Below are 55,798 nucleotides of genomic sequence, written 5' to 3'. Positions count from 1 at the left end.
GGTACGCCGCCGTAGCGCTGTACATCACTCCGGTTGCGCCTGCCCTGGGCCCGGCCGTGGCCGTACAGTCGATAACCGGGTGTCCGACAGAACGACACGGAACGACAGGAGACGACGTGGGGACCGTAACGATCGGCGTGTCGATCGCGGTCCCGGAGCCTCACGGCAGCGAGCTCCAGCAGCTGCGCGCGGGCTTCGGCGACGCCGCTGCTCACGGTATCCCCACGCACGTCACCCTGCTGCCGCCGACCGAGGTCGACGGCGCCGCGCTGCCCGCGGTCGAGGCGCACCTGGCGGAGGTCGCCGCACGCGGCCGGCCCTTCCCGATGCGGCTGTCCGGCACCGGGACCTTCCGCCCGCTGTCGCCGGTGGTCTTCCTCCAGGTGGTCGAGGGCGCCGCGGCCTGCTCCTGGCTCCAGAAGCGGGTCCGGGACGCCTCCGGGCCGGTGCCGCGCGAACTGCAGTTCCCGTATCACCCGCACGTCACCGTGGCGCACGGCATCGGGGAAGCGGCGATGGACCGCGCCTACGAGGAGCTGTCCGACTACGAGGCCCGATGGCCCTGCACCGGCTTCGCGCTCTACGAGCAGGGCGCCGACGGGGTGTGGCGCAAGCTGCGCGAGTTCCCCTTCGGCAGCACCACGGTGCCCCCGCAGGCGGGACGCGTGGAGAGCGGCTCCGTCCCCGCCGGGTAGGCCCTCTCAGACCGGCAGCCGCCGGAACACCGCCCGCGGCAGGTGCCGCAGCGCCGACATCACCACCCGCAGCGCGCCGGGCACCCACACCGTCTCCGCACGCCGCCGCAGCCCCAGCTCGATCGCCGTGGCGACCGCCTCGGGCGTCGTGGCCAGCGGCGCCTCCTCCCTCCCGGCGGTCATCCGCGACCGCACGAAACCGGGACGCACGACCATGACGTGCACCCCCGTGCCGTGCAGCGCGTCGCCGAGGCCCTGCGCGAAGGCGTCCAGACCGGCCTTGCTGGAGCCGTAGATGAAGTTGGCGCGGCGGGCCCGCTCACCGGCCACGGAGGAGAGCACCACCAGGGAGCCGTGGCCCTGCGCCTGCAGCGCGCGGGCGCTGACCAGGCCCGCCGAGACCGCGCCGGTGTAGTTGGTCTGCGCCACCCGCACGGCGTTCAGCGGCTCGCGCTCGTCGTGCGCCTGGTCGCCCAGGATGCCGAAGGCGAGCAGCACCACGTCGACGTCGCCCTCGGCGAAGACCTTGCCGAGCGCCGCCTCGTGCGACTCCGGGTCGAGGGCGTCGAAGGCGACGGTGCGCACCTCGGCCCCGAGGCCGCGCAGCTGCCCGGCCGCCCCCTCCAGGGCGGGGGAGGGACGGCCGGCCAGCCACACCGTACGGGTGCGGCGGGCGACCAGGCGGCGCGCGGTCGCGAGCGCGATCTCGGACGTACCGCCGAGGACGAGAAGGGACTGGGGGATGCCGAAGGCGTCCTTCACTACAGCTCCTGAGGTGCCTAGAGGTGGAGGCGGCGGGCCAGGTCGGAGACGAAGACCCCGCGCGGGTCCAGCTCCGCGCGCAGCGCGCGGAAGTCGTCCAGGCGCGGGTACATCGCGTCGAGCAGTTCGGGCCGCAGCCGGGAGTCCTTGGCGAGGTAGACCCGGCCGCCGGCCCCGGCGACCTCCTCGTCGAGGTCGTCGAGGAAGGCGCCGAGGCCCGGCAGACCCGCCGGGACGTCCAGGGCGAGGGTCCAGCCGGGCACGGGGAAGGAGAGCCACCCCGGGTCGGCCTCCCCGAACCGCTTGAGGACGGCCAGGAAGGACGGGCAGCGGTGCTCCGCGATGCGCCGCACGATCCGGCGCAGGGCGTCCTCGCGGCCGTGGCCGACGACGAACTGGTACTGCACGAAGCCGCCGCGGCCGTAGACCCGGTTCCAGTGCGGGACGCCGTCCAGGGGGTGGAAGAAGGTGGAGATCCGCTGGAGCTGGCCGGTGCGCCGGCGGGGGGCCCTGCGGTACCACAGCTCGTTGAAGAGGCCCACCGTCGTCCGGCTGAGCAGGCCCTCCGGGACGAGGTCGGGTGCGGCCGGGAGCCGGGAGGTACGGAAGGCCAGCGGCGCCCGCCGCGCCCGCCCGCCCGCGGGGAGCGCGTCCAGCGGGGCGTGGTCGCCCCGGGTGAGCACCGCGCGGCCGGTCGCCGCGCCGCGGGCGAGGAGGTCGATCCAGGCGACCGAGTAGCGGTAGCGGTGGTCCGTGGCCGTGAGACGGGCCATCAGGTCGTCGAGGTCGGTGGCGCGCTCGGTGTCGACCGACATCAGCGAGGTCTCGACCGGCTGGAGCCGCACGGTCGCGGTCAGGATCACCCCGGTCAGGCCCATGCCGCCGGCGGTGGCGTCGAACAGGGGCGTGCCCCGCTCCACGGTGCGGACCCGGCCGTCGGCGGTGAGCAGCTCGAACGCCGGGACGTGCCGGGCGAAGGACCCCGACACGTGGTGGTTCTTGCCGTGGATGTCCGCGCCGATCGCCCCGCCGACCGTGACGTAGCGGGTGCCGGGCGTGACCGGCACGAACCAGCCGAGCGGCAGCAGCACCTCCATCAGCCGGTGCAGGGAGACGCCCGCGTCGCAGAGCACGGTGCCGCCGTCGGCGTCGATGGCGTGGACGCGGTCCAGGCCCGTCATGTCGAGCACGGCGCCGCCCGCGTTCTGCGCGGCGTCCCCGTAGGCCCGCCCCAGACCCCGCGCGATGCCTCCGCGGGTCCCGCAGTCCCGTACGGCGTCGGCGGCCTCCTGGTACGTCCTCGGGCGGATCAGCCGGGCGGCGGTGGGTGCGGTGCGGCCCCAGCCGGTGACGGGGCCCCAGGTGCCGGCGGGGCCCTCTTCGGCGGCGGGAACGGTGTCGGCAGACATGCCGGTGACCGTATCGCCCCTATGCGAACGATTAGTTCCGGAACATCCCGCTCATACCCGAAACGGGTGATTAATGGTATGTCGCTCGATCATGCCGGACATCCCACGTCGTCGGCGTGAACAGTGAGGACCCATGGACGACCTCGACGACATGGACCACCGGATCGTGACGGCGCTCAGAGCCTGCGGCACGGACCCGCGCGTGGCCGCTGCCGCGCGTGCCCTGTCCTGGGCCGGGGAGCACGGAGCGCTGTGGCTCACGGCGGGCCTCGCCGGAGCCGCGCTGGACGGCCCGCGACGCGGCGCCTGGCTGCGCGGCACGGCGCTCACCGCGGGCGCGCACCTCGTCAGCATGGGGGCGAAGCGGGTCGTACGCCGTCCGCGCCCCGCACACGTCGTACCCCTGGTGCGCACCGCCGGCCGGCACTCCTTCCCCAGCTCCCACGCCACCTCGGCCGCCGCGGCCGCCGTCGCCTTCGGCGCGCTCGGCATCCATGCCGTCTGGCCGGCCGCCGCCGCGGTCTGCGTCTCCCGGCTGGTCGTCGGCGTCCACTACCCCTCGGACGTGGCGGCGGGCGCGGCCCTGGGCGCGCTCACCGCCCGGCTCGGCGCCGGCTGGATGCACGGAGGCACCCGTGACTGACACGGCGGTCCTGCGGCAACGCCCCCCCGGACAGCGGCCGGACCCGGCCCCGTCCCGCCGGAAGGGGCTGCTGCCCGGCCTGCTCCGGACCGCACGCCCCCGCCAGTGGGTCAAGAACGTCCTGGTCGTCGCCGCCCCGGCCGCCGCCGGCGAGCTGTTCGCCCCGAACGTCCTGACCCGGCTGGCCCTGGTCTTCGTCCTGTTCACCGCCTGCGCCTCCGCCGTCTACCTCGTCAACGACGCCCGCGACGCCGAGGCCGACCGCGCCCACCCGGTCAAACGGCACCGCCCGGTCGCCGCCGGGCAGGTCCCGGTACCGGTCGCGTACGCCGTCGGGGGCGCCCTGGGCGTCCTCGCGCCCCTCGCGGCGGCCTGGCTGTGCCCGCCGGCCGTCGCGGCCCTGCTGACCGCCTACCTCGCGATGCAGCTGGCGTACTGCATCACCCTCAAGCACGTCCTGGTCGTCGACCTCGCCGTCGTCACCACCGGCTTCCTGATGCGCGCGATGATCGGCGGGCTCGCACTCGGCATCCCCCTGTCGCGCTGGTTCCTCATTACCACCGGCTTCGGCGCGCTGTTCATGGTCTCCGCCAAGCGCTACTCCGAAGCCGTCCAGATGGCCGGGAAGGCGGGCGCCACGCGCGCGCTGCTCACCGAGTACACCACCGGCTACCTGCGCTTCGTCTGGCAGCTCGCGGCCGGCGTCGCCGTCCTCGGCTACTGCCTGTGGGCCATGGAGGAGGGCGGCGTCCCGCACACCAGCGTGCTGCCCTGGCGCCAGCTGTCCATGGTCGCCTTCATCCTCGCCGTCCTGCGCTACGCCGTCTTCGCCGACCGCGGCACCGCGGGCGAACCCGAGGACGTCGTCCTGCGCGACCGGGCGCTCGCGCTGATCGGCGTGGTCTGGTTGGCGATGTACGGCCTGGCGGTGGCCAATTGGTAGCGGCCCGCACCCCGGGCACCCGACGCGAACTGGCCGGCTTCGCCGCCGCCGGCCTCCTCGCCTACGCCGTCGACCTCGGCCTCTTCACGCTCCTGCGCGGCCCGGCCGGACTCGGCCCGCTCACCGCCAAGACCCTGTCCTTCGTCGCCGGCTGCTCCGTGGCGTACGCGGGCAACGCCCTCGGCACCTACCGGCACAGCCGCCCGCGGGGCGTGCGCCCCTACGCCGTGTTCTTCGCGGTGAACGCCGCCGGCGCCGCCGTGCAACTGCTGTGCCTGGCGGTCAGCCACTACGGCCTCGGCCTCACCTCCCAGCGCGCCGACACCGTCTCCGGTGCGGTCGTCGGCATGTTCCTGGCCACGGTCCTGCGATTCTGGGGCACAAGAACCCTGGTGTTCCGCACCGCGTCCGCGACCGGCCGCGGACCGGGATCGTGGACCGAGGGAACCAGGGGCGGCGTCGGATCATGGACTGGCTGAAGAAGCTCCCCGTCGTGGGACCGTGGCTGGCGCGGCTGACGACCACGCACGCCTGGCGCTCGTACGAGCGGCTGGACCGGGTCAAGTGGACGCGGCTGGCCGCCGCCATGACCTTCACCAGCTTCGTCGCGCTCTTCCCGCTGCTCAGCCTGGCCGCCGCCGTCGCCGCCACCACCCTGGACGAGAAGCAGCAGGACCGGCTCCAGGACAAGATCGCCGAGCAGATCCCCGGCATCTCCGACCAGATGAACATCCAGAGCCTGATCGACAACGCCGGCACCGTCGGCCTCGTCGCCGGCGCCCTGCTGCTGGTCATCGGCATCGGCTGGGTCGACGCCACCCGGGGCTGTCTGCGCGCCGTCTGGGAGCTGCCCGAGGAGGAGGAGAACCCGGTCGTGCACCGGGTCAAGGACGCGCGTGTGCTCGTCGGCCTCGGCGGCGCCCTCCTGACCACCGTGGCCATCTCCACCATCGCCTCGGCCCTCGTCGGCTGGATCATCCGCCAGCTCGGCATCGACGAGGGCGGCTTCGGCGGAGTACTGCTCTACGTCGCCGCGTTCGCCGTCGCCGTGCTCGCCGACTTCCTCCTGCTGCTCTACGTCCTGACCCTGCTCCCCGGCGTCCAGCCCACCCGGCGCCGCCTGCTGGTGGCCGCGCTGATCGGCGCGCTCGGCTTCGAACTGCTGAAGCTGCTGCTGAGCGGCTACATGCAGGGCATCGCCGCGAAGAACATGTACGGCGCCTTCGGCGTCCCCGTCGCCCTGCTGCTGTGGATCAACTTCACCTCGAAACTGGTGCTGTTCTGCGCCTCCTGGACGGCGACGGGCAGCAAGGAGCAGGAAGTCGGGGAACGGCGGGAGGAGGAGCGGGACGGCGGGGAGCCGGGCGTCACGGGCGCGTCCGGCGACGGACCAGGTCCGGCAGCGGCCACTTCCGGTTGATCAGGAACACACCGCCCGCGAGCAGCACGAGCAGCCCGCCGGCGATGCCGGCCGCGGTGCCGACCCCGCTGGAGCCGTTCGCGGCCGGGGCCCCCGCCACCGGATTGGTGCCGGCCGCGCCCTTCCCGGTGTTCCCCGTGCCGCCGGCCTCCCCGGCGGGGGCGCCGGTGTCCGGCGCGGGACTCGCCTGCACGGCGCTCCGCGGCGCCACCAGCTCACCGACCGGCTCCACCTTGCCGGCCGCCTGGAAGCCCCAGTCGAACAGGCGGGCGGTCTCCTTGTAGACCTCGTTGGACTCGTCCTTCGCCGGGTTCATGACCGTGACGAGCAGCACCCTGCCGCCCTGTTCGGCGACGCCGGTGAAGGTGGAGCCCGCGTTGGTGGTGTTGCCGTTCTTCACACCCGCGATGCCCGGGTAGACGTCCACGTCCGAGGCGCCGGACAGCAGCCTGTTGGTGTTCTGGATCTCGAAGGGCTTGCGGGACGTCACGCCCTTCTCGTCCTTCTCCGTCTCACCCGGGAACTCGGCGCTGACCGTCGAGGCGTACTCGCGGAAGTCCTTCTTCTGCAGCCCCGAGCGGGCGAACAACGTCAGGTCGTACGCGGAGGAGACCTGCTTCGGCGCGTCGTAGCCGTCGGGGCTGACGACGTACGTGTCGAGGGCCTGGAGCTCCCCGGCGTGTTCGTTCATCTCCCTGACGGTGTTCTCGACGCCGCCGTTCATCGCGGACAGCACGTGCACGGCGTCGTTCCCGGAGCGCAGGAAGACACCGAGCCACAGGTCGTGGACGGAGTAGGTCTCGCCCTCCTTGACGCCGACCATGCTGGACCCGGCACCGATGCCCGCCAGGTCGGAGGGGGCCACCTTGTGCCGGGTCGTCTTCGGCCACTTCGGCAGCAGCGTGTCCGCGAACAGCATCTTCAGCGTGCTCGCCGGGGCCAGCCGCCAGTGCGCGTTGTGCGCGGCGAGCACCTCGCCGGACTCGGCGTCGGCCACGATCCACGAACGGGCGGTGAGGTCCTTCGGCAGCACGGGCGCCCCGCCGGCCAGGTCGACCTGTGTCCCGGGCTTCCCGAGCCGCGTGCCGCCCACGATCGACATCGACGCGGGCGGAGTGGCCGACGGGCTCGCCGAGGCACCGGCCGACGGGCTCGGGGCGGCGAGCGCCGCGGGCGCGAGGGCGAGGAGGGCGGTCAGGGCGGCGGAGGTGACCGACAGGGCGCGCCTGCCGGTCTTCTTGGGTGCGGGCACAAGCGAGAACGTACCTCCCGCGCACGGCGCTGTCCCAGCCCCCTCCCCACCCCGCGCACGGATCCGGACAGCGTCCGGCGATACTGAAACCATGAAGCTCAGCCGCCCCGTCTCCTGGTTCCTGCTCGCTTTCGGGGTGTGGAGCTGGATCATCTGGATCACTTTCGTCAAGAACCTGGCCAAGGACGGCAGTGGGCTCGCCTTCGAGGACGGTGAGCCCACGGCGTACTTCTGGGTGCACCTGCTGCTCGCCGTCGTGTCCTTCGTACTGGGGACGGTCGTCGGGGTCATCGGGTTGCGCGGGCTGCGCGCACTGCGCCGAACGTCATAGGCGTCGAGGACGTCACAACTGAGGGGATTCGACGGCATGGTGGTCGTCTTCGCGCTCGTCGCGCTGACTGTGGTGAGCGTCCTCGTGGCGGCGAACTGGTACGTGTGGCGGCGCCTGTTCCGCGACACGACCCGGGGGCCCGGCCCCGTGCGCCGCATCGGCGCGGTGGTGATCGCCGGGGGATGGGCGCTGGCCGTGGCCGCGCTGGTCGCCGAGCGCGCGGGCGCCCCCTTCTGGCTCCAGCGCGTCCTGGCCTGGCCCGGCTTCCTGTGGCTGGCCCTGTCGGTCTACCTGCTGCTGGCGGTGCTGGTGGGCGAGGTCGTCCGTCCGCTGCTGCGGTGGTTCCTGGAGCGGCGCGCGGCCCGGCGGGCGGTCGCGGGCGAGGCGGGAACGGGAGCGCGGGCTCCGGCCGCCGACCCCGAGCGCATACCGGCGGGAACGGTCCCGTCCGGGAAGCCCGCGCCCACCCCCGAGACGGGCCCCGCATCCGAGCCGGCCCCCGCATCCGAGCCGGGCCCCGCCCCGGATGCGGGCCCGTCGCACGCCCCGCCCGGTGCCGCCGCCGACGGCCGGCCCGGGAGCCCGCCGGCCCTGCCCTCCCGCCGCCTCTTCGTCTCCCGCGTCGTCGCCGGCGCCGCCGCCGCGGCGGCCGTCGGGACGGTCGGCCACGGCACGTACGGCGTGCTGAGCGGCCCGAAGGTGAAGCGGGTCACCGTGCCGCTGGCCAAGCTCCCGCGCGCGGCGCACGGTTTCCGTATCGCCGTGGTCAGCGACATCCACCTCGGCCCGGTGCTCGGCCGGGGCTTCGCGCAGAAGGTCGTCGACACGGTCAACTCCACGCAGCCCGACTTGATCGCCGTCGTCGGCGACCTGGTCGACGGCAGCGTGAAGGACCTCGGTCCGGCGGCGGCCCCGCTGGCCCGGCTCCGGGCCCGGCACGGCGCGTACTTCGTCACCGGCAACCACGAGTACTTCTCCGGCGCCGAGCAGTGGGTCGCCGAGGTGCGGCGGCTCGGCCTGCTCCCGCTGGAGAACGCCCGCACCGAGCTGCCCCACTTCGACCTCGCCGGCGTCAACGACGTGGCGGGCGAGGACGAGGGCCAGGGACCCGACTACGCCAGGGCCCTCGGTGACCGGGACCGGACGCGCGCCTGCGTGCTCCTCGCCCACCAGCCGGTGCAGATCCACGACGCCGTCGACCACGGCGTGGACCTCCAGCTCTCCGGCCACACCCACGGCGGCCAGCTCTGGCCCGGCAACCTCATCGCGGGCGCCGCCAACCCGACCGTGGCGGGCCTGGACCGCTACGGCGACACCCAGCTGTACGTCAGCCGCGGTGCGGGCGCCTGGGGACCGCCCACGCGTGTGGGGGCGCCCTCCGACGTCACGGTGATCGAGCTGGCCTCACTGCGGGCCTGAGCGGTCCGGTCCGGCGGCGCCCTCGGCGGGCGCCGCCTTCTTCGCCGGGTCGGGGAGCGCCCTGGTCATCCCGGGCAGGAAGTCCGTGAACAGCTCGTGCACCTCGCGCACCAGCGGGCGCAGCACCCGGAAGCGGGCCAGCGCCACGCCCCGCGCGGTGAGCCGGGCGCCGCGCTCGGCGAGGCGGTAGCTGCGCTCGCGCCCCTCCGTGCGGTCGAAGATCCAGTACAGGACGAGGCCCATCTGGGAGAGCCACATCAGCTCCGGCAGGATGTCCCGCAGTTCCTCCGGCACCTTGGTCCTCGTACCGGCCAGCACCGAGCGGTGGACGCTGATGGCCTCCACGCGCGCGTGCTCCGACTCCGGGGAGAAGGGGCTGAGCGGGCTGTCCGGGTCGGCCGCGTTCTTGAAGAACTGCACCGCGAACTCGTGGTACGGCGTCGCGATGTCCAGCCAGACCTTCATGACGCCCGCCAGCCGTGCCTCCAGGTCGGTCTCCCGGGCCAGTACCTCACGGACCGCCGCCTGGTGCTCGGCGGCGATGCGGTCGTAGAAGCCCTGGATCAGGTGCTCCTTGCCGGCGAAGTAGTAGTACGCGTTGCCGACGGAGACCCCCGCCTCCTGGGCGATGGCCCGCATGGTGGTCCGGTCGTAGCCGCGTTCCTGGAACAGCCGCATGGCCGTCTCCAGGATCAGCGCGCGGGTCTGCTCGGACTTGCTGAGGGGGGCACCGTCGTCGGGGCCGTCGTTCTTCGCGGGCACAGGAAGAGAGCCTAACGAGTGGCGCAGGCGCCGTCGTCACAGCCGGGTCCGGTGTACCTCCACCCGTGGCTCGGCTCGTAGACCCAGCCGTCGGCGCGGCGGTGCCCGTCGCCGCCCCACCGGCCCGCCCGGCGCCACTTGGCGGCGGCCAGCACGGCGCCCCTCGCCAGCCCGGCCCCGGCGGGCGTGCTCAGCCGGTGGGCGAGCGGACGGTGCTCGCGCAGCGCCCACAGGACGACGATCCAGGCGGCGGCGCCCCGGTACACCTGGCCGGCGTCGCCGATGACGGTGATCTCCTCCAGGGAGGTGCCGTGGTCGAGTCCCGGGAAGCGCCGGCGCGCCTCGTCCGACCCGGCCGGGACCGGTTCCAGGGGCACCAGCCGCGGCTGCCGCAGCAGCCAGTCCCGTACGTGGGTGCACAGGGAGCACTCGGCGTCGTAGAGGACGGTGAGCCGGCGCACGGGGGCGCCGGCCGTCCCGGGAGCGGGAGCCATCCGCTCAGGCCCCGGCCGTCGGGGCCACCCAGCCCTGCGGCGGGACCGGCGGCACCTGCTCCCGCTCCATCATCCCGCGCCGCCGGATCCTGTTGAGCACGTAGACGTTGCCCAGGTGCATGGCGCCGAGCACCAGCAGCACCACGCCGAGCTTGGCCGACAGGGCCTCGAAGACGCCGCGGGTGTCGGAGATGGTCTCGTCGTCGCTCAGGTAGAGGGCGACGAAGCCGAGGTTGACGAGGTAGAAGCCCACCACCAGGAGGTGGTTGACGGCGTCGGCGAGCTTCTCGTTGCCGTGCAGCACGTCGGCGAGGAAGACCCGGCCGTTGCGGCTGAGCGTGCGGGCCACCCAGACGGTCAGGCCGATGCTGACCAGCAGGTAGATGACGTAGGCGATGACGGTGCGGTCCATGCCCCACCCCTTCTTGAACGCGTTCAAAACGCTGACGGGTGTGACTGTAGCGCTGCTTTTGAACGTGTTCAAGTCAAGGGAGGGGAGCGGTCCGCGTCACGGGGCCGGCGGTCAGGACCGGCGGTCAGGACCGGCGGCCCAGCTCCGGACGTCTGGTGTAGTCCGTGAGGCCGACGACGTTGCCCCAGGGGTCGGCGAACTCGACGGTCCACCCGGTGGCGACGGAGAAGGGCTCGTCGAGCGGCCCGACGCCCGCCGCGCGCAGTGCCGCGGCGGCCTCGCGGGCGTCCGCCACCTCCAGCCACACCCGCGCGGAGGGCCACAGCGGCGGGCGCCGCCCGAACTCCTCCTCCGCGCGCAGCAGGAGGCCGGGCGTCTCCTTGCCCACCTTCAGCAGCGCGATCCCGGCCTCGTCGAGCCGGAAGGCCACCGGGAAGCCCGCCCGCTCGTAGAACCCGACGGCCTCGCCGAGGTCCCCGACGGGCAGCAGTACGTTGTCGAACCCGAGCAGTTCGTACGACTCGTCATCTGACATGGTGTCAGGCTAGGACGGTCATCGCCCGAAGCGGCTGAGGTCCGCCCTTGTCGGGCGTGGGCTTCCGCCGTCCGGCGGCACGCCCCGCCGTCGTCCGGCGCACGCCGTCGTCCAGCGCCCCGCCGGCGCCGGGCGGACCCGGGGAGGACCGGGGAGGCCCCGCAGGGCCCGGGAGGGCCCTGCGGGGCCGCTACGGCGGCCTCGGGCGCGGCGGCACGCCGGAAGGACGAAGGGCCCCGTCTCCGGTGGAGACGGGGCCCTCGGGGGCGTGACGCGGTGGACGTCAGAAGCGGCGCGTGATGAGCGCCCGCTTCACCTCCGCGATCGCCTTGGTGACCTCGATGCCGCGCGGGCAGGCGTCCGTGCAGTTGAAGGTCGTGCGGCAGCGCCAGACGCCGTCGCGGTCGTTCAGGATCTCCAGCCGCTGCTCGCCGGCCTCGTCGCGCGAGTCGAAGATGAAGCGGTGGGCGTTGACGATGGCCGCCGGACCGAAGTACTGCCCGTCGTTCCAGAACACCGGGCACGAGGACGTGCAGGCGGCGCACAGGATGCACTTCGTCGTGTCGTCGAAGCGCTCCCGGTCCTCGGCGGTCTGGAAGCGCTCACGCGTCGGCTCGTTGGTGTCCTTCGTGATCAGGAAGGGCATCACGTCCCGGTACGCCTGGAAGAACGGCTCCATGTCGACGACCAGGTCCTTGAGGACCGTCAGGCCCTTGATGGCCTCGACCGTGATCGGCTTCTCGGGGTTGATGTCCTTGATCAGTGTCTTGCAGGCGAGCCGGTTCTTGCCGTTGATCCGCATGGCGTCCGACCCGCAGATGCCGTGCGCGCAGGAGCGGCGGAAGGTGAGGCTTCCGTCGAGGTCCCACTTGATCTTGTGCAGCGCGTCGAGGACGCGCTCCTTCGGGTCGATCTCCAGCTGGAAGTCTTCCCAGGTCGCCTCGGCCGAGACCTCCGGGTTGAACCGCCGGACGCGGAAGGTGACCGTGATGTACGGGGAGTCGGCGAAGCCGGGCTCGGGGGCCTTGTCGCTCTTCTCCATGACAGGGGTAGCCATCAGTACTTACGCTCCATCGGCTGGTAGCGGGTCTGGACGACCGGCTTGTAGTCGAGCCGGATGGACTCGGCGCCGTCGTCACCCACCTCGCGGTACGCCATGGTGTGGCGCATGAAGTTGACGTCGTCGCGGTTGGGGAAGTCCTCGCGGTAGTGACCGCCGCGCGACTCCTTGCGGGCGAGCGCGGACACCGCCATGACCTCGGCCAGGTCGAGCAGGTTGCCCAGCTCGACGGCCTCCAGCAGGTCGGTGTTGAAGCGCCGGCCCTTGTCCTGGATGGCCACGTTCCGGTAGCGGGCGCGCAGTTCGCCGATCTTTTCGACCGCCGTCTTGATCGTCTGCTCGGTGCGGAACACCATGACGTTGGCGTCCATGGTCTCCTGCAGCTCGCGGCGGAGCGTCGACACCCGCTCGGTGCCGGTGGAGGCGCGCAGCCGCTCGATCTGCTCGACGACCAGGGACTCCGGGTTCTCCGGCAGCTCGACGAAGTCCGCCTTCCGCGCGTACTCCGCGGCGGCGATGCCGGCCCGCTTGCCGAACACGTTGATGTCCAGCAGCGAGTTGGTGCCCAGGCGGTTGGCGCCGTGCACGGACACGCAGGCCACCTCGCCGGCCGCGTACAGGCCCGGGACGACGGTGGTGTTGTCCGCGAGGACCTCGCCCTCGACGTTGGTCGGGATGCCGCCCATCGCGTAGTGCGCGGTCGGCTGGATCGGGATCGGGTCCGTGTAGGGCTCGATGCCGAGGTAGGTCCGCGCGAACTCCGTGATGTCGGGCAGCTTGGCGTCCAGCTGCTCCGGCGGGAGGTGGGTGAGGTCCAGGTAGACGTGGTCGCCCTCGGGACCGCAGCCGCGGCCCTCGCGGATCTCCGTGTAGATGGAGCGCGAGACCACGTCACGCGAGGCGAGGTCCTTCATGACCGGCGCGTACTTCTCCATGAAGCGCTCGCCGTCCTTGTTGCGGAGGATGCCGCCCTCACCGCGGGCGCCCTCCGTCAGCAGGATGCCCATGCGCCAGATGCCGGTCGGGTGGAACTGGAAGAACTCCATGTCCTCCAGCGGCAGCCCGCGCCGGTACACGGCGGCCTGGCCGTCTCCGGTCAGCGTGTGCGCGTTCGAGGTCACCTTGAAGAACTTGCCGGTGCCGCCGGAGGCGTAGATCACGGACTTCGCCTGGAAGACGTGGATCTCGCCGGTCGCCAGCTCGTACGCCACGACGCCGGCGGACTTCTTGACGCCGTCGACCTCGGTGATCAGCTGGTCCAGGACGTAGAACTCGTTGAAGAACTCCACGCCCTCCTTGACGCAGTTCTGGTACAGCGTCTGGAGGATCATGTGACCGGTGCGGTCGGCCGCGTAGCAGGACCGGCGGACCGGAGCCTCGCCGTGGTTGCGGGAGTGCCCGCCGAAGCGGCGCTGGTCGATGGTGCCGTTCGGCGTCCGGTTGAACGGCAGGCCCATCTTCTCCAGGTCGAGGACCGAGTCGATGGCCTCCTTCGCCAGGATCTCGGCGGCGTCCTGGTCGACCAGGTAGTCACCGCCCTTGACCGTGTCGAAGGTGTGCCACTCCCAGTTGTCCTCCTCCACGTTGGCCAGCGCGGCGGCCATGCCGCCCTGCGCGGCGCCCGTGTGGGAGCGGGTGGGGTAGAGCTTCGTCAGCACGGCGGTGCGGCTGCGCTTCGTCGACTCGATGGCCGCGCGCATGCCGGCGCCACCGGCGCCGACGATGACGGTGTCGTACTTGTGTACCTTCATGATTTTCGCAGCCCCGTGCCTAGCGGATGTTCGGGTCGAAGGTGAAGATCACCAGCGTGCCCAGCAGGATGGTGAACACCGTGGCGGTGTAGAGCAGGCCCTTGAGCCACAGGCGCGTGTTCGGGCGCTCCGCGTAGTCGTTGATGATCGTGCGCAGGCCGTTGGCGCCGTGCAGCATCGCGAGCCAGAGCATCAGCAGGTCCCAGACCTGCCAGAACGGCGAGGCCCAGCGGCCGGCCACGAAGGCGAAGCCGATCTTCGAGACGCCGCCGTCCAGCACCAGCTGGATGAGCAGGTGGCCGAGGACCAGGACGACCAGCACCACGCCGGACAGGCGCATGAAGAGCCAGGCGGCCATCTCGAAGTTGCCGCGCGTGGACTTCGGGGACTTCCTGGTCCGCTTGCGGGGCGGCTCGATCAGCGGTGCCGGGTTGTCCACGGTGTGGACCGAGGCGCCCGCGCCCTCGACGGGGCCGATCCCGGAGGGGGTGGTTTCAGTGGTCGACATCTGCGTCAGCTCCCGAACAGTTCACGAGCGGCGTGGCCGAGGACGGGGTAGATCGCCCCGGCCATCAGCACGACCCACAGGGCGACGACGGTCCAGAGCATCTGCTTCTGGTAGCGGGCGCCCTTGATCCAGAAGTCGACGGCGATGACACGCAGGCCGTTGAGCGCGTGGAAGAGGATGGCGGCCACGAGGCCGTACTCCAGCAGCGCGACGATCGGCGTCTTGTACGTGGCCACGACGGTGTCGTAGGCCTCGGGGGACACCCGCACGAGAGCGGTGTCCAGCACGTGAACGAACAGGAAGAAGAAAATGAGGACGCCGGTGACTCGGTGAGCCACCCAGGACCACATTCCTTCCCGGCCGCGGTACAGCGTTCCAGCCGGCACGGAAGTTTCCTCCGGGAGCGGTGATTGGGGCCGCGCCGGCTTTCCTTGTCGGTCGGGCCCGGCCGGGTACGGTCCACCGGCCCCCAGCATCGTAGCGACGGTTGCCTGTGGTGCTTACGGGGGGCCTGCTTGTGTGATCAAAGTTGCACTCAAAGGAGCAGTCGGACGGCTGCCGGACGGCCACGGGACGGCCACGGGACAGCTCAGGGGGAGGAGCTACGGGTGGTGCGCCGGGTGTGGGGCGTGGAGGGCCGTTCGCGCAGTTCCCCGCGCCCCTGGAGGACGTCGGTCAGTCTGCTCCTTGCGAGGCGCCGGAGTTCGTCTGCCGCCACCTGGCGTTCCTCGTCGCGATCGTTCGTCAATCGTGACCGGATGCCCGCCAGCGCATGGTCCAGGGCCTCGCCGGGACTCAGGCCGTCCAGGCAGACGACGAAGGTGTGCCCGAAGCGGCGCTCGTAGGCCGTGGTCGCCGCGCTCAGGGCGGTGTGCGCCGCCGCGTACATGTCCTCCGGCAGGGGCGGCAGCGCCTCCGCCGCCAGGGCCGCCGTCAGGTCGTCCGGGGAGAGGTCGTACGCCGCCTCGTCCGCGGCGGCCAGCAGGGACGGCGGGTCCGGATAGGGGCGGTGGGAGGCGACGCGCTCTGCCCAGTGACGGTTGTCCAGGCAGGTCAGGAGCGTGGCGACGGCTTCCTCGGCGGGCGCGGCGTTGAAGCGCTCCAGCGATGACGGCGATACCGGAGTGGCGCGGGTTTGCACCGGTACCGGTATGGCCACTCGGCCGGGGAGGTCTGAAAGGCGGTGCACAGGCAGCGTGGGTCCTCGTGGGCGTCACGTGTGTGTCGGCAGGGGATTGTGCGAAAGATGTGGCGCCACGTTACCGAGTGGCGGCATGACGTGTCCGTCCAAGGCTCGAATTTCACCCGAACGGGAGAGTTTCAGAACATGTGGTGGACGCATGCGGGAACTCATGGCCCTAGGTTGACGCCGTGAGCCAGCACCGACGCCGATCACCGGCGCACAGGATCAGACAGCGGGCCGTGATCGCCGCCACGGTGGTCGCCGCCCTCGGCGTGGGAGTGGGCCTGTGGGCCACCGACGGGGACGGGGGCCCCGCGGGCTCGGCGTCCCGGTCCACCGGCGAGGCGGCCGCGCCCGCCACCTCGCCCAGCCCCAGCCGCTCCTACCCCCTGTCGAAGGAGCCGGCCACCATACCCGCGGTACGCGAGCACACCCCGGCCCGCGGCCCCGGCTGGCGGCCGGCCGAGGACCACCGCGTCGTCGTCGCCGACTCCGGCCTCGCCGACGAGGGGCGCCAGGTGGCCGGTGAGCTGGGGCTCACGTACGCGGGGGAGAAGGACGACCGGCGCGCCGGGGACCTGCTGCTCGACGTACGGCAGGACGAGGGCGCGAACCCGGAGTCGTACACCATGACCGTGCGCGACGGCCGTGTCACCGTCACCGGGCCGGCCGAGGCGGGCGTCTACTACGGCACCCGCACCCTGAAGCAGGCCGTGCACGGCGGCGGCACCGCTCCGGAGGGCGTGGTGAAGGACGAGCCGGCCAAGCCGAGGCGCGGTCTCTCGCTCGACATCGCCCGCAAGCACTACGACGCCGACTGGATCAAGGACCGGATACGCGAGCTGGGCGACCTGAAGTTCAACGAGCTGGGCCTGCACTTCTCCGACGACCAGGCCTTCCGCATCGAGTCCGACTCGCACCCCGAGATCGTCGCGGACGACCACCTGACCAAGGCCGAGATGAAGGAGATCATCGATCTCGCCGCCTCGCGCCACCTCACCGTCGTCCCCGAGATCGACTCGCCCGGCCACCTGGGCGCCGTGCTGGCCGCCCATCCGGACCTCCAGCTGCGCAACACGCAGGGCACCCCCACCCGCGGCGCGATCGACATCTCCAAGCCCGAGGCCGCCGAGATCGTCGACGACCTGCTGAACGAGTACGCCGACCTCTTCCCCGGCTCCCGGTTCCACCTGGGCGCCGACGAGTACCAGGCCCTCGTGGTGCCCGACCCCGAAGCCTCCTACCCGGCGCTGGCCGCCGCCGCCCGCGAGGCCTACGGCTCCGGCGGCACCGTCGCCGACCTCACCACCGGCTGGCTCAACGACCGCGCCAGGACGGTGCAGGCGCACGACCGCACGCCGCGCGCCTGGAACGACGGCTTCTTCGAGGGCGCCTCCGTCGAGCCGCTGAAGGACATCGAGGTCGCCTACTGGACCGGCAAGGAGATCGGCGCCCGCCAGCCGGCGGAGTACTTGGGCGAGGGCCGCGAGGTCCTCAACTACAACGACGAGTTCCTCTACTACGTGCTCGGTGAGCCGCAGACCTTCGTCTATCCGACCGGGCAGCGCATCTACGAGCAGTGGACCCCGCGCGTCCTGCGCGGCACGCAGGCGGTCGACGCCGAGTACGACGACCAGATACTCGGCGGCAGCTTCGCGGTCTGGGGCGACATCCCGAGCGCCCAGACCCAGGCGCAGGTCGCCGAGGGCATCCGGCTGCCGCTGGCGGCGACGGTCCAGAAGCTGTGGGACCCGGACGAGCCCGAGCGGTCCTGGGCGGACTTCACGTCGCTGGCGAACCGGCTCGACTGACCGCGGGGCCGAGGGCCGGGCCGACGGGGGGCCCGGGGGTTACGGGGGTCCCTGGGGGCCCGGGAATCACGGGCAGCACCCCGGGCGCCGTGCCGACCGTCCGGCACGGGATTGCCGGATACGGCTGCGGACTCCCGTACGCCTGTGGTGGTCTTTTGGGCGAGCCGAACCGACACGCCGGGGGGACCGGGACATGGGCTACTGGGGGTACTTCGTCGTGGGCCGCGCCGAGCGGCCGCTCACGGAGATGGACGCGCTGTCGGGCGCCGCGGACGCGACCCTGCGCCTGACGGCGCCGGACGGCTGGCAGGTGTGGCAGTTCCCGGGCGGCGACGGGGACGTCGGGAACATGAACGACCTGGCCGGGCAGACCGGCGCGCCCGCGCTGTTCGGATACGTCATGGACAGCGACTGCGTGGTCGTCGAGGCGGCGGCACCGCGGAGCGGGGCGTGGACGACCTGTCTGGCGCGGTCCGCGATGGCCGCGTACCTGGGCGCCGAGAAGGAGGGGCTCACCCTGGAGGACTACTTCCTGGAGCCCTTCGACGCCGCCGAGCGTGCCGTCGCCTGGGCCGCCGAGGCCGGGCGCACCGCGAGCGCCGGGGAACTGGCGGCGGTGCTGTCGGCCGATCCGGACGCCGGTGCCGGTGCCGGTGCCGGTGCCGGTGCCGGAGACGGAGACGGAGACGGTGCCGGAGACGGTGCCGGAGCCGGAGACGGAGCCGGAGACGGAGCCGGAGACGGAGCCGGGCCCGCGTCCGGTCCGGTGGCTGAAAACCTCTTCTTCCGGTTCCTCGACCGGTTGGGCGTGGTGCCCCTGTGACACTCCCGGGCCGTCGCACGCAGTAAGGGGAAATGCGGGCTCCGTGGTGGTGAGCAGGCCGGAGCGGGAGCGACAGGGAGGCACCGGATGAGCCTGGTGGAACTGATCACGCGGGCTGACGCGCGCGGACTCGCCGGGAGCGGACTGGCTTGTTTGGATCGCTGCGTCCCCCTGCTGGACGGCGACGACGAGGTCCTGAGGCCGCTCTGGGCGACCCTCGCCGCAGATGCCGAAGACGTCGCCGACGGGGACGGCCGCGACTGGGCGCGGGCGCTGGCGCGGGTGCGCGACCGGCTCGCCGGTCCCGACGCCGGCGGTGAGGACGAGGCGGTGCTGCTGGCCCGCCGGATGCTGGCCACCGCACCGGACGAGTGCTCCGGCGCGCCGATACGGACCTGGGCCGACGCCTGCTCCGTCGCCTCGCTCCGGATCCACCGGCTTCTCGACCCCACGGCGGGTGCCGGGGCCGGCCTCGGCCGGGAGAACTCCGCACAGGGGCGCGCGGAGGGCCGTACCGAGGGGCTGTCACCGCTCGTCGCCGCCGAACTGCGCCGTCAGGTCGTCGTCCTGGAAGTGCTCGCCGGTCACGGCCCGGCCGGACTGCGCCGGGCCCTGGAGGTCTCCACGGAGGGGCGCCGGGTGCTGCGCGCGGTGGTGTCCCGCCGGGCGCGCGGCCGGGGCTGAGCACCGGACCCCGCCCGTGACCGCCGTGCGGGGGAGGCGCGGCGGACGTGGGGCGGTCCTGCGCCGGTTGCGGGGCGGGCGGCGCACACGTGTGACGAATCGCCGCCCGTCGGCGCTCTAGCCGGTGTGACGACTGTGACCTCCGGATTGACGACCCAGCAGGAGAGCCGGCCGTCGGCCGCCGCGAAACCGGTGCGGTGGGCGGCGGACGCCGTGGCCGCGATGCGCGAGGGCGCCCGGCTGCGCCTGGACTATTCGGCGCAGAGTCTGTGGCGCGTCGACCGCGTGATCGACGGGATGCGGCGCGAGGGGGCGCCGTACGCCGCGATGGAGACGGCCCTGCGCGGACTCGGCGCCTACGCGGGCGAGGTGATCGTGCGCCGGAGCGGTGGCGAGTGGTGGAACGTGGGCGGGGGCCACTGGGTTCGCACCCCCGACGGCCGCCTGTGGGACCCGGTCGACGAGGCCCGCCGCTGCTTCGCGGGCGACGGGTCGCTGCGGCTGCTGTGCCGGGACGCGACGACGGGCGACTGACCCCGGCCCGGTTCCGTGGCGCCCGTCCCGGCTCCGTGACGCCCGGGGCGTCCCGTCCGCCGGGCCGGCGCGGCACGCTGCTCGGACCGGGTGCCCACGTCGGCGTGGTGTTCGTACGCCGGGGGGCGCGGTGTGCGTGGACCTCGCCGCCGGCCGGCGGCCCCGAGGAGGCGCCGCGCCCCTACCGCCCGGCCCCGTGCGGGCGGGTCCGGCGCGTGCGGCCCGCCGTGGCGTGAGGGTTCCGTCCGGAGCGCCGCCTGTGACACTTCCGTGCGCGCCGACGCTGATGAGCGTGGGGCGGGCTCACCCGAGCGCGCGGAGGACTCGGTACGGACGAGGACGGTTCTTGGGCCAGCGAGGGGAACCCCGCCGCGTACAGGCGTACGACGGGGAACTGGGCACGGCCGTCGCGCGGGCCCAGGAAGGTGACGAGGCCGCCTTCGCGGTCGCCTACCGGATCGTGCAGCCCGGCCTGCTGGGCTACCTGCGCGGGATCGTCGGGGACGACGCCGAGGACGTCGCGTCGGACGCGTGGCTGGAGATAGCCCGCGACCTGCGGCGCTTCCGGGGCGACGGGGCCGGGTTCCGGGGCTGGACGGCGACGATCGCCCGGCACCGGGCGCTGGACCACCTGCGGCGCCAGCGGGTGCGGCCCCGGCCGGCCGCGCTGGAACAGGACGTACTGGACCTGGCCGGCCCGCACTCCACGCACGACCAGGCGCTGGAGACGCTGTCCACCGAGGCCGCCCTGGCCCTCGTGTCGGGGCTGCCGCGCGACCAGGCCGAGGCCGTGCTCCTGCGGGTCGTCGTCGGCCTCGACGGGCCGGCCGCCGCCCGGGTCCTCGGCAAGCGGCCGGGCGCGGTGCGCACGGCGACGTACCGGGGGCTGAAGCGGCTGGCCCGGCAGCTCGGAGCCGACGGTGTGACGGATGATGCGCCCAGGACGCTGGGGGAGTCGACGTGACGGGCACCCGCGGCGGCGGCCCGGTGGGCCGAGCGGGAACGGAGGCGGACATGGAGGCACGGCACGGCGACACCGGCCGCGCCGCTCCCCGGCGCGCCACCCCCGGGACGGAGGAGCTGCTCGCCGCCGCCCTGCGGGACCAGCGCGTGGACGCCGAGGGCGAACGGCGCGCCGTGGCCGCCTTCCGGGCCGTCCTCGCCGCGCAGCCCGACCAGACCGCGCGCACCCGCCGGCGGGACGACTGGCGTCCCCGCGAGCGACGCCGTGCGTGGCGCTCGTCCGGGACCGCCCTGTCCGTACTGCTGGCGAGCCTCACCCTGGGAAGCGTCGCCTACGCGGCGATCGGCGGCGGTGCCGCCCCGGACGCCACCGGACCGGACCGCACCCGTCCGTCCACGGGCCCGGGCGGCGCCGCGGCCCGACGGACCACCGCCCCGCTCCCCACCGCGCCGTCGCCCGCCTCCGCCGCCCGGGCCGAGCACGAGGCCGACGTCATCGCCCTGGCCGCCGGCGAACGCCCGCGGGCCCCCCGTGCGAGGATCGCGCTGCTGGGCGAGGCCAGGGCGACCGCCGCCCGTCGGGGGGGACCGGCGACCTGGAACGCCTGGAGCGCGTCCGTGCCCTGCTCGCGGATCAGGGGTACGACACCACTGCCACCACTCCGGCCCTGTACTCCCTGCACGGCTTCCGTCCCGGCCTGGCCGATCCGGCCGATGGTCGTGACGACGTCCTCCTGGCCGGTCTGCCCACCCTCTACGGCAGCTGACACGAGAGCCGCCGGTTTTCCACCGGGCGAGCGTCGAGCGGAAGGGCCCGAGAGCCGACGTCCGGGACGGCTCCGCACCGCGCCGGACACGATCGCGTGAAGCGTCTGCTCCGCTGGTCGCGCGCTGGCCATGCTGCCCACGAAGCTCATGCAACGCCCCAGGTCAGAGCCCTGGGACACGGCGGCGACCGGGGCCGCCACCCCCCACAGGAGAGGCCCCGGCCGTCGCGCGGTACGGGCCGCGCGGCGGCCCGTACTCCCTACAGCGCCGGGGCTGCGTTTTCTGTCACACCCGCCCGCGTCACGGCTTAGTTGCATCTTGTACGGCAAGGGGAGGGAGACATGGACGAGCGGCGGTTTCAAGACGTAACGTGCCATTCGCGCCGACCAGCGGGGGCCTTCCCGCCCGCATCACGTGAGCGGTGGACCACCGCGAACCATCCATTGAGGGACCACGACGGCGAGTACCCGGTCCGCGAGAGCGGCGCCGGCTGAGGCGCAAAGAGAGGCTCGGTGCTGGGGGACGACGCGGAGCTGACCGCCGCGGTACGTGCGGCACAGGACGGGGACGAGACCGCCTTCCGGACCGTGTACCGCTCGGTGCAGCCGCGGCTGCTCGGATACGTGCGGACACTGGTCGGCGATCCGGACGCCGAGGACGTGGCCTCCGAGGCGTGGCTGCAGATCGCCCGGGACCTGGAACGGTTCGACGGCGACGCCGACCGTTTCCGCGGCTGGGCCGCCCGCATCGCCCGCAACCGCGCACTGGACCACATCCGGATGCGCGGACGCCGGCCCGCGGTCGGCGGTGACGAGACGGAACTGACCGGCAGGCCCGCCGAGTCCGACACCGCGGGCGAGGCCATGGAGGCCCTGGCCACCGACAGCACCCTCTCCCTGATCGCCCGGCTGCCCCAGGACCAGGCCGAGGCCGTGGTCCTGCGCGTGGTGGTGGGCCTCGACGCCAAGAGCGCCGCCGAGACGCTGGGCAAACGGCCCGGTGCCGTCCGCACGGCGGCGCACCGCGGACTGAGGCGCCTGGCCGAACTGCTCGGCGGAGATCCGGAATCGGGCGGCGGGCTCGACGCCCTGCCGCCCCAGCGAGAACCGCGGGGCCGTGCGGTGACGTCCGCGAGTGTGACGCATACGCGTGCGCGGACGCAGAAGGACATGTGATGGCCGACGAGCAGGACAGGTGGCTGGACCGCGAAACGGCGGAGATCCTGCTGCGCGGAGAGTCACCGGAGGCCGTCGGCCCCGCGGCCCGCGACCGGGCCGAACGACTCGCCGAGGCCCTCGGCGCACTCTCCGCCCCACCCGTGCCGACCAGCGGTGAACTCCCCGGCGAGGCCGCCGCGCTGGCCGCCTTCCGCACGGCGCGCGCCGAGCGGGCCGCCGCGCCCCGGCGGACGCCGGTGCACCCCGGGCACGACGCCCCGACGCCGCCCTCCGACGCCGGACTGGTCCGCATCGGCCCACGCGGCGACGATGCCGGACGCCCCCGGTGGAGCCGCCCGCTGCGCCTCGGACTGGCCGCCGCGCTGACCGTCGGCATGGTCGGCGGGGTGGCGGTGGCGGCCGGAACCGGAGTCCTGCCGACGCCGTTCGACGGCACCGGACCCGACCCCGCGGCGACCGTGTCGGCCACCACGTCCTCCGGCGGCCCGCCCGCCCCGTCCTCGCCGTCGGACGGTGTGCGGGGCGGCGCCGGTTCCGGCACGTCCGGCCGGGACACCGCGGGTGGCGGTGCGGACGGCGGTACGGCCGAGGGCCCCGGCGCCGGGCGGCCGGACCTCGCCGCGTCCTGCCGTGCGATGCGCGCCGGCGAGGCGCTGGAGGGCGTCCGCGGGCGCGCGCTGAAGGAGGCGGCCGGAGGCTCGTCGCGCGTCGGCGCGTACTGCCGCAGCCTCCTGGACGAAACCGGCGCCGCCGCCCAGGACCGTGACGCCGCGGGGGGCGCCGAGGAGGACGGCGGGACCCGGGAGCCGGAGCCGCGGAACGGCAAGGGCACCGAGGACGGCAAGAGCACCAAGGACGAGAAGGGCGCCAAGAACGAGAAGGGCGCCAAGGCCGGCGAAGGCGGAAAAGCCGGAAAGGCCGGAAAAGCCGGAAAGGAAGGAAAGGAGGGGAAGGCGGACAAGGCGGAGAAGGGGGCCGCAGGAGGCAAGGGCAGTGAAGGGGCCGGCGGCGCCCAGGGCGAGGACGGCGACGGCCACCCCGTGGCCCCGCTCGTCGGCCCGCCGCGCGCCCCGCACACCCCCTCGGCCTTCGTGCCCGCGCCTCCCCAGCGGCCGGTCTTCTCGCCGCATGTCGCGCTAGCCCTCGGGTAGACCCGTCTGACCTGCGCTTTCCCGGCGCAGGCGAGATTTCTCGCCGAGGGTGTGACACTTTCGGCCGCCGCGGCGCAGTAGTGAGTGAGCCGACTGGTCATCGGCTTCGCACCGAGCCGGGGTTCCCCCCGTACCCACGGCTCGTGCACCTCGGCGCGGGTGGGGCACGTTCCCCCGGTCCCGCCCGCGCCCATCCCCTTCCGCGTCGTCCCGCCTCACCGGTGGACGACGACCTTGTCGCCCTCCCGCACCTGGGCGTAGAGGCCGGCGACCGCCGCCTCGTCCCCCACGTTGACGCAACCGTGCGAGGCGCCCGCGTAGCCGTGGGCGGCGAAGTCGGACGAGTAGTGCACGGCCTGGCCGCCGCTGAAGAACATGGCGTACGGCATGGCCGAGTCGTAGAGCGTCGAGACGTGGTGGCGGGACTTCCAGTAGACGTGGAACACGCCCTCCCGGGTCGGGGTGTACTGCGAGCCGAACCGCACCGGCATCGTCGACAGGGTCCGGCCATCGACCATCCAGCGCAGCGTCCGGCTCGACTTGCTGACGCACAGGACCCGGCCGGTCAGACAGCGCGGGTCGGGCGCGGCGGCCGGCTGCCCGCCCATCAGGTACAGCTCCCACTTGCCCGGCTCGCGCGTCATCCCCAGCAGCCGCCGCCAGGTCTCGCTGTCGGTCCGGCCCGTGGGGGGCAGCCCGCGTTTGCCCTGGAAGCCGCTGACCGCCCGCTCGGTCAGGGCGTCGTACGTGCCGGTCGGGCCGTCGACGAGCCACTCCACCTGGCGCAGCCGCGCCTGGAGTTCGCGCACGTCCCGGCCGGTGTCGCCGCGCGTCCACAGCACCCGGGGCGCGGTACGGACGGGTGGCGCACCGGAGGCGCGGCCGGCCGCCGGCGGGTCCGCCGGTGTGCCCTTCGGCGGCGTACCGGAGACGTCGACGCGCACCGGCGCGCGCCCGTAGCCGTCGGGGCCGGTGCCCTGCACGGTGCAGCCGCCCGCCGCCAGCGCGGCCCCCAGGACCACGGCGACCGCCCTCCCGGTCCGTCCCGCGCTCCCGATGCCCGTCATCCCCATCACGGCCCCCCGTCGTCTCACGGCCCCGTCCGGACGTCCCCTGGAATCCTCCCCCCGGATGACGCGCCGTGAACGGCACGGCACCGTTGTGACCGGGACCGCACCGCGGTTGTGAGCAAGGTCCCAGCGTGTGGCACTCCACCGGGTGCGCGCGCGCCGATACAGTCCGTCGGAGGGCCGGACCATACTGGCGGGCAGGTGGCGAGTGGTCCGAACGGCCCGGAAGTCCGAGTGGCTCGACCGGGTTCGGGCACGTGCTCAGCGGGAGGCATCCACACCATGGCGCGCGAGTCGGGCGGCGCTCGTTCCACCGAGAGCGGACTGCCCATCGAACCTGTCTACGGACCCGACGCCCAGGCGGGCTGGGACCCGGCCGAGAAGCTGGGCGAGCCGGGGAAGTACCCCTTCACCCGAGGTGTGTACCCGTCGATGTACACCGGCCGGCCGTGGACGATGCGCCAGTACGCCGGTTTCGGCACGGCGACGGAGTCCAACGCCCGCTACAAGCAGCTGATCGCCAACGGCACGATGGGCCTGTCGGTCGCCTTCGACCTGCCCACCCAGATGGGCCACGACTCCGACGCCCCGATCGCCTCGGGCGAGGTCGGCAAGGTGGGCGTGGCGATCGACTCGATCGACGACATGCGGGTGCTGTTCGGCGGGATCCCGCTGGACAAGGTCTCCACGTCGATGACCATCAACGCCCCGGCATCCCTGCTGCTCCTGCTCTACCAACTCGTCGCCGAGGAGCAGGGCGTCGACGCCGACCGGCTCACCGGCACGATCCAGAACGACGTGCTCAAGGAGTACATCGCGCGCGGGACGTACATCTTCCCGCCCAAGCCCTCGCTGCGGCTGATCGCGGACATCTTCAAGTACTGCAGGGCCGAGATCCCGAAGTGGAACACCATCTCGATCTCCGGCTACCACATGGCCGAGGCGGGCGCCTCTCCCGCGCAGGAGATCGCCTTCACCCTCGCGGACGGCATCGAGTACGTGCGCACGGCGGTCGCGGCCGGCATGGACGTCGACGACTTCGCGCCGCGCCTGTCCTTCTTCTTCGTGGCCCGTACGACGATCCTGGAGGAGGTCGCGAAGTTCCGTGCGGCCCGCCGGATCTGGGCCCGGGTGATGAAGGAGGAGTTCGGCGCGGAGAACCCCAAGTCGCTGATGCTGCGCTTCCACACCCAGACGGCCGGCGTGCAGCTGACCGCCCAGCAGCCCGAGGTCAACCTCGTCCGCGTCGCGGTGCAGGGCCTCGGCGCGGTGCTCGGCGGCACGCAGTCCCTGCACACCAACTCCTTCGACGAGGCCATCGCGCTGCCGACCGACAAGTCCGCCCGCCTCGCCCTGCGCACCCAGCAGGTCCTCGCCTACGAGACGGACGTGACGGCGACCGTCGACCCGTTCGCCGGGTCCTACGTCGTCGAGAGGATGACCGACGACGTCGAGGCGGCGGCGCTGGAGCTGATGCGGAAGGTCGAGGACCTCGGCGGCGCGGTCAACGCCATCGAGCACGGCTTCCAGAAGAGCGAGATCGAGCGCAGCGCCTACCGCATCGCGCAGGAGACCGACGCCGGCGAGCGGGTCGTGGTCGGTGTCAACCGCTTCCAGCTCGACGAGGAGGAGCCCTACGAGCCGCTCCGCGTCGACCCGGCCATCGAGGCGCAGCAGGCCGAACGCCTCGCCCGGCTCCGCGCGGAGCGCGACCAGCAGGCGGTGGACACCGCGCTCGCGGCCCTGAAGAAGGCCGCCGAGGGCGAGGACAACGTCCTGTACCCGATGAAGGACGCCCTGCGGGCGCGGGCGACGGTGGGCGAAGTGTGCAACGCGCTGCGGGAGATCTGGGGGACGTACGTGCCTTCCGACGCCTTCTGAGCAGGGCTCCGCGGTCCCTTTCCCGACGGCCGGAACACCGGTGCGCGGTGTCGTACCCCCGTGCGACACTCCCTCCATGTTCGGCGTGATCGATCTTCCCACCTACCTCGCGGGCCTCGCCCTGATCATCCTGCTCCCCGGCCCCAACTCCCTGTACGTCCTCTCCGTCGCCGCCCGCCGCGGTGTGCGCGCCGGGTACACGGCCGCCGCCGGCGTCTGGTGCGGGGACATGGTGCTGATGACGCTGTCGGCCGCCGGGGTCGCCTCGCTGCTGCAGGCCAACGCCCTGCTGTTCGGGGCCGTGAAGTACGCCGGCGCCGGATATCTGGCCTGGCTCGCGGTCGGGATGCTGCGGGCCGCCCGGGACATGTGGCGGACGCGGCGGGAACCGGCCCCGGCCGGCGCCTCCGCGTCCCCGGCCGGTGAGGAGCGGCCGTTCCGCCGGGCCCTGGTCGTCAGTCTCGTCAACCCGAAGGCGATCCTGTTCTTCGTCGCCTTCTTCGTGCAGTTCGTCGATCCGGGCTACGCCCACCCCGCCCTGTCCTTCGTCGTCCTCGGCGTCTTCGCCCAGCTGGCCAGCTTCCTGTACCTCAGCGCGCTGATCTTCGGCGGCACCCGGCTGGCCGCCGCCTTCCGCCGCCGCAGGAGGCTGTCGGCGGGGGCCAACTCGGCGGCGGGGGCGCTGTTCCTGGGCTTCGCGGTGAAGCTGTCGGTGGCGGGAGCCTGACCCCCCGTCAGCGCGGCCCGAACCGGGTCAGGTACCGCGCGAGGCCGTCCACCCTCTGACGGCCGCGGCGGGCGCGGAGATCTTCACGGACTACGACCGGCACTTCGAGGAAGGGCTGGCCGTGGTGATCGCGGGGATCGGGGCGTCCTACGGCCTCGACTGAGCCGCCCCGCCCGCCTTCGCCCGCTGCGCCGCCCGGTACCGGCGGACCGCGCGGGTGACGGCCGGCGGCAGCAGGTCCAGGGCCAGCCGGCGGGCGCGGTCGCGCGAGGCCGGCCGGTGCGGCACCTGCTGCGCGCGGACCGCCGGGCGGGCCGGCCGGGGCCGCCCCGGCACGGACCCGGCCTTCGGGTGCGCCGCCGCGGGCGCCGGGTGCCGTGAGGGCGGCAGCGAGGGCGGCTGCAGCCGCTTGCCCTGGGCGCGGGTCCGGACCAGCCGGTGCCCGGCGGCCTGCTCCACGGTCACGGCGACGTCGTCGCGTCCGCGCAGCGCGGCGAGCAGCTCCTCCTGGACGGGCTCCGGGTCGCCCCAGGTGCCGTACAGCTTCTGGCTGCTCAGGCAGACGGGGCGCAGCCCCCGGTTGAGCACGGCCTCCCAGGCGGCGACGGCGACGCCCGGGGTGTGCTCGCTGCGGAAGTCGTCGAGGACGACGATGCCGTCCGGCAGCAGCAGTTCCCGGGCCGCGCCGATGTCGCCGCGGACGTGCTCGTACAGGTGCGAGGCGTCGATGTGGGCGAAGCGGCAGCTGCCGGGCCCGACCTCGTCGGTGATCGTGGAGCTGACGTCCTGGACGATCCTGGGCAGGGTGTCGTGGAAGGAGAGGTAGTTCCGCTCGAAGGCCTGCCGGGTGAGCGTGGAGTACGACTTCGCCGCCTCCGCCCGGTTGGCCGCGTCCGGCGGCTCGGTCTCGAACAGGTCGCAGACCGTCAGGCTCTCGCCGGCCCGCAGGTGGTGCCCCAGCAGGATCGCGCTCTTGCCCAGGTAGGCGCCCAGTTCGAGCAGGTCGCCGCGGGTGCCCCGCCGCTCCTGGCGCTCCAGGAACCAGGAGAACAGCACCTGGTCGAGCGGCCAGAACCAGCCGGGGACGTCGTTCAGGTCGCCGGGGTACGTGTGCGTCTCTTGCGCAGTGGCCATGCACGGAGGATGCCCCCTCCCCGGCCGAAAAGGAGTCGGCGCGCGCGATCAGGTGGGCGGAAAATCGCACGAATCGCTCAATGCGCCCCCGCCGGCCCCTCCCGCGACCGCGGCTTCCGGACCGCAGAGGCGCGCGACCGGCCCCGGGCGCCCCCGGCGCGCGGCGCCCGCTCCGGAACGGGGGCGGAGGCGGCACGCGGTGCGCCCCCGGGACGGGCGGGCGGGCCTCGGCCGAGAGCCGGGCGGGGGCGGTACGCGGGGCGCGCCCGCGGGACGGGCGGCGCGGGACGGGGAGGGTCCGGGCCGGGCGGTTCGTCCGAACGGGCCGCCGGGGGACCTCCCGCGGGGCGCCGGGCGACCGGACGGCGGCGGCACCCGGAGTTCACCGGAAGGACGCGCACGCGTCGCCGATGTTCACCCGGGACGGGTTCCGCCGCCCGCGGCGCTCTCGTAGCCTGCATCGGTCCCCGAGCCCGGCCGGACCGCCGGCGGGCCCGCGCGTCCTATCCGGGAGTGACCACCCATCGCCGCCGAGCCCATGACCGCCACCGAGCCCGAACGCACCCCTGCCCCCGCCGCCGCGGGGGCACCGGTCACGCGTCCGCGGGGTGCGCACCGCTACGACATCGACCTGGTCCGGGTCCTGGCCTCGGTCGGGGTCATCGTCTGCCACGCCGCGGGCGAACTCATGAAGTCCGTGGACCGCGACCCCTCGGGGGGCGGGCCCGTGTACTGGACCGCGCTCACCGGGGACGCGCTGAGCCGGTGCGCCGTGCCGCTGTTCTTCGCGATCGCCGGCTGGGTGGTGCTGAGCGGGGCGCCGCCCCGGTCGGGCGGACAGGTCCGCAGGAGGCTGACCCGCATCGTCGTCCCGATGGCCGTGTGGACCGCCGTCTACCTGCTCTGGGACCGGGTGCGGGGCGCCAACACCGAGCCCACGCGCGGCCTCGCGTGGGACGCGCTGTTCGGCTCCGTGCGGCCCGCCTTCCACCTCTGGTACCTGTACGCCTACGTCCCCGTGATCCTGCTGCTGTCGGTGGCCCTCCTGGTCCGGGCCGGAAAACGGCCCTGGGGCGTGGGAGCCGTCCTGCTCGGTCTGGCGCTCGCCCCGACCCTCCTCGGGGACCTCGCGCGCCTGTCCGACGTCCGTCTGCCGTCCTTCGCCTGGCAGTTCGGCGTCTACCAGATCGTGTACGCCGTCGCCGGCGCGGTCCTGCTGTCGCTGCCGGGCTCCGCGGTCGCCGGCCGGCGGCGGCGCCTGCTGTGGCTGGCCGGCGGGCTGTGCGCGTGGGGGGCCGTGGCCGTGTACGAGCACCGGGTCCACTTCCCGAGTCCGTACGCCTCCGTCGTGGTGGCCCTGCTGGCGGGGACGCTGCTCATGTCCCTCAACCGGATCAGGGTGCCCGAGCGGGTCCGCCCGCTGCTGGGCAGGCTCGCCGGCGCCTCCTTCGGCGCCTACCTGGTGCACCTCCTGTTCCTGGAGGCCATCGCGCCCCGCGTGGTGTCGGCGGACGCCGGCTGGCCGGGCGCGGTGGGCGGGCTCGTGGGGCTGACGGTGGCCACGGTCGCCCTGTCCTTCGCCGCCGCCCTCCTGTGGACGCGGCTGCGGCTCGGCCGCTGGCTGGGCTGAGCCGGACGGGCGACGCCCGGGCCCCCTTCGGCCGCTCGGCGGAAGGGGGCCCGGGCGCCGGCCGCGGTCCCCGGCCCGGTCACTTCCTCCCGGCGCCGCGCCGTACCGCCCTGCGCACGACGCGCCGGGCCCGCCGCACCTGGAGCTTCGCGCGCAACTGCGGGCTGCTGCCGGGCAGGCCCAGCTCGGTCAGCCGCAGCTCGGGGAAGTAGTGGCCGGGGACGCCCGCCAGGTGCTCCCGCAGCCAGGCCTCCGTCGGCTCGCGCAGCTCGGGGTACGTCTTGGGCTGCATGCAGAACCCGATCGCCCGGACCAGCGGTGCCAGCGTCCCGGGGGCCGCGCCGACGAGCGCCGGGGCCTGCCCGCGCTCCAGGTCCGGCACCAGGTGGTCGACGACGGCCAGGGGCACACGGTTGCTGTTCGGGTACGGTTTGAGCCGCTCCGTCACCAGCGCCGTCCCCACCCGTGCGACGGGCACGTCGTAGTAGGCGGAGGCGGTCACCATCGCCGTGGAGAAGCAGCCGACGACGAGTTCGGGCGCGCAGTGGTGGTACAGCGTCTCGGCCAGCAGGGGCGCGTCCAGCACGGTGAGCCGGACACCCGCGTCCGCCGCCGCCTTGCTCAGCGCCGCCGTGTAACCCGCGGGAGCCGTCGGGTGCGGCTTGAAGACCACGGACCGGTGCCCGGCGCGCGCGGCTCCGGTGAGCATGCGGACGTGGAGGTCCTCCTCCTCCTTCGCGCTCAGGATGTTGATCGCCGCCAGGTACTGGCCGAGCAGCACCGCCGTCGGCTTCTCCGCCGCCACGGGCGCCAGCCGGGGGTCGTCCGCCGCGTCCCGGGAGATCTCGTCGAGCACCGCGCGGAACGCCGCGTCCGGGACGACTTCGGGGTCCACGCCGTACTCGGAGAGCAGCAGCGGCTTGAGACCCGGTATCAGGTCGAGGTGGAGCAGCCGCCGGATACGGCACGCGAGGGTCAGCGGCAGCTTCTCGCGCGTCGGGCCATAGCTCATCAGGCCGTCGGCGTACACGTGCAGGGCGGCCTCGGAGAAGATCGCCGCCAGCGCGCGGGCCGGGTTGACCTGGATCGACTCGACGGCGAGCTCGACCTGTTCCCGTTCGCCGATGCCCCAGGCCAGCCGGAACGCCTTCTGCCACAGCGGCACGTCGTGCCCGCGCGGGCCCCAGGAGCTGGGGTGGTGCGGGCGGATCTCCTCGTTCCAGCTGACCACCGTGTCGAACCGGCCGGCTATGCGCGCGTACCCGTGCATCTCGTCGAGGCGCAACGCGGTCTCGGGTATGGCGGCGTTGTTGGAGACCAGCAGGAGGCGCCGGACGCCGTCGTGCGGACCGAACTGGCCCGCGTCGAGCGCCGCCGCGAGGGTGGCCGCTCCGTACAGGGTGGAGACCTGGAAGATCTGGGTCTTGTGGGACATGGATCAGGCAGCCTTCCGCCCGTCGCGCAGGCGGCCGAGCAACCTGCTCCGAGTGCTGTCGATGGTCCGGAGGGTCTCCTCCAGCACGTGCTGGGGCATCCGGTGCAGCGCGTCCCTCGCCTCGCGCCGCAGCCGCTGTGCCGCCGAGGTCTCGTACTCGTTCACCTTGCCGAGGTGGAAGGCGATCATGGCGCAGTAGGTCCGCACCGCCTTGGGCAGGAAGCGCTCGGCCTCCGGGTCCCGCAGGAGGTCCTGCAGGAGCATGTCGTAGGCCGGGATGAAGTCCAGCTGGCGGGAGTCCTTGATCTGGGTGAGCGAGGTCGCGACGCCCCGCCGGTAGAACACCCCGTGCAGCCCGAGGGACGCGTACGACCTGGCCTTCAGGTGCAGCCGCCAGATCCACAGCCGGTCCTCGGCGGTGCGGAGTTCGGTCGCGAAGCGCATCCCGCCGTCGTCGAAGAGGTGCCGGCGGTAGATCCCCGCCCAGACGAAGGGGTAGTCGACCATCGTCTCCATGTGGGGCGGCGCTATGCCGTCGCGCGGGTCCATCACGGTGTTGCGCACGGGGGCCGGGGGACGCCGGATCACCCGCTCGGTACCGGTGGCCTGGACGTGGTCGGTGCGGGCGAAGTCGCAGCCCAGCTCCTCCGTGCGGGACACCAGTTCGGCCAGGTAGCCCGGCCCGTACCAGTCGTCGCCGTCGAGGAACGTGAGGAACTCGCCCCGGGCCGCGTCGATGCCGCTGTTGCGCGCCTGGGCGATGCCCATGTTCTTCTCGTGCCGGATCACCCTGGTGGTGGGACGTTTCTCCGCCCAGCGGTCGATCACCCATGGCGTGGCGTCCGTGGAGCAGTCGTCGACGAGCAGGAACTCGAAGTCCGGGTCCGCGTTGTTGGCGAGACTTCTCAGTGTGCTCTCGGCGAAGGCTTCCACATTGTGCATGGGGACGACGACGGACAGTTTCGGCACGCGGGCCTCTCACGCTCGAAGGTTGGAGATTGGAACAGGCTAGCTACGCTCCCGGATTCGGCGGTGTCGAAGAAGGCGCGGAGAAGCGAACTCCATTCGCAGCGCAAGTGAATTCTTGGTGTCTCAGTCGGAACCGAAGATGCTCCGCAGTTCCTCGATGTTCGACTGGGTGGTCTTCCACAGGAGTTCCTGCGCCGCGTGCACGTCCGCCACCGCCGCCGCGTGATCGTCGAGGATCGCCGACGCCCGCTCCGCGAGCCTGACCCCCAGGTCCCGGTCGTGCACGGACAGCCCCCACTCCCGGCGCCCGATGTCGGACAGGAAGTACGCGAGCTTGGGGTGCGAGACGAGGCTGAGGATCGGGGTGCCGCAGCCGAAGGGGATCATCCCGGCGTGCCCACGCATCCCGATCACCAGCCGCGCGCGGCCGTACAGATCGCGGACGGCGTCGTTGGACATGTCCTGGAGCTGCTCCACGGGCAGCGCGATGCCGTGCTCCCGGCGCAGGTCGTGCACGAACCGCTCGTCGGCCGGCATGTGGGCCGCGTACCGCACGTCCGCCCGGTCGCGCAGGGTCCGCAGCGCCTCGGCCATCCGGGCGAGGAAGTACCCGTAGTCGTGGCCGAACCGCAGGCCCGCGCGGTCGTACGCGCAGTTGACCAGGACGGTGTCGGACCGCTCGACCGAGGCGAACCGCTCCGGCTCCAGGAGCCGGGCCACCGTCGTCGGGCAGGGCTGGTAGCGCACCCGGTCGCGCAGCCCGGCGGGGAGCAGCTCGCGCACCCGGTCGATGGAGCCGTGGTTGCGCAGCCCGAAGAACGCCGACCGCTCGACGAGGACCCGCAGGCTCTCGGCGAACCGGTTCCGGCGGTAGAGCTGCCCGTCGAACACGTTGTAGCCGACCGCGAACACCGCCAGCGGTGCGGTGACGCGGGCCAGCAGGCCGTCCGGGACGTTCCACTGCCAGTGGCTGTTGGCGTTCGGGGAGGTGTCCGGGAGGAAGAGCCCGCCACCCCCGACGACCACCCCGCGCCGCGCGTTCAGCTGCTCCAGCGCCTCCTCGTCGACCAGCCGGTGCACCGGCTGCGCGTACCAGCGGTCCGGCCCGGTGTCGGGGCCGAAGCACCTGCGCACGGCCTCGGGCAGGACCTTGTCCCCGGCGTTCTCCCGGCCCTCGGCGAACAGCGCCACGTGTGCCAGCTGCCGCGCGGCCGTCCCGTCCGGCCGCCGTGGCTCCGGGACCTCCGGGCGGGTACGTACGTACCAGCTGTGGCAGCCGCCGTCCGTGGGGTCGGCGTCCAGGCCCGCACGGGCGTAGGCGTGCGCCTCCGCGTCCCGTCCGCACAGCCAGGCCAGACGGGCGAGCTGCGCGAAGGCGCGGGGAGCGACGTCGGGGGAGGCCGCCGCCAGCAGCAGGTGCGCCTCGGCCTCGTCGTAGCGCGACAGCGCCATCAGGCAGAGGCCGAGCGTCTCGTGGCAGCGCGGCGCGTCCAGCCGGTCGGCCACGACCGGGGCGAGGACCTCGACGGCCTCGTCGTAGCGGCCCTGCCGGCGGTGCACGTCGGCGACCGTGCGGGCGAGGTCGAGGGAGGGGCGGGCGGCGAGCAGGGGCGGCGCGCAGTGCGCCAGCAGGTCGGGATGCCGGTCCCCGGGCAGGGCGCAGTAGGCGGCCCGGAACTCCTCGTCGCCCATCTCGAAGCGGCGCCGCGCCGCGGCGGCCGGGCCGTACCCGGGCGCGTCGTACGGCCCGGTGAAGCGCAGGACGGCGACGTGCGCGGGCACCGGGGCGTCGTCGTACAGGCGCCGGGTGAGGAAGTCGTACCGCGCGTCGAGCGGGGCCAGCACACGGTCGAGCACCGGACCGAGGTCGTCGCCGGTGACGTCGGCGAGGCGGTCCGCCAGGGCGTCGTCCACGTCGGCCCGCTGGATGACGAGGAGGCCGTCCGGCAGCACGGCGCGCCGCTCCCCGGCCTCCCCGGTGCACACCGGCTGCCGTACGGCGCCCACCCCGTGGCGCATCCGCAGCAGCTCGCCGATGTCCCCCAGGACGACCATGGCGGGAGTGAGGGCGACGACGGTGTCGTACCCGTCCAGGCGGAACACGTCCGTACGGTCCTGCGCCCGGCGCGTGACGAGGCGCGGGTGCAGTCGCCGCGACGCGTCGAACGAGGACTCGGGCAGACCGGGGTGGAGGACCACGAAGTCCTCGCACACGCCCGGGTTGGTCAGCGCCAGGCTGCGGAGCAGGACGGGCAGGTGGGGCAGGGTCTCCCGGTCGGCGTGGACGGCGAAGGCGATCCGGCGCCTGCCGGTGACGGCGCTGCGGTCGTCCGCGGCGGTGACGGCGGACGGGGCGGACGGGGCGGCCGCGGCGGTGACGGCGGACGGGGCGGACGGGGCGGCCGCGGGGGAAGCGGCGGACGGGGCGGTCGCGGACGAAGCCGCGGTCGCGGGGGCGGCCGGGGAAGCGGACGCGGAGGAGGGGGGCGGGGAGGAGTGGGTCATCGCAGGGCGATCCTCATCTTGCTGTCGTCGACGTGGGTGGCGTGGTCCCTCACCCACTCGGCCTCCCTCGGTCGCAGCCGGCCGGGCGGGGTGAAGCCGATCAGGTCCAGGCGGGGACTCGCGTCCAGGAAGTCCAGGAGCCGCAGGACGGTGAAGGCGGTGGTCGGGGCCTGCCCCCAGCCGTCCTCGCCCAGCAGCGCCGGGTCGCTCAGCGGCCGGCGCAGGGAGGCGTCACCGATGTGCTCCTGCGCTCCGGGCACGAGCCGCTGCCGGGTGGCGCGACGCCAGCCGCCCGCCGGGTCGCCGAACACGAGCCGGACACCGGCGCGCTGCGACCAGGCGGGCCCCTCCCACGGAGTGTCGCCCCGCAGCGAGACGGCGTGCAGGCCGGTGCGCTCGCCGGTGCCCGCGGCACGGAGGCGGAACGCGTCGCAGCGCACCACCAGGTCGTAGCCGTCGATCCCGGCGCCCAGCGTGCTCCCGGCGACGTCGTCGGCGTTCGCCACCACGCACACCGTCCGCCCCGCGACGAGCCCCCGCAGCCCGCTGACGTCGACCGGCGTGCCGCCGCCCGGCAGCGGGTCGGGCGCCCCGGGCCGCTCGACGAGCCGCCGGTAGCCGCCGTAGAGCCCCAGGAGGCGGCGTACGGCCGGATCGCCCGCGCTGTGCCCGGCCACGCACGCCCGTACGTACGCGGCGAACCGCGGTGCGACGACCGCGGTGGTCGTGTCCGGCTCTCCGAGCAGGTCGCGCAGCGGGGAACCGGCCTCGGGGAAGAGGGCGAGGGCCGCGTCGAGGCACTCCCGCCGGCGCCGCAGGGTGTCCATCGCGCGAGCCACCTCCGGCGCCGGGGCGCCGCCGTCCAGCAGGGTGACGTAGCGCTCGTAGCACTCCATCGCCTCGTTGCCGCGGCCCAGCCCGTCCAGGGCCAGGCCGCGCAGTCGCCACGCCCCCCTGGACCGCTGCCGGATCGCGGCCGCCGTCTCGGCGACGCCCAGGGCGAGGCGCAGTTCGCGTTCCCCACCGGCCTCCAGCGCGCGCTCGCCGACGTGGAGGAGGGCGTCGAAGGGATCGGCCGACGGGTTGTCGAGGGAGGCCGCGAAGGCTCCGACGGCCTGGGTGAGCCGGGCCTGCGGGGCAGCGGACCCGGCGTCCTGCGCCGCGAGGTGCTCCCCGCACAGGCGCATGCCCCGGGCGAACAGCGCCGGCCTGGCGGCCTCCTTCTGCCGTGCCTTGAACCATCCCGCCAGGGGCTTCGTCATGCGCTCCACCGTTCTCCGACCGGAGGCCGAATGTGCCCCAGAGCGACGAGCCGCGGGTGGCTTCCCGGCGCATGGCGGGTGAACACTGCCCTTCGTCCGGGTGACCGGCCCCCGCTGCCCGCTGCCCGCTGCCCGGGGCCACGGTGTCCGGGCCTGCGGTGTCCGGGCCCCGCTCCTCGGGCCTCGGGCCCTCGGTACTCGGGCTCGGTGTCGCGGACCCCGGTCTCCGGTGGCCCGGCCGCCCCGTCCGGCCGGAGCGTCCGGTCACTCCGTCCGGCTGGAGCGTCCGGTCACTGCGTCCGGCTGGAGCGTCCGGTCACTGCGTCCGGTCGCCCCGCCCGGCTGGAGCGTCCGGTCGCCCCACCCCGCCTCACCGCCCGATCGAGCGCCGGAGTGCCCGTGCGCGGCGCACCACCGTGCGGGCCGTCGAGCTGTGCGGCAGGAAGCCCAGCCGGGCCGGGAGGCCGCCGGGGAGTCCCAGCGAGGTGAGCCGCCGCTTCTTGAAGTAGCGCAGGGTCCGCGCGTCCAGGTGCTCCCGCAGGTACGCCTCGGCCGCCGGCCGCAGCTCCGGCAGCACCCTCGGCTGCATCGCGAACCCGACGGCCCGCACCAGCGCGGCGAGGGCGTCGGTGTCCATGCCCCGGCGCCCCTCGGTGACGGCGGCGGCGTCGGCCAGGTCCGGGAGGAGCGCGTCGACGACGGTGGCGGGGACGCGGTTGCTGTTCTCGTACGGCGTCAGCCGTTCCAGCAGCGCCTCGGTGCCGACCCGGGCCACCGGGAGGCCGTACAGCGCGGACGCGGTGAGCAGGGCCGTGGAGAAGCAGCCGACGACCAGCGCCGGTCGCATCCGCTGGAAGAGCACCTCGGCGAGGACCGGCGTGTCCACCACCGTGAGCTGCACGCCGAGCTTCCCGGCCTCCTCCTCCAGGGTCCGGGTGAAGCGGGCCGGCGCGGTGGGGTGCGGCTTGAAGACCACACGCGTGTGCCCCAGCGCGGCGGCGCCCGTCAGCATCCGGACGTGCAGGTCCTCCTCCTCCTCGGCCGACAGGATGTCCAGCGCCGACAGGTACTGGCCGAGCAGCACCGCGGGTTCCCCGGCGTCCGGCAGCTCCGTGCCGCAGCCCGCGAGTTCCGCCAGCACCTTGGTGAACGCGGGGGTCGGCACGATCTCGGGCGCCACGCCGAACTCGGTCAGCAGCAGCGGTGTGAGCCCCGGCACCAGGTCGAGGTGGAGCAGCCGCTCCACGCGCGTGCCGACCAGCGGGGCGAGTTTGCTGCGGGTGGGCCCGTAGCTCATCAGGCCGTCCGCGTAGACGGTCAGGGGCGCGTCGGTGAAGATCTGCGCCACACCGAGCGCCGGGTGCACCTGGATCGACTCCACGGCCAGCGCCACGTCGTCGTCGCCGAGCCCCCAGGCCAGCCGCAGGTGCCGCTCCCACAGCGGTACGTCCTCCAGCCGCGGCGACCAGCCGCCCGGGTGGAAGGGGGCGATCGCCTCGTTCCACGACACCACGTCGTCGAACCGGCCCCGCAGCCGCTCGAACCCGGGCATCGCGTCCACGGCCGGCGTCGTCTCGGGCGTCGCCGCGTTGTTGGAGACCAGCAGGACCCGCCGGTCGGCGGGTGCGAAGCAGCCGGAGTCCAGGGCCGCGGCGAGCGTGGCCGTGCCGTAGAGCGTCGACACCAGGAAGATCTGCGTGGTCATGCCGCCACCCCTTCGTCCGGCCGGCCCGCGGTCGCACGGCGGCGCAGCCGGCGCAGCCGCGTGGCGCGCTCGGCGTCCATCGAACCGAGCACCTCGTCGAGCGCGTCCTGCGGCATCCGCCGCAGCGCCGCCGCGCTCCTCGTCCTCAACTCCCGGGCCACGGCCGGCTCGAAGCGTTCGGCGGCACCGAGGTGGTGGGAGATGATCGCGCAGTACGTGCGCACCGCCTTCGGCACCAGCCGCTCGGCGTCCGCGTCCCCGGCCGCGCCCGCGAGGACCTCGTCGAAGGCGCGGATGAAGTCGAGCTGGCGGACGTCACCGATCTGGGTGAGCGAGGACGCCACCCCGCGCCGGTAGAAGACACCGAGCAGCCCGGTCACCGCGAAGGACTCCGCCTCGCGGTGCAGCTTCCAGATCCACGGCCGGTCCTCGGCCGTGCGCAGCCCGTCGGTGAAGTGCAGCAGGCCGCGCTCGGCCAGCCGGCGGTGGTAGACGCCCGCCCAGGCGTAGGCGTAGTCGACGGAGGTGGTCCGGTGGGCGGGCAGGATGGCGTCCCGCGGACGCAGCGCCACGTTGCGGCGGCCGTGCGGCACGCGGTGGAGCGTGCGGGCACGCCCCGTGCACTGCACGTGGTCGGTACGCACGAAGTCGACGCCCAGCCGCTCGATCGCGGCCACCAGCCGGTCGTAGTGACCGGGCGCCAGCCAGTCGTCGCCGTCCAGGAACGTGACGTACTCGCCGCGCGCCCGGTCGATGCCGGTGTTGCGGGCGGTCGCCAGGCCACCGTTGCGTTCGTGTATGACCAGCACCGCCCCCGGCAGCTCCCGCTCGGCCCGCGCGAGGAGGTCCGCGGTCCCGTCGGTGGAGCAGTCGTCGACGAGAATGAATTCGAAGTCGTCCCGCGCGTTGGCGCGCAGACTCCGCAGGGTGTCCGGTACGTAGGGCCGGACGTTGTAGAACGGCACGATGACGGAGAGCTTGGGCACGTCGGTGACGTTATGCGGCGATCCGGCATTCGGCTTTACCTGCGCCTTGATACCGGGTGAACGCGGCGTGGCGAAGCGGTGAAGCGAACGCTTTTCCGGACGCCGGGCGGCCCGACACCCCATTCGGCGATGTGCTGTTCACCCTTTGTTGGATTGCGGTTGGGCGGATCCTAGAAATGGCTTCCTAGCGTCTACGGCGTGCCAGCAAGTGCAACGAAGGCCCTGCGAGTCGCCGTCCTGGCGGACTCCGACACCCGGTGGAAATGGGGCGCGCTCACCGCGACCCGCATCTCCCCCGAGGACGCGGACATCCGTCTGGACGGCTACCTCCTGCGTGGCCGAGCCACCCCCACCCCCCGCCAGCTGCGGGAAGTCGGCGTCACCGCGGACTCGCTCCGCGAGGTGACCGCCGTCGAGTTCCTGCGCGCCATGGGCGACGCGACGGGCGAGGAGTCCTACGACGTCCTCGTCCTCGCCCTGGTCGGCGGCGGCGTCCAGGCGATGCTGCACGGCCTCGGGCGGGTCTGGCAGGACCGCGCCGACCGTCCCGTGGTCGTCACCGGCTACGTCGGCGTCGTCTACGAGAAGCTCGCCGACGGCCTGCTGCTGCGGCACGGTGCCGACCTCGTCCTCGCCAACTCCCGTCAGGACGCGGACCGTTTCCGGGCCGTGTACGAGGGGGTCGGCGCCGACGCCTCGGCCGTCGCCGAGGTCGCGCTGCCCTTCCTCGGCGGTGCCCCCTACACCGGGGAGCACGACCCGTACACCGTCGTCTTCGCCGCCCAGCCCTCCGTGCCGGACAACCGCAGGGACCGCACGTACCTCCTCGAACGGCTGATCGGGCACGCCCGCCGGCACCCCGAGCGCGAGGTGCTGCTCAAGCTGCGCTCCAAGCCCGGCGAACACACCACGCACATCGAGGAGCTGCCGTACCAGAAGCTGGTGCAGCGGGCCGACCCGCCGCCCAACTTCCGCCTGGTCTACGGCCACATGGGCGAGGTCCTGGACCGCACCGACCTGCTGGTCACCATCAGCTCCACGGCGGCCCTGGAGTCCCTGCACCGCCGCATCCCCACGGTCGTCCTGTCCGACCTGGGCGTGCGCGAGGCGCTGGGCAACCACCACTTCGTGGGCTCCGGCTGCCTCGCCTCCTGGGACCAGCTCGACGAGGGCCACCGCCCGGTGCCCGACCCCGAGTGGGTCGCCCGGCAGGGGGTGGTGGCGGACGGCGGCTACGAGACCGCCTTCGACGAGGCCCGCGGGCGCATCGACGGGCTGCTCGGCCGGCCCGGCGGCCTCCCCCCGCTCGCCCCCTACTACACACCGGTCACCGCCCCCGGCTACCTCCCCGGCATCCTCGCCCGCCACCACCTCGGCCCGGACGGCACCCCCCTGCCCGGCGCGCCGGCCGCCGACAAGGAGCCCGGCCCGGTCCGCCAGGTCGTCCGCCGGGCCGCCCGCGGCGCCTACCGGCACGGCGTCCAGCGGGTCGCCCCGGTGATCCGGCGGATGGGGGAGCTGTGAGCGGACCGATACCCGGGACCCCCGCGGTCCCCCCGGCGTCCGCGGTCCCCCCGGCGTCCGCGGCACCTGCGGCGTCCGCGGCACCTGCGGCGTCCGCGTCGTCCGTGACACCGGCGGCACCCGCGTCGTCCCCGACACCCCCGTCGTCCGCGCTGTCCGCGACGCCGGAGACATCCGCGCAAGGAGCAGAACCCATGTCCAACCCGGAAGCGGGCCGGGGCGCTTCGGCGCGCCGCGTGCTCGCGGTCATTCCCGCGCGCGGCGGCTCCAAGGGCGTGCCCGCGAAGAACCTCGCCCCCGTCGGCGGCGTACCCCTGGTGGCCCGCGCGGTGCGCGAGTGCCGGGCCGCCCGGCTGGTGACGGACGTCGTGGTCTCCACCGACGACCAGGCCATCGCCGCCGCGGCCCGCGAGGCCGGCGCCGAGGTCGTGCTGCGGCCCGCCGCCATCGCCGGGGACACCGCCACCTCCGAGGCCGCCGTACTGCACGCCATGGGCGCCCACGAGGCCCTGCACGGCGTACCCGTGGACGTGGTGCTGCTCGTGCAGTGCACCAGCCCCTTCCTCGTCCGCGAGGACGTCGACGGGGTGGCCGGCGCGGTCGCCGAGGGCGGCGCCGACACCGCCGTGACCGTGGCACCGTTCCACGGCTTCGTGTGGCGGGACGGCACCGACGAGGGCACCGGGGAGGAGGGCGGCTACGGCGTCAACCACGACAAGTCCCACCGCCCCCGCCGCCAGGACCGCCCCCAGGACCTGCTGGAGACCGGCGCCGCCTACGCCATGGCCGCGCCCGGCTTCCGCGAGCACCGGCACCGCTTCTTCGGCCGCACCGAACTGGTCCGCACCGACCCGGCCCGCGTCCTGGAGATCGACGACCCGCACGACCTGGCCCGCGCCCGCGCCCTGGCGCCCCACTTCGACGCCGCCCGGCCCGGCGCCCTTCCGACCGCCGACGACATCGACGCGGTGGTCCTCGACTTCGACGGCACCCAGACCGACGACCGGGTGCTGATCGACTCCGACGGACGGGAGTTCGTCTCCGTCCACCGTGGTGACGGACTCGGCATCGCCGCCCTGCGCCGCAGCGGCCTGACGATGCTCGTCCTGTCCACGGAACAGAACCCGGTCGTCGCCGCCCGTGCCCGAAAGCTCAAGCTGCCGGTGCTGCACGGCATCGACCGCAAGGACCTCGCGCTCAAGCAGTGGTGCGAGGAGCAGGGCATCGCGCCCGAGCGCGTGCTCTACGTCGGCAACGACGTCAACGACCTCCCGTGCTTCGCCCTCGTCGGCTGGCCCGTGGCGGTCGCGAACGCCCACGACGCCGTACGCGGCGCGGCCCGCGCGGTCACCACCGTCCCCGGCGGTGACGGCGCGATCCGGGAGATCGCCGGCTGGATCCTCGGTCCCTCGCTCGACTCCCTCGAATCCCCCACGATCACCCAGTCCCAGTAAGGAACCTCCTGCCATGAGCACCAACTCCCGCATCCGCACCTTCGGCACCCGCGAGGCCGGCCCCGGCCGCCCCGTCTACATCACCGGCGAGATCGGCATCAACCACAACGGTGAGCTGGAGAACGCCTTCAAGCTGATCGACGCCGCCGCCGAGGCCGGCTGCGACGCGGTCAAGTTCCAGAAGCGCACCCCCGAGATCTGCACCCCGCGCGACCAGTGGGACATCGAGCGCGACACCCCCTGGGGCCGGATGACGTACATCGACTACCGCCACCGCGTGGAGTTCGGCGAGGACGAGTACCGCCAGATCGACGAGTACTGCAAGACCAAGAACATCGACTGGTTCGCCTCCCCGTGGGACACCGAGGCCGTCGCCTTCCTGGAGAAGTTCGACGTCCCGGCCCACAAGGTCGCCTCCGCCTCCCTCACCGACGACGAGCTGCTGCGCGCCCTGCGCGCCACGGGCCGCACCGTCATCCTCTCCACCGGCATGTCGACCCCGAAGCAGATCCGCCACGCGGTCGAGGTCCTGGGCAGCGACAACATCCTCATGTGCCACGCCACGTCGACCTACCCGGCGCAGGCCGAGGAGCTCAACCTCCGCGTCATCAACACCCTCCAGCAGGAGTTCCCGAACGTCCCGATCGGCTACTCCGGCCACGAGACCGGCCTGCAGACCACCCTGGCCGCCGTCGCCCTCGGTGCCACCTTCGTCGAGCGCCACATCACCCTCGACCGCGCCATGTGGGGCTCCGACCAGGCCGCCTCCGTCGAGCCGCAGGGCCTGACCCGCCTGGTCCGCGACATCCGCACCATCGAGGCCTCCCTCGGCGACGGCGTCAAGAAGGTCTACGACTCCGAGCTGGGCCCGATGAAGAAGCTGCGCCGCGTCTCCGGCGTCGTCGCGGAGGCGGAGATCGCCGCCGCCGCGGGCGAGCCGTTCACGGCCTGACACCCCCCCACCACGCCCTCACCACGGGACGGTCGTACGCCGATGAGCCCCCGCGCCGGGAATGCCGGCCCCCGCACCCTCGCCTTCGTCGAGAGCCCGGTACAACTGCTGAACGTGCTGGAGTGGGCGCACACGCGCGCACCCGGCGCGGAGCTCACCCTCGTGGTCCTGTCCCCGGTGGATCCGATGACCCGGGGCCAGCTGCGCCGCATGGCGGAACTGGCCCGGAAGGAAGGGCACGACATCCGCTGGGAGGAGGCACGGGGCGGTGCCGCGGCCCCCTTCCGCACGGTCGGCGGCCTGACGACCGCCCTCCGCCAGGCGGACCGGATCGTCATGGGCGACCCGTTCTCCCGCTACGTACAACTGCTGCTGACCATCACCCGCGCCCACGACCTGGTGGTCGTCGACGACGGCACGGCCACGATGGAGTTCGTCACCCAGCTCGCCCACGGCGAGCGCCTGGTGCGCTGGCACCGCAAGGGCAGCCGCCCCGGACCGCGCGACCTGCTCTTCGCCCCGGTCTCCGGGTCCGCGCGCCGCCGCCTGACCCCGTCCGGGAACCGCCTGGTCTCCGTCTTCTCCTCCATGCCGATCGAGGACGTCCCGGACGGCGTCACCGTCTGCGCGAACGACTTCGCCTGGACCCGTGCCCGCTTCGGCCCGCCCCGCATCACCAAGGGCGCCGACATGGTCGGCACGTCCCTGGTGGAGACCGGTGTCGTGGACGGTGACCGCTACGTGGACGCCGTACGCGGCCTGGCGAGGACCCACGGCGCGGCCCGCTACTTCGCCCACCGCCGCGAGAGCGCCGAGAAACTCCACCGGCTGGCCGTGGAGACCGGCCTGGAGATCGTCCGCCCCGACCTCCCCCTGGAACTGATCGCCCGCCGCGGCCCGATCGGCCGCACCATCCTCAGCTTCCCGTCCACGGTCGTCCACACCCTCCCCCTGGCCCTGGCCGGCACCGAGGTCAAGGTCGCCGTCTGCGACATCGACCCCGCCTGGCTCACCCGGCACGCCTCGCCGCGGGCCCGGGGGTTCCTCTCGGGCGTGACGGGCTCGGCCCGGAACGTGCACCGGCTGTCGGCGGTGGCGGGCGCGGGATAGCCGGCGGCCGGGCCCCCGGCGACCGCCGCGCCGCCGAGGGGACGGAACCGCCGCGCCGCCGAGGACGGAGGGGTCAGGGGCACCGGGCGCACGGGTCCGGGCGGGTGGGCCCGGGCGGGTGGGGCGGTCGTTGCGTGGTACCCGTAGCCCAGGACGGGTGCCGTCGAGCGGTGTGGGCCGCTCCCGGTGGATCGCATGATCGGCTCGGTCGGAAAGGCGGGCGAGTTTACCCAAGTGAGTCGATAGCTATGCGTAGGGCGGTCGCGTTTTCTTCCCCTAACGGGCTGAATTTTTGTTGATCGTGGGTCCATCGGTCGCTCGGGCGCCCTACGCTGCAAAGGGTGAAAGCGTTGATGTCCCCAGAGTCCGAGGCCGGCACTCCCGGTGAGACCGTCCTGCCCGGTGCCCTGCCCGAGGCGCTCCGTGCCGAGCTCGTGGCCTTCCGCCGCGACCTGCACATGCACCCCGAACTGGGCAACCAGGAGTTCCGCACCACCGCCGCGATCAAGGAACGGCTCGAACGGGCCGGCCTCAAGCCGCGCGTGCTGCCCGTCGGAACCGGCCTCGTCTGCGACATCGGCACCGGCACCGAGTCGGGGCGGTGGGCCGGCGGCCCGCGCATGCTCGCCCTGCGGGCCGACATCGACGCCCTGCCCATCCCGGACACCAAGAGCGAGTGCGCCTACCACTCGCGCGTCCCGGACCGCGCCCACGCCTGCGGCCACGACGTGCACACCACCGTCGTCCTCGGCACCGGACTGGTGCTGGCCGCGCTGCACGAGCAGGGCCTGCTGCCCCGGCCCGTGCGGCTGGTCTTCCAGCCGGCCGAGGAGGTGCTGCCCGGCGGCGCCGCCGACGCCATCGAGGGCGGCGCGCTGGACGGAGTGCGCCGCATCCTGGCCGTGCACTGCGACCCCCGGGTGGACGCGGGCCGGATCGGCCTGCGGGTCGGCCCCATCACCTCCGCCTGCGACCGGCTGGAGATCGCCCTCGACGGCCCCGGCGGGCACACCGCCCGCCCGCACCTGACCACCGACCTGGTCACCGCCGCCGCCCGCGTCGTCACCGACGTGCCCGCGCTCGTCGCCCGGCGGGTGGACAGCCGCAGCGGACTCTCCCTGACCTGGGGACGGATCGAGTCCGGCCACGCCCCGAACGTCATCCCGCAGCACGCCGAACTCGCGGGAACGGTGCGCTGCCTCGACCTCGACGCCTGGCGGCAGGCACCGGACCTCGTGGTCGGCGCCATCGACGAGATCGCGAACCTGTACCGGGCCAAGTCCGAGATCACCTACGTCCGCGGCGTGCCCCCGGTCGTCAACGAGGTCACCAGCACCGAACTGCTCCAGGCCGCCATGGTCGCCCGGCGTGGCACCGAGTCCGTCGAGAGCACCGAGCAGAGCCTCGGCGGCGAGGACTTCTCCTGGTACCTGGAGCACGTGCCCGGCGCCATGGCCCGCCTCGGCGTCCGCCCGCCCGGCGAGCGCGTCATCCGCGACCTGCACCAGGGCGACTTCGACGTGGACGAGCACGCCATCACGGTCGGCGTGGAGATGTTCACCGCGGCGGCACTGATCGACGCCGTGTAGCAGCCGGCCCCCCCCCGTCCCTCGGAGGCGGCTCCCCCCCCCGCCCCGGAGGCGCTCCACCCCGCCCCCGGTGGCGCTCGCCCCCGGCACCCGGCGCGGCCTCCCCGTCCGTGGCCCTTCCCGCCCGTCCGTGCCCCCTCCCCGTCCGCCCGCGTCGCCCTCCCCACCCGCCCGCGTCACCCTCCCCGCCCACTCGCTCCACCCCTCCGCGCGCCCCGCGCCCGCCGGCTTGCGGCACCGGCGGGCCGGGGGCAGCCTGATGCCGGGGCGCACGAGACTGCGCGGCACGCCCCGGGCGCCCCGTTCGCTCCCATTCGCTCCCGTTCGATCCGGTGGTTCACACGGCCGTCACCGGGGCGCGGCACGAATGGATAACGGCCCCGGGGAACCCCGTTCCCAGGAGTTTCTACGCGCGTTAATGTGCGCCGAACCGAGCGCCCGCTGCGGGGCTTTGGAGAATGGGGAACTTCAGATGCGTCGGACATCGAGACTGACCCGCGCCGCGGTGGGGGTCGCGTCGCTCGCACTCGCCGCCACGGCCTGCGGCGGCACCAGCGGCGAGAGCACCAGCGGCGACGAGGGCACCAAGGACGACAAGGGCCTCGCCATCGCGTACGACATCGGCGGCAAGGGCGACCAGTCCTTCAACGACGCCGCGTACGCCGGTCTGGAGCGGGCCCAGAAGGAGTTCGGCTACAAGACCGCCGACATCGAGCCCACCGAGGGCGAGACCGACGCCGACAAGGAGCAGCGCCTCGCCTCGCTGGCCAAGCAGGGCTACAACCCGGTCATCGGCGTCGGCTTCGCCTACGGCCCCGCGATGAAGGCCATCGCCGAGAAGTACCCGGACACCACCTTCGGCATCGTGGACTCCGTGGTCGAGGGCGAGAACGTCGCGTCCCTCGTCTTCGCCGAGCACGAGGCCTCCTACCTCGCGGGCGTCGCGGCGGCCAAGGCCACCAAGACCAAGACGGTCGGTTTCGTGGGCGGCGTGGACGTACCGCTGATCCACAAGTTCGAGGCCGGCTACCAGCAGGGCGTGCAGGACACCGACCCCGAGGTCGAGGTCGTCGCGCAGTACCTGACGCAGACGGCGGAGGAGGGCGGCTTCTCCAGCCCGGACAAGGGCCGGGCCGCGGCCGAGGGCCAGATCGAGAAGAAGGCCGACGTCCTCTACCAGGCGGCCGGACTGTCCGGCCAGGGGGTGATCGAGGCCGCCGCGAAGGCGAAGGTCTGGGCGATCGGCGTCGACTCCGACCAGTACGAGCAGGAGGCCCTCGCGGCCCACAAGGACTACATCCTTACCTCCGCCCTCAAGGACATCAACGGCGCGGTGTACGCCCTGGCCAAGTCGGTCGAGGACGGCAAGCCGCTCACCGGCACCCAGACCTTCGACCTGAAGTCGGACGGCGTGGGCCTGTCCGACAGCAATCCGAAGTACGCCGAGGTCCCGGGCCTGACGGACGCGGTGGCCGAGGCGAAGGAAGGCATCATCGCCGGCACCATCAAGGTCAAGACGGAGTAACCCCACCGCACCACCGCACCACCGGACGAAGCGGGCGGGCACCCTGGGTGCCCGCCCGCTTCGCCGTGCCGCGCCCGGCCGTCCCGGCGTCACCCTCCGCCACCCCCCGTTTGCGTCCGGCAAGCCCCGGGCGTCCGCACGCCGTCCCTTGCTCACGGGCGGATAACAAGGTGGACAGAAGGGGTTTTCAGGCCGGTCTACGCGCGTTAATCTGCGGCGAAGCCAGCGCCGTGCTCGAACCCTCCCCGGCGCTTGTACGACAGGAGCACCAGACATGCGCCGGATTTCCCGGATCACGGTCGCAGGCGCAGCGACCGCCTCCCTGGCCCTCGCCCTCTCCGCCTGCGGTGGCACCTCGACCTCCTCCGGGTCGTCGGAGTCCCAGGGCGACAAGGGCCTCGCCATCGCGTACGACGTCGGCGGCAAGGGCGACCAGTCCTTCAACGACGCCGCGTACGCGGGACTGGAGCAGGCCAAGAAGGAGTTCGGCTACGAGACCGCCGACGTCGAGCCCACCGACGGTGAGACCGACGCCGACAAGGAGCAGCGCCTGGTCTCGCTGGCCAAGCAGGGCTACAACCCGGTCGTCGGCGTCGGCTACGCGTACGCCGCCGCGCTGAAGAGCGCCGCCGAGAAGTACCCGGACACCACCTTCGGCATCGTGGACGACGCCACGATCGAGGCGGACAACGTGGCCGACCTGGTCTTCAACGAGGAGCAGGCCTCCTACCTCGCCGGCGTCGCCGCCGCCAAGAGCACCGAGACCAAGACGGTGGGCTTCGTGGGCGGCGTGGACATCCCGCTGATCCACAAGTTCCAGGCCGGCTTCGAGCAGGGTGTCAAGGACACCGACCCGAAGGTCGAGGTCATCTCGCAGTACCTGACGCAGACCGCCGAGGAGGGCGGCTTCTCCAGCCCCGACAAGGGCAAGACCGCCGCCGAGGGCCAGATCGAGAAGAAGGCCGACGTCGTCTACGCGGCGGCCGGCCTCTCCGGCCAGGGCGTGATCGAGGCCGCCGCCGCCAACCAGGTGTGGGCGATCGGTGTCGACTCCGACCAGTACCAGCAGGAAGCCCTCGCGAAGTACAAGGACAGCATCCTGACGTCGGCCACGAAGGACGTCGCGAAGGCGGTCTACAACCTGTCGAAGTCGGTCGAGGACGGCAAGCCCGAGACCGGTATCGTTCGGGGCGATCTGAAGTCCGGTGAGGTCGGCCTTTCGGACTCCAACCCGAAGTTCGCGGACAACGCCGAGCTCCAGGCAGCCATCGAGACGGCCAAGGAGAAGATCGTCAGCGGCGAGATCAAGGTCAAGAGCAGCTGAGCCGAGCAACACCTCGAACAGCGTGCAACCGCGGTGGTCGCACCGCTCGACGGGGTACGGGGAGGACGCCTCCGGGCACCTCCCCGTACCCCGTCGTGCCGATGTGCCGCCGCCGCTTCGAGATGCCGTAGGGGCGCTACGCGCGTAGACGGCCCCCGTCCCCAGGAGAGTGCGCCATCAACGCGTCCAGCAGCCCTCCGGCCGGAGCGGCGGTCAACGAATCGGTGACCGCCGTCGAACTCGCCGGGATCACCAAGCGTTTCCCCGGTGTCGTGGCCAACCACGACATCCACCTGACCGTCCGCAAGGGCACCGTCCACGCCCTCGTCGGCGAGAACGGCGCCGGCAAGTCGACCCTGATGAAGATCCTCTACGGCATGCAGAAGCCGGACGAGGGCACCATCGCGATCGACGGCGAGCAGGTCGCCTTCGCCTCGCCGGCCGACGCCATCGTGCGCGGCATCGGCATGGTCCACCAGCACTTCATGCTCGCCGACAACCTCACGGTCCTGGAGAACGTGGTCCTCGGCAGCGAGAAGCTGTACGGCATCGGAGCCAGGGCGCGCCGCAGGATCAAGGAGATCTCCGAGCGCTACGGCCTCGGGGTGCGCCCCGACGTCCTGGTGGAGGAACTCGGCGTCGCCGCCCGCCAGCGCGTGGAGATCCTCAAGGTCCTCTACCGCGGCGCCCGCACGCTGATCCTCGACGAGCCCACCGCCGTCCTGGTCCCGCAGGAGGTCGACGCGCTCTTCGACAACCTGCGCGAGCTGAAGGCCGAGGGCCTGTCCGTCATCTTCATCTCCCACAAGCTGGGCGAGGTCCTCTCGGTCGCCGACGACATCACCGTCATCCGGCGCGGCACGACGGTCGGCACGGCCGTCCCCGCCGAGACCACGCCGCGCCAGCTCGCCGAGCTGATGGTCGGCAGCGAGCTGCCCACCCCGGAGACCGCCGAGTCCACGGTCACCGACCGCGCGGTCCTCAGCGTCGACGCGCTGCGCCTCGCGGCCCCCGGCGGCAAGGCCCTGCTGGACGACATCTCCTTCACCCTCCACGCCGGCGAGGTGCTGGGCATCGCGGGTGTGGAGGGCAACGGCCAGACCGAGCTGGTCGACGCCCTGATCGGCCTGCGCCACGCCGACTCCGGCACCATCCGCTTCCTCGACGAGGACATCACCGCGCTGCCCACCCGCAAGCGCCGCGAGCAGGGCATCGGCTACATCCCCGAGGACCGCCACCGCCACGGCCTGCTCCTGGAGGCCCCGCTCTGGGAGAACCGCATCCTCGGCCACGTCACAGAGAAGCCCAACAGCAAGGGCGTCTGGCTGGACCCGAAGGGCTCCCAGCAGGACACCCGCCGCATCGTCGAGACGTACGACGTCCGCACCCCCGGCATCGACGTCACCGCGGCCTCCCTGTCCGGCGGCAACCAGCAGAAGCTGATCGTCGGCCGCGAGATGAGCCACAAGCCGCGCTTCCTCATCGCCGCCCACCCCACCCGCGGTGTGGACGTCGGCGCGCAGGCCGCCATCTGGGACCACATCCGCGAGGCCCGCCGCGAGGGCCTGGCGGTCCTGCTGATCTCCGCCGACCTGGACGAGCTGATCGGCCTGTCCGACACCCTCCGGGTGATCTACGACGGCAGTCTGGTCGCCGACGCCGACCCGGCGACCATCACCCCCGAGGAGCTGGGCTCGGCCATGACCGGCGCCGCGACCGGCCACCTGGAGCACGAAGAGACCCCCGAGACCCCGGCCGGCGCGACCGGTTCCCCGAAGTCGCCCGCGTCCCCCGCGTCCCCCGAGTCTCCGGAAGACGAGGCCCGCTGATGAAGAAGTTCGACAAGGAGCGCGTGCTCCTCGCGGTGGCCGGGCCGGTCATCGCGCTCGCCGTGGCCTTCGTGCTGAGCGCGATCGTCCTGATCGCCTCGGGCAAGAACCCGGTCGAGCCGTTCGCCCTGATGTTCGAGCAGGCCGGATTCTCCGACATCCAGGTCCTGATCATCAACCAGGCGTCGATGTACTACATCGCGGCCCTGGCGGTCGCCATCGGCTTCCGGATGAACCTGTTCAACATCGGCGTCGACGGCCAGTACCAGCTCGCCGCCATGATGGCCGCGATCGTCGGCGCCCACGCCGCCCTGCCGGCCGTCCTCCAGGTCCCGCTGCTCCTGCTGACCGCCGTCCTCACCGGCGCCTTCTGGTCGGGCATCGCCGGTGTCCTCAAGGTCACCCGCGGCGTCAGCGAGGTCGTCGCGACGATCATGCTCAACGCCATCGCCACCTCGGTCATCGGCTACCTGTGGCTGCCGGACGTCTTCGGCGTCAAGATCGGCAACAACAACACCACCGGCGAGATGCACGAGTCCGGCTGGATCCCCGGCATCGGCATGGGCGCGGCCGGCGAGATCTACGGCCTGGTGGTCCTGGCCGTGCTGCTCGGCATCGCCTACTGGGTCGTCCTCAACCGCACCCGCTTCGGCTTCGACCTGCGCGCCTCCGGCGCCTCCGAGTCCGCCGCCGCGGCCAGCGGCGTCGACCCCAAGCGCATGGTGCTCACCGCGATGCTCATCTCCGGCGGCCTCGCCGGCCTCGCGGGTCTGCCGATCCTGCTCGGCGGCACCCACACCTACAGCCTCAACTTCCCCACCGGCATCGGCTTTCTCGGCATCGGCATCGCCCTGCTCGGCCGCAACAGCCCGGTCGGCATCGCCTTCGCCGCCCTGCTGTGGGCCTGGCTCGACAAGGCCTCGCCCGAGCTGGACTTCCACGGCTACGACAAGGAGATCGCGGTCATCATGCAGGGCCTGATCGTCCTCGCCGTCGTCGTCTCCTACGAGGCCGTCCGCGAGTGGGGCCTGCGCCGCCAGCAGCGCCGCGTCGGCGCGGAGCTGGCCGCCGGTCACGTCCTCGGCGCCACCGACAACACCAAGAAGGAGGTGGCTGGCCGATGACCGCCCCGACCTCTGCGACCGACGTCAACCAGCCCTCGCTGCAGCCCGCGGCGCCGACCGGCCGCCGCCTGTCGCTGCCCGTCCTGATGCTGGTCATCGCCGGAGCCCTGGCACTGACCTCCCTCGTGCGCCTGATCACCGGCGCCGACGGCATCACCAACGTCAGCCAGATGTCCACCGCGCTCCAGCTCGCCGTGCCGATCGGCCTCGCCGGCCTCGGCGGTCTGTGGGCCGAGCGCGCGGGCGTCGTCAACATCGGCCTCGAGGGCATGATGATCCTCGGCACCTGGTTCGGTGCCTGGGCCGGCTTCCAGTGGGGCCCGTGGACGGGCGTCCTGGTGGGCATCGTCGGCGGCGCGATCGGCGGCCTGCTGCACGCGATCGTCACCATCACCTTCAACGTCAACCACATCGTCTCCGGTGTGGCCCTCAACATCCTCGCCCTCGGCGCCACCCGCTACCTGGCCCCGCTCGCCTTCGAGGGCCACCAGGGCGGCTCGGCCAAGCAGTCCCCGCCGGTGGACTCCCTCGGCCACTTCACGGTGCCGGGGCTGTCCGACGGACTGGTCAGCCTCAACGACAAGGGCTGGTTCCTGGTCTCAGACATCGCCGGCCTGCTGGGCGGCCTGGTCACCAACGTCTCCTGGCTCACCCTGATCGCCGTCGCCCTGATCCCCGCCACCTGGTACGTCCTGTGGCGCACGCCGTTCGGCCTGCGGCTGCGCTCCTGCGGCGAGAACCCGGTCGCCGCCGAGTCGCTCGGCGTCAACGTCTACAAGTACAAGTACCTGGCCGTGATCATCTCCGGCGGTCTGGCCGGCCTCGGCGGCGTCTTCCTGTCCATCGTCGCCAACCCCTTCTACCTGGAGGGCCAGACCAGCGGCCGCGGCTACATCGGCCTCGCCGCGATGATCTTCGGCAACTGGATGCCGGGCGGCCTCGCCATCGGCGCCGGTCTGTTCGGCTACACCGACAGCCTCAACCTGCGCGGCGGCTCCGCCAACGTGCACGCCCTGCTGCTGCTCGGCGCGCTCCTGCTGATCGCCGGCGCCATCTGGCTCGCGATCCGCAAGAAGTACGTCAAGGCCGCCGTCACGCTGGTCGTCGGCGCGCTCGTCCTCGCCTGGTACGCCACCACCGACGACGTCCCCAACCAGGTCGTCTCCGCGACGCCGTACGTCGTCACCCTCGTCGTCCTCGCGCTGTCCGCACAGCGACTGCGCATGCCGAGGGCGAACGGCATGCCGTACCGGAAGGGACAGGGCAAATGACCGACGTCGACTGGGGCGCGCTGCGCACGGCGGCCCGGGAGGCGATGGCCCGCGCCTACGCCCCCTACTCCGGCTACGCCGTCGGCGCCGCCGCCCTGGTCGACGACGGCCGCACCGTCACCGGCTGCAACGTCGAGAACGCCAGCTACGGCATCGGCCTGTGCGCCGAGTGCGGGCTCGTCTCCCAGCTCCAGCTGACCGGCGGCGGCCGGCTGACGCACTTCGCCTGCGTCGACGGCCACGGCGAGATCCTCGTGCCGTGCGGCCGCTGCCGGCAGCTGCTGTACGAGTTCGGCGGGCCGGAGCTGCTGCTGGAGACCCCGGAGGGGATCGTTCCCCTGTCGGAGATGCTCCCGCAGGCCTTCGGTCCCGGCCACCTCACCAGGTAACACCCGCAATCCCCGTCATCCCGTAAGGAAGAGCCAGACATGGCCATGGACGTCATCTCCGTCATCCGCACCAAGCGGGACCGCGGCGAACTCAGCGGCGAGCAGATCGACTGGGTCATCGACGCCTACACGCGCGGCGAGGTGGCCGACGAGCAGATGTCGTCGCTCGCGATGGCGATCCTGCTCAACGGCATGAACCGCGGCGAGATCGCCCGCTGGACCGCCGCGATGATCGCCTCCGGCGAACGCATGGACTTCTCGTCCCTGCCCCGCCCGACCGCCGACAAGCACTCCACGGGCGGCGTCGGCGACAAGATCACCCTGCCGCTCGCCCCGCTGGTCGCCGCCTGCGGCGCGGCCGTCCCGCAGCTCTCCGGCCGGGGCCTCGGCCACACCGGCGGCACCCTGGACAAGCTGGAGTCGATCCCCGGCTGGCGCGCGCTCCTGTCCAACGAGGAGATGCTGAACGTCCTGGACGGCGTCGGCGCGGTGATCTGCGCCGCCGGGGACGGCCTCGCGCCCGCGGACAAGAAGCTGTACGCCCTGCGCGACGTGACCGGCACGGTCGAGGCGATCCCCCTCATCGCCTCCTCCATCATGTCCAAGAAGATCGCCGAGGGCACCGGCTCCCTGGTCCTGGACGTGAAGGTGGGCTCGGGCGCCTTCATGAAGACCGTCGAGGACGCCCGCGAGCTGGCCGCCACGATGGTCGGCCTCGGCACCGACCACGGCGTGCGGACGGTCGCGCTGCTGACGGACATGGCCACCCCGCTCGGCCTCACGGCGGGCAACGCCCTGGAGGTCCGCGAGTCGGTCGAGGTCCTGGCCGGCGGCGGCCCCTCCGACGTCGTCGAGCTGACCCTCGCCCTGGCCCGCGAGATGCTCGACGCCGCCGGCCTGAAGGACGCCGACCCGGCGAAGGCGCTGGCCGACGGCTCCGCGATGGACGTGTGGCGCCGCATGATCGCGGCCCAGGGCGGCGACCCGGACGCGGCCCTGCCCACGTCGAAGGAGCAGCACGTGGTCAAGGCGGATGCCTCCGGCGTCCTGACCCGCCTCGACGCCTACGGCATCGGCGTCGCCGCCTGGCGCCTCGGCGCGGGCCGCGCCCGCAAGGAGGACCCGGTGCAGGCGGGCGCGGGCGTCGAACTCCACGCCAAGCCCGGCGACACGGTCACCGAGGGGCAGCCCCTGCTGACCCTCCACACGGACACCCCGGACCGCTTCGCGTACGCCCTCGCCGCGCTGGAGGGCTCCTACGACATCGCCCCCGCGGGCACGGGCTTCACCGCCTCGCCGGTGGTGCTGGAACGCATCGCCTGACGGGAGCCACCTCTCCCCGGCGCGGACGGGACCGGTGGCCGCCACCGGTCCCGTCCGGCGTTCCCGGCCCCGTCCGACGGGCCCAGGACCGTGGCCGCCACCGGTGTCACCGAAGCGATCTCCGACGACGGGCACCGATGAGTTCCCGGACCGTGCCGGGTCTACCGCACGTGGACGCCGTGACACCCGCCGTACTCGTGCTGCCGGGGCCCGTCTCCCGAGGGGAGGCACCCCGGCTCTGCGACGAGGTGCGCGCGCTGCTGGAAAGCACCCGGGCCGGGGTGGTCGTCTGCGACGTCGGCGGGCTGGGACCGCCGGGGCTCGCCGCCGTCGACCTGCTGGCCCGGCTGGAACTCACCGCCCGGCGGGCCGGGGGCCGGATCCGGCTGCGCGACCCCGATCCCGCCCTACACGCCCTTCTCGACCTCGTCGGGCTCCGCTTCGAGACGGAGCGGCAGGTCGAACAGCGGGAACCACCGCTTGGTGTCGAGGAAGCAGTGGAACCCGGTGATGCGGCCGTCTGAGATCTCCAGCACCTGGACCGCCCACGGTGCGTGGCCGCCCGCCCCGGGGTCCGGCTTGTACTGCGCGAAGGCCGGCAGCCCGTTGGCCCGCACGGGCACCAGCCGCGAGTGCGCGCACGGGGCACCGAGGGTCGCCATGAAACCGGTGATGTCCCCCGGACCGGCCAGCCACAGGTCGAACGGCGGCATCGTCATGACGGCGTCCTCGTGCAGCAGCGCCGTCAGCGCCGTCATGTCGTAGCCCTCGAAGGCGGCGACATAGCGGTCCAGGAGCTTTCGCTGCTCCTCGTCCAGCGGGTCGGACACCGCCGCGTCGTCCGCCCGGTCCGCCCGCTCGGCGAGCGTCGCACGGGCCCGCTGCAGGGCGCTGTTGACGGACGCCACCGAGGTGCCGAGCAGTTCGGCGACCTCGCTCGCCCTCCACGCCAGCACCTCGCGCAGGATCAGCACCGCCCGCTGCTTGGGCGGCAGCTGCTGGAGCGCTGCCATGAAGGCGAGCCGCACCGACTCCTTGGCGACGGCGGCCTCGGCCGGGTCGGCGGTCGAGGGCAGTACGCGGGCGTCGGGCATCGGCTCCAGCCAGGTGTGGTCCGGGCGGGGGGAGAGGGCGGCCTGCGCGAGGGGTGTGGAGTCGGTCAGGTCCATCGGGCGGGCCCGCTTGTTTCCCGCGGTCAGCATGTCCAGGCACACGTTGGTCGCGATCCGGTAGAGCCAGGAGCGGAGGCTGGAGCGGCCCTCGAACTTGTCGTAGCTCCGCCAGGCGCGGACCAGGGTGTCCTGGACCGCGTCCTCGGCCTCGAAGGAGGAGCCGAGCATCCGGTAGCAGTACCCCGTCAGCTCGGTCCGGTGCTTCTCCAGTGCGGAGTCCAGCTCCGTCGTCACGGTGCCGTCGGCCATCGTCCACCCACCCCTGTGGCGTCCTGTCGTGCGCGTCTTCGCGCCTCGCACTTCGGAAGCTACCGCAGGGGACTGACAATGGCCCGTGCACTCGGGGAAAGCGCAGGTCAACGGGTCGGTCTGATCCAGATCCAGATCCAGATTCCAGATCCCGGCTCAGGCCCGCAC

52 protein-coding genes and 2 pseudogenes (1 of these 54 running past the window's edge) are annotated in these 55,798 nt (G+C 73.3%); 32 read left to right on the top strand and 22 right to left on the bottom strand.

Annotated features, from left to right (window positions below; genetic code table 11):
* The first annotated feature begins 116 nt into the window (after positions 1 to 116).
* The gene (locus ACVV2G_RS06160; protein ID WP_453841558.1) at positions 117 to 695 is read left to right on the top strand and encodes a 2'-5' RNA ligase family protein; all 579 of its coding nucleotides are present in this window, start codon (positions 117 to 119) and stop codon (positions 693 to 695) included.
* Positions 696 to 701: 6 nt separating this feature from the next.
* On the opposite strand, the gene dprE2 is transcribed toward ACVV2G_RS06160, so the two are convergent.
* Positions 702 to 1,457 carry a decaprenylphospho-beta-D-erythro-pentofuranosid-2-ulose 2-reductase gene (gene dprE2, locus ACVV2G_RS06155; protein ID WP_453841557.1) on the bottom strand — a complete coding sequence of 252 codons (756 nt, stop codon included), beginning with the start codon at positions 1,455 to 1,457 and terminating at the stop codon, positions 702 to 704.
* Between the two features lie 17 nt (positions 1,458 to 1,474).
* Positions 1,475 to 2,866: a decaprenylphosphoryl-beta-D-ribose oxidase gene (gene dprE1 / locus ACVV2G_RS06150; protein WP_453841556.1), complete on the bottom strand. Its 1,392-nt coding sequence runs from the start codon at positions 2,864 to 2,866 to the stop codon at positions 1,475 to 1,477.
* Between the two features lie 133 nt (positions 2,867 to 2,999).
* Here dprE1 and ACVV2G_RS06145 point away from each other — a divergent pair, with 133 nt between their 5' ends.
* The 4 genes from ACVV2G_RS06145 to ACVV2G_RS06130 are packed head-to-tail and all read left to right on the top strand — an operon-like array spanning position 3,000 to position 5,872.
* Positions 3,000 to 3,509: a phosphatase PAP2 family protein gene (locus ACVV2G_RS06145; protein ID WP_453841555.1), complete on the top strand. Its 510-nt coding sequence runs from the start codon at positions 3,000 to 3,002 to the stop codon at positions 3,507 to 3,509.
* Positions 3,502 to 4,452 carry a decaprenyl-phosphate phosphoribosyltransferase gene (locus ACVV2G_RS06140; RefSeq protein ID WP_453841554.1) on the top strand — a complete coding sequence of 317 codons (951 nt, stop codon included), beginning with the start codon at positions 3,502 to 3,504 and terminating at the stop codon, positions 4,450 to 4,452. The genes ACVV2G_RS06145 and ACVV2G_RS06140 overlap by 8 nt, the downstream gene beginning before the upstream one ends.
* Positions 4,446 to 4,931, top strand: coding sequence for a GtrA family protein (locus tag ACVV2G_RS06135; RefSeq protein ID WP_453841553.1), 486 nt, complete (start codon positions 4,446 to 4,448; stop codon positions 4,929 to 4,931). Before ACVV2G_RS06140 ends, ACVV2G_RS06135 begins: the two co-directional genes overlap by 7 nt.
* Complete coding sequence (locus ACVV2G_RS06130; RefSeq protein WP_453841552.1) at positions 4,919 to 5,872, top strand: YihY/virulence factor BrkB family protein; 954 nt, start codon at positions 4,919 to 4,921, stop codon at positions 5,870 to 5,872. The genes ACVV2G_RS06135 and ACVV2G_RS06130 overlap by 13 nt, the downstream gene beginning before the upstream one ends.
* On the opposite strand, the gene ACVV2G_RS06125 is transcribed toward ACVV2G_RS06130, so the two are convergent.
* The gene (locus ACVV2G_RS06125) at positions 5,820 to 7,124 is read right to left on the bottom strand and encodes a D-alanyl-D-alanine carboxypeptidase family protein (protein WP_453841551.1); all 1,305 of its coding nucleotides are present in this window, start codon (positions 7,122 to 7,124) and stop codon (positions 5,820 to 5,822) included. The two genes, ACVV2G_RS06130 and ACVV2G_RS06125, sit on opposite strands and share 53 nt — an antisense overlap.
* A gap of 91 nt (positions 7,125 to 7,215) precedes the next feature.
* On the opposite strand from ACVV2G_RS06125, the gene ACVV2G_RS06120 reads away from it, so the two are divergent.
* Both ACVV2G_RS06120 and ACVV2G_RS06115 read left to right on the top strand, forming a co-directional pair.
* Complete coding sequence (locus ACVV2G_RS06120; RefSeq protein WP_453841550.1) at positions 7,216 to 7,455, top strand: SCO4848 family membrane protein; 240 nt, start codon at positions 7,216 to 7,218, stop codon at positions 7,453 to 7,455.
* 36 nt (positions 7,456 to 7,491) lie between these two features.
* Positions 7,492 to 8,874 carry a metallophosphoesterase gene (locus tag ACVV2G_RS06115; protein ID WP_453841549.1) on the top strand — a complete coding sequence of 461 codons (1,383 nt, stop codon included), beginning with the start codon at positions 7,492 to 7,494 and terminating at the stop codon, positions 8,872 to 8,874.
* Here the strand turns inward: ACVV2G_RS06115 and ACVV2G_RS06110 are convergent.
* The 9 genes from ACVV2G_RS06110 to ACVV2G_RS06070 form a co-directional block, all read right to left on the bottom strand.
* A complete protein-coding gene (locus ACVV2G_RS06110; RefSeq protein WP_453841548.1) occupies positions 8,860 to 9,636 on the bottom strand; it encodes a TetR/AcrR family transcriptional regulator in 777 nt (258 codons plus the stop codon). The genes ACVV2G_RS06115 and ACVV2G_RS06110 overlap by 15 nt on opposite strands.
* A gap of 11 nt (positions 9,637 to 9,647) precedes the next feature.
* Complete coding sequence (locus ACVV2G_RS06105) at positions 9,648 to 10,130, bottom strand: thiol-disulfide oxidoreductase DCC family protein (protein ID WP_453841547.1); 483 nt, start codon at positions 10,128 to 10,130, stop codon at positions 9,648 to 9,650.
* Between the two features lie 4 nt (positions 10,131 to 10,134).
* On the bottom strand, positions 10,135 to 10,542 hold the full coding sequence (locus tag ACVV2G_RS06100) for a hypothetical protein (protein WP_453841546.1): 408 nt from the start codon (positions 10,540 to 10,542) through the stop codon (positions 10,135 to 10,137).
* A 124-nt stretch (positions 10,543 to 10,666) separates the two neighbouring features.
* Entirely contained in the window at positions 10,667 to 11,077 is a 411-nt protein-coding gene (locus tag ACVV2G_RS06095; protein WP_453841545.1) for a VOC family protein, read from the bottom strand.
* 283 nt (positions 11,078 to 11,360) lie between these two features.
* Positions 11,361 to 12,134 (bottom strand): succinate dehydrogenase iron-sulfur subunit, encoded by a 774-nt coding sequence (locus ACVV2G_RS06090; RefSeq protein ID WP_375915875.1) that lies wholly within the window; start codon positions 12,132 to 12,134, stop codon positions 11,361 to 11,363.
* On the bottom strand, positions 12,134 to 13,888 hold the full coding sequence (sdhA, locus tag ACVV2G_RS06085) for a succinate dehydrogenase flavoprotein subunit (RefSeq protein WP_453841544.1): 1,755 nt from the start codon (positions 13,886 to 13,888) through the stop codon (positions 12,134 to 12,136). Before sdhA ends, ACVV2G_RS06090 begins: the two co-directional genes overlap by 1 nt.
* 19 nt (positions 13,889 to 13,907) lie before the next feature.
* Positions 13,908 to 14,396, bottom strand: a complete 489-nt coding sequence (locus ACVV2G_RS06080) for a succinate dehydrogenase hydrophobic membrane anchor subunit (RefSeq protein ID WP_453841543.1) — start codon at positions 14,394 to 14,396, stop codon at positions 13,908 to 13,910.
* A 5-nt stretch (positions 14,397 to 14,401) separates the two neighbouring features.
* Entirely contained in the window at positions 14,402 to 14,782 is a 381-nt protein-coding gene (gene sdhC / locus ACVV2G_RS06075; protein ID WP_453841542.1) for a succinate dehydrogenase, cytochrome b556 subunit, read from the bottom strand.
* 203 nt (positions 14,783 to 14,985) lie between these two features.
* Complete coding sequence (locus tag ACVV2G_RS06070) at positions 14,986 to 15,537, bottom strand: 2-oxo-4-hydroxy-4-carboxy-5-ureidoimidazoline decarboxylase (RefSeq protein ID WP_453841541.1); 552 nt, start codon at positions 15,535 to 15,537, stop codon at positions 14,986 to 14,988.
* Between the two features lie 230 nt (positions 15,538 to 15,767).
* On the opposite strand from ACVV2G_RS06070, the gene ACVV2G_RS06065 reads away from it, so the two are divergent.
* The 8 genes and pseudogenes from ACVV2G_RS06065 to ACVV2G_RS06030 all read left to right on the top strand — a co-directional run bounded on the left by ACVV2G_RS06065 (position 15,768) and on the right by ACVV2G_RS06030 (position 23,491).
* Entirely contained in the window at positions 15,768 to 17,390 is a 1,623-nt protein-coding gene (locus tag ACVV2G_RS06065; RefSeq protein ID WP_453841540.1) for a beta-N-acetylhexosaminidase, read from the top strand.
* A 193-nt stretch (positions 17,391 to 17,583) separates the two neighbouring features.
* Positions 17,584 to 18,213 carry a hypothetical protein gene (locus ACVV2G_RS06060; protein ID WP_453841539.1) on the top strand — a complete coding sequence of 210 codons (630 nt, stop codon included), beginning with the start codon at positions 17,584 to 17,586 and terminating at the stop codon, positions 18,211 to 18,213.
* A gap of 87 nt (positions 18,214 to 18,300) precedes the next feature.
* Positions 18,301 to 18,897, top strand: a complete 597-nt coding sequence (locus tag ACVV2G_RS06055) for a hypothetical protein (RefSeq protein ID WP_453841538.1) — start codon at positions 18,301 to 18,303, stop codon at positions 18,895 to 18,897.
* Between the two features lie 147 nt (positions 18,898 to 19,044).
* Positions 19,045 to 19,431, top strand: coding sequence for a hypothetical protein (locus ACVV2G_RS06050; RefSeq protein WP_453841642.1), 387 nt, complete (start codon positions 19,045 to 19,047; stop codon positions 19,429 to 19,431).
* Between the two features lie 346 nt (positions 19,432 to 19,777).
* The gene (locus ACVV2G_RS06045) at positions 19,778 to 20,395 is read left to right on the top strand and encodes an RNA polymerase sigma factor (protein WP_453841537.1); all 618 of its coding nucleotides are present in this window, start codon (positions 19,778 to 19,780) and stop codon (positions 20,393 to 20,395) included.
* A gap of 461 nt (positions 20,396 to 20,856) precedes the next feature.
* A pseudogene (locus ACVV2G_RS06040) lies at positions 20,857 to 21,161 on the top strand (ATP-binding protein); the annotation flags it as partial.
* Between the two features lie 513 nt (positions 21,162 to 21,674).
* Positions 21,675 to 22,337 carry an RNA polymerase sigma factor gene (locus ACVV2G_RS06035; RefSeq protein WP_453841536.1) on the top strand — a complete coding sequence of 221 codons (663 nt, stop codon included), beginning with the start codon at positions 21,675 to 21,677 and terminating at the stop codon, positions 22,335 to 22,337.
* Positions 22,337 to 23,491, top strand: coding sequence for a hypothetical protein (locus ACVV2G_RS06030; RefSeq protein WP_453841535.1), 1,155 nt, complete (start codon positions 22,337 to 22,339; stop codon positions 23,489 to 23,491). Before ACVV2G_RS06035 ends, ACVV2G_RS06030 begins: the two co-directional genes overlap by 1 nt.
* Positions 23,492 to 23,706: 215 nt before the next feature.
* On the opposite strand, the gene ACVV2G_RS06025 is transcribed toward ACVV2G_RS06030, so the two are convergent.
* Complete coding sequence (locus ACVV2G_RS06025; protein WP_453841641.1) at positions 23,707 to 24,564, bottom strand: L,D-transpeptidase family protein; 858 nt, start codon at positions 24,562 to 24,564, stop codon at positions 23,707 to 23,709.
* Between the two features lie 279 nt (positions 24,565 to 24,843).
* Between ACVV2G_RS06025 and ACVV2G_RS06020 the strand changes: the two genes are divergently transcribed.
* From ACVV2G_RS06020 to ACVV2G_RS06010, 3 genes and pseudogenes are all read left to right on the top strand, one after another.
* The gene (locus ACVV2G_RS06020; RefSeq protein ID WP_453841534.1) at positions 24,844 to 26,442 is read left to right on the top strand and encodes an acyl-CoA mutase large subunit family protein; all 1,599 of its coding nucleotides are present in this window, start codon (positions 24,844 to 24,846) and stop codon (positions 26,440 to 26,442) included.
* Positions 26,443 to 26,518: 76 nt separating this feature from the next.
* A complete protein-coding gene (gene leuE / locus ACVV2G_RS06015) occupies positions 26,519 to 27,169 on the top strand; it encodes a leucine efflux protein LeuE (protein WP_453841533.1) in 651 nt (216 codons plus the stop codon).
* 16 nt (positions 27,170 to 27,185) lie between these two features.
* Positions 27,186 to 27,332: pseudogene (locus ACVV2G_RS06010) on the top strand (TetR/AcrR family transcriptional regulator C-terminal domain-containing protein); the annotation flags it as partial.
* Here the strand turns inward: ACVV2G_RS06010 and ACVV2G_RS06005 are convergent.
* On the bottom strand, positions 27,317 to 28,303 hold the full coding sequence (locus ACVV2G_RS06005) for a class I SAM-dependent methyltransferase (RefSeq protein WP_453841532.1): 987 nt from the start codon (positions 28,301 to 28,303) through the stop codon (positions 27,317 to 27,319). The pseudogene ACVV2G_RS06010 and the gene ACVV2G_RS06005 sit on opposite strands and share 16 nt — an antisense overlap.
* A gap of 538 nt (positions 28,304 to 28,841) precedes the next feature.
* Between ACVV2G_RS06005 and ACVV2G_RS06000 the strand changes: the two genes are divergently transcribed.
* Complete coding sequence (locus tag ACVV2G_RS06000) at positions 28,842 to 29,933, top strand: acyltransferase (protein WP_453841531.1); 1,092 nt, start codon at positions 28,842 to 28,844, stop codon at positions 29,931 to 29,933.
* Between the two features lie 79 nt (positions 29,934 to 30,012).
* On the opposite strand, the gene ACVV2G_RS05995 is transcribed toward ACVV2G_RS06000, so the two are convergent.
* The 6 genes from ACVV2G_RS05995 to ACVV2G_RS05970 all read right to left on the bottom strand — a co-directional run bounded on the left by ACVV2G_RS05995 (position 30,013) and on the right by ACVV2G_RS05970 (position 38,795).
* On the bottom strand, positions 30,013 to 31,368 hold the full coding sequence (locus ACVV2G_RS05995) for a polysialyltransferase family glycosyltransferase (RefSeq protein WP_453841530.1): 1,356 nt from the start codon (positions 31,366 to 31,368) through the stop codon (positions 30,013 to 30,015).
* A gap of 3 nt (positions 31,369 to 31,371) precedes the next feature.
* Positions 31,372 to 32,337 carry a glycosyltransferase family 2 protein gene (locus tag ACVV2G_RS05990; RefSeq protein WP_453841529.1) on the bottom strand — a complete coding sequence of 322 codons (966 nt, stop codon included), beginning with the start codon at positions 32,335 to 32,337 and terminating at the stop codon, positions 31,372 to 31,374.
* Positions 32,338 to 32,460: 123 nt separating this feature from the next.
* Complete coding sequence (locus tag ACVV2G_RS05985) at positions 32,461 to 34,842, bottom strand: polysaccharide pyruvyl transferase family protein (protein WP_453841528.1); 2,382 nt, start codon at positions 34,840 to 34,842, stop codon at positions 32,461 to 32,463.
* A complete protein-coding gene (locus ACVV2G_RS05980) occupies positions 34,839 to 36,104 on the bottom strand; it encodes a tetratricopeptide repeat protein (RefSeq protein WP_453841527.1) in 1,266 nt (421 codons plus the stop codon). Before ACVV2G_RS05980 ends, ACVV2G_RS05985 begins: the two co-directional genes overlap by 4 nt.
* 370 nt (positions 36,105 to 36,474) lie before the next feature.
* Positions 36,475 to 37,809, bottom strand: a complete 1,335-nt coding sequence (locus ACVV2G_RS05975) for a polysialyltransferase family glycosyltransferase (protein WP_453841526.1) — start codon at positions 37,807 to 37,809, stop codon at positions 36,475 to 36,477.
* Complete coding sequence (locus tag ACVV2G_RS05970) at positions 37,806 to 38,795, bottom strand: glycosyltransferase family 2 protein (RefSeq protein ID WP_453841525.1); 990 nt, start codon at positions 38,793 to 38,795, stop codon at positions 37,806 to 37,808. The genes ACVV2G_RS05975 and ACVV2G_RS05970 overlap by 4 nt, the downstream gene beginning before the upstream one ends.
* 198 nt (positions 38,796 to 38,993) lie before the next feature.
* On the opposite strand from ACVV2G_RS05970, the gene ACVV2G_RS05965 reads away from it, so the two are divergent.
* The 13 genes from ACVV2G_RS05965 (at position 38,994) to ACVV2G_RS05905 (ending at position 54,733) form a co-directional block, all read left to right on the top strand.
* Entirely contained in the window at positions 38,994 to 40,319 is a 1,326-nt protein-coding gene (locus ACVV2G_RS05965; protein ID WP_453841524.1) for a DUF6716 putative glycosyltransferase, read from the top strand.
* Positions 40,320 to 40,513: 194 nt separating this feature from the next.
* A complete protein-coding gene (locus ACVV2G_RS05960) occupies positions 40,514 to 41,773 on the top strand; it encodes a cytidylyltransferase domain-containing protein (RefSeq protein WP_453841523.1) in 1,260 nt (419 codons plus the stop codon).
* A gap of 13 nt (positions 41,774 to 41,786) precedes the next feature.
* On the top strand, positions 41,787 to 42,725 hold the full coding sequence (locus ACVV2G_RS05955) for an N-acetylneuraminate synthase family protein (protein WP_453841522.1): 939 nt from the start codon (positions 41,787 to 41,789) through the stop codon (positions 42,723 to 42,725).
* 42 nt (positions 42,726 to 42,767) lie between these two features.
* The gene (locus tag ACVV2G_RS05950) at positions 42,768 to 43,835 is read left to right on the top strand and encodes a hypothetical protein (protein ID WP_453841521.1); all 1,068 of its coding nucleotides are present in this window, start codon (positions 42,768 to 42,770) and stop codon (positions 43,833 to 43,835) included.
* A 353-nt stretch (positions 43,836 to 44,188) separates the two neighbouring features.
* Positions 44,189 to 45,424 carry a M20 family metallopeptidase gene (locus tag ACVV2G_RS05945; RefSeq protein ID WP_453841520.1) on the top strand — a complete coding sequence of 412 codons (1,236 nt, stop codon included), beginning with the start codon at positions 44,189 to 44,191 and terminating at the stop codon, positions 45,422 to 45,424.
* 472 nt (positions 45,425 to 45,896) lie between these two features.
* Positions 45,897 to 46,949 carry a BMP family lipoprotein gene (locus ACVV2G_RS05940; RefSeq protein ID WP_453841519.1) on the top strand — a complete coding sequence of 351 codons (1,053 nt, stop codon included), beginning with the start codon at positions 45,897 to 45,899 and terminating at the stop codon, positions 46,947 to 46,949.
* Positions 46,950 to 47,223: 274 nt separating this feature from the next.
* The gene (locus ACVV2G_RS05935; protein WP_453841518.1) at positions 47,224 to 48,273 is read left to right on the top strand and encodes a BMP family lipoprotein; all 1,050 of its coding nucleotides are present in this window, start codon (positions 47,224 to 47,226) and stop codon (positions 48,271 to 48,273) included.
* Positions 48,274 to 48,497: 224 nt separating this feature from the next.
* Positions 48,498 to 50,102 (top strand): ABC transporter ATP-binding protein, encoded by a 1,605-nt coding sequence (locus tag ACVV2G_RS05930; protein ID WP_453841517.1) that lies wholly within the window; start codon positions 48,498 to 48,500, stop codon positions 50,100 to 50,102.
* Entirely contained in the window at positions 50,102 to 51,226 is a 1,125-nt protein-coding gene (locus ACVV2G_RS05925) for an ABC transporter permease (RefSeq protein ID WP_453841516.1), read from the top strand. The genes ACVV2G_RS05930 and ACVV2G_RS05925 overlap by 1 nt, the downstream gene beginning before the upstream one ends.
* Positions 51,223 to 52,497 carry an ABC transporter permease gene (locus ACVV2G_RS05920; RefSeq protein WP_453841515.1) on the top strand — a complete coding sequence of 425 codons (1,275 nt, stop codon included), beginning with the start codon at positions 51,223 to 51,225 and terminating at the stop codon, positions 52,495 to 52,497. Before ACVV2G_RS05925 ends, ACVV2G_RS05920 begins: the two co-directional genes overlap by 4 nt.
* A complete protein-coding gene (locus ACVV2G_RS05915; RefSeq protein WP_453841514.1) occupies positions 52,494 to 52,886 on the top strand; it encodes a cytidine deaminase in 393 nt (130 codons plus the stop codon). Before ACVV2G_RS05920 ends, ACVV2G_RS05915 begins: the two co-directional genes overlap by 4 nt.
* 39 nt (positions 52,887 to 52,925) lie before the next feature.
* Positions 52,926 to 54,209 carry a thymidine phosphorylase gene (locus ACVV2G_RS05910; protein WP_453841513.1) on the top strand — a complete coding sequence of 428 codons (1,284 nt, stop codon included), beginning with the start codon at positions 52,926 to 52,928 and terminating at the stop codon, positions 54,207 to 54,209.
* A 137-nt stretch (positions 54,210 to 54,346) separates the two neighbouring features.
* On the top strand, positions 54,347 to 54,733 hold the full coding sequence (locus ACVV2G_RS05905; RefSeq protein WP_453841512.1) for an STAS domain-containing protein: 387 nt from the start codon (positions 54,347 to 54,349) through the stop codon (positions 54,731 to 54,733).
* Here ACVV2G_RS05905 and ACVV2G_RS05900 read toward each other — a convergent pair.
* Together ACVV2G_RS05900 and ACVV2G_RS05895 are read right to left on the bottom strand one after the other, a co-directional pair.
* Positions 54,617 to 55,630 (bottom strand): sigma-70 family RNA polymerase sigma factor, encoded by a 1,014-nt coding sequence (locus ACVV2G_RS05900; protein ID WP_453841511.1) that lies wholly within the window; start codon positions 55,628 to 55,630, stop codon positions 54,617 to 54,619. The genes ACVV2G_RS05905 and ACVV2G_RS05900 overlap by 117 nt on opposite strands.
* Positions 55,631 to 55,786: 156 nt before the next feature.
* On the bottom strand, positions 55,787 to 55,798 hold the final stretch of the coding sequence (locus tag ACVV2G_RS05895) for an MFS transporter (RefSeq protein ID WP_453841510.1). 1,272 nt of this gene lie beyond the right edge of the window; 12 of the gene's 1,284 nt are visible here — the last part of the coding sequence; the start codon falls outside the window, past its right edge — the gene reads right to left on this strand; it ends in the stop codon at positions 55,787 to 55,789.

This window comes from Streptomyces sp. JK94 (assembly GCF_053613315.1).
This window is presented reverse-complemented; position numbering and strand designations above follow the sequence as displayed.

Coding starts and splice junctions, on each gene's coding strand:
- ACVV2G_RS06120 (WP_453841550.1), top strand. CDS start 7,216: ATGAAGCTCAGCCGCCCCGTCTCCTGGTTCCTGCTCGCTTTCGGGGTG.
- ACVV2G_RS06080 (WP_453841543.1), bottom strand. CDS start 14,396: ATGTCGACCACTGAAACCACCCCCTCCGGGATCGGCCCCGTCGAGGGC.
- ACVV2G_RS06145 (WP_453841555.1), top strand. CDS start 3,000: ATGGACGACCTCGACGACATGGACCACCGGATCGTGACGGCGCTCAGA.
- ACVV2G_RS06090 (WP_375915875.1), bottom strand. CDS start 12,134: ATGGCTACCCCTGTCATGGAGAAGAGCGACAAGGCCCCCGAGCCCGGC.
- ACVV2G_RS05955 (WP_453841522.1), top strand. CDS start 41,787: ATGAGCACCAACTCCCGCATCCGCACCTTCGGCACCCGCGAGGCCGGC.
- ACVV2G_RS05975 (WP_453841526.1), bottom strand. CDS start 37,809: ATGACCACGCAGATCTTCCTGGTGTCGACGCTCTACGGCACGGCCACG.
- ACVV2G_RS06030 (WP_453841535.1), top strand. CDS start 22,337: ATGGCCGACGAGCAGGACAGGTGGCTGGACCGCGAAACGGCGGAGATC.
- ACVV2G_RS05920 (WP_453841515.1), top strand. CDS start 51,223: ATGACCGCCCCGACCTCTGCGACCGACGTCAACCAGCCCTCGCTGCAG.
- ACVV2G_RS05950 (WP_453841521.1), top strand. CDS start 42,768: ATGAGCCCCCGCGCCGGGAATGCCGGCCCCCGCACCCTCGCCTTCGTC.
- ACVV2G_RS05940 (WP_453841519.1), top strand. CDS start 45,897: ATGCGTCGGACATCGAGACTGACCCGCGCCGCGGTGGGGGTCGCGTCG.
- ACVV2G_RS05915 (WP_453841514.1), top strand. CDS start 52,494: ATGACCGACGTCGACTGGGGCGCGCTGCGCACGGCGGCCCGGGAGGCG.
- ACVV2G_RS06095 (WP_453841545.1), bottom strand. CDS start 11,077: ATGTCAGATGACGAGTCGTACGAACTGCTCGGGTTCGACAACGTACTG.
- ACVV2G_RS05925 (WP_453841516.1), top strand. CDS start 50,102: ATGAAGAAGTTCGACAAGGAGCGCGTGCTCCTCGCGGTGGCCGGGCCG.
- ACVV2G_RS06060 (WP_453841539.1), top strand. CDS start 17,584: ATGGGCTACTGGGGGTACTTCGTCGTGGGCCGCGCCGAGCGGCCGCTC.
- ACVV2G_RS06115 (WP_453841549.1), top strand. CDS start 7,492: ATGGTGGTCGTCTTCGCGCTCGTCGCGCTGACTGTGGTGAGCGTCCTC.
- dprE1 (WP_453841556.1), bottom strand. CDS start 2,866: ATGTCTGCCGACACCGTTCCCGCCGCCGAAGAGGGCCCCGCCGGCACC.
- ACVV2G_RS06000 (WP_453841531.1), top strand. CDS start 28,842: ATGACCGCCACCGAGCCCGAACGCACCCCTGCCCCCGCCGCCGCGGGG.
- sdhA (WP_453841544.1), bottom strand. CDS start 13,888: ATGAAGGTACACAAGTACGACACCGTCATCGTCGGCGCCGGTGGCGCC.
- ACVV2G_RS05900 (WP_453841511.1), bottom strand. CDS start 55,630: ATGGCCGACGGCACCGTGACGACGGAGCTGGACTCCGCACTGGAGAAG.
- ACVV2G_RS05995 (WP_453841530.1), bottom strand. CDS start 31,368: ATGTCCCACAAGACCCAGATCTTCCAGGTCTCCACCCTGTACGGAGCG.
- ACVV2G_RS05980 (WP_453841527.1), bottom strand. CDS start 36,104: ATGACGAAGCCCCTGGCGGGATGGTTCAAGGCACGGCAGAAGGAGGCC.
- ACVV2G_RS05945 (WP_453841520.1), top strand. CDS start 44,189: ATGTCCCCAGAGTCCGAGGCCGGCACTCCCGGTGAGACCGTCCTGCCC.
- leuE (WP_453841533.1), top strand. CDS start 26,519: ATGTTCGGCGTGATCGATCTTCCCACCTACCTCGCGGGCCTCGCCCTG.
- ACVV2G_RS06005 (WP_453841532.1), bottom strand. CDS start 28,303: ATGGCCACTGCGCAAGAGACGCACACGTACCCCGGCGACCTGAACGAC.
- ACVV2G_RS06100 (WP_453841546.1), bottom strand. CDS start 10,542: ATGGACCGCACCGTCATCGCCTACGTCATCTACCTGCTGGTCAGCATC.
- ACVV2G_RS05935 (WP_453841518.1), top strand. CDS start 47,224: ATGCGCCGGATTTCCCGGATCACGGTCGCAGGCGCAGCGACCGCCTCC.
- ACVV2G_RS05910 (WP_453841513.1), top strand. CDS start 52,926: ATGGCCATGGACGTCATCTCCGTCATCCGCACCAAGCGGGACCGCGGC.
- ACVV2G_RS05985 (WP_453841528.1), bottom strand. CDS start 34,842: ATGACCCACTCCTCCCCGCCCCCCTCCTCCGCGTCCGCTTCCCCGGCC.
- ACVV2G_RS05960 (WP_453841523.1), top strand. CDS start 40,514: ATGTCCAACCCGGAAGCGGGCCGGGGCGCTTCGGCGCGCCGCGTGCTC.
- ACVV2G_RS06055 (WP_453841538.1), top strand. CDS start 18,301: ATGAGCCTGGTGGAACTGATCACGCGGGCTGACGCGCGCGGACTCGCC.
- ACVV2G_RS06020 (WP_453841534.1), top strand. CDS start 24,844: ATGGCGCGCGAGTCGGGCGGCGCTCGTTCCACCGAGAGCGGACTGCCC.
- ACVV2G_RS05905 (WP_453841512.1), top strand. CDS start 54,347: ATGAGTTCCCGGACCGTGCCGGGTCTACCGCACGTGGACGCCGTGACA.
- ACVV2G_RS06025 (WP_453841641.1), bottom strand. CDS start 24,564: ATGGGGATGACGGGCATCGGGAGCGCGGGACGGACCGGGAGGGCGGTC.
- ACVV2G_RS06105 (WP_453841547.1), bottom strand. CDS start 10,130: ATGGCTCCCGCTCCCGGGACGGCCGGCGCCCCCGTGCGCCGGCTCACC.
- ACVV2G_RS06130 (WP_453841552.1), top strand. CDS start 4,919: ATGGACTGGCTGAAGAAGCTCCCCGTCGTGGGACCGTGGCTGGCGCGG.